General features: G+C 43.8%; 25 protein-coding genes (1 of these 25 cut by a window edge). 12 read left to right on the top strand and 13 right to left on the bottom strand.

What is annotated here, in order from left to right:
* Positions 1–467: 467 nt before the first annotated feature.
* Both NC997_RS21930 and NC997_RS21925 read left to right on the top strand, forming a co-directional pair.
* Positions 468–3,611, top strand: a complete 3,144-nt coding sequence (locus NC997_RS21930) for a HEAT repeat domain-containing protein (protein ID WP_190529729.1) — start codon at positions 468–470, stop codon at positions 3,609–3,611.
* Positions 3,612–3,773: 162 nt separating this feature from the next.
* Complete coding sequence (locus tag NC997_RS21925) at positions 3,774–5,414, top strand: SWIM zinc finger family protein (protein ID WP_190529727.1); 1,641 nt, start codon at positions 3,774–3,776, stop codon at positions 5,412–5,414.
* 483 nt (positions 5,415–5,897) lie between these two features.
* Here the strand turns inward: NC997_RS21925 and NC997_RS21920 are convergent, their stop codons facing one another.
* Positions 5,898–6,341: a hypothetical protein gene (locus tag NC997_RS21920; RefSeq protein ID WP_199306288.1), complete on the bottom strand. Its 444-nt coding sequence runs from the start codon at positions 6,339–6,341 to the stop codon at positions 5,898–5,900.
* 216 nt (positions 6,342–6,557) lie between these two features.
* Here NC997_RS21920 and NC997_RS21915 point away from each other — a divergent pair, with 216 nt between their 5' ends.
* Together NC997_RS21915 and NC997_RS21910 are read left to right on the top strand one after the other, a co-directional pair.
* Complete coding sequence (locus NC997_RS21915; RefSeq protein ID WP_190529725.1) at positions 6,558–7,961, top strand: reverse transcriptase family protein; 1,404 nt, start codon at positions 6,558–6,560, stop codon at positions 7,959–7,961.
* Positions 7,962–8,188: 227 nt separating this feature from the next.
* Complete coding sequence (locus tag NC997_RS21910; RefSeq protein WP_190529723.1) at positions 8,189–10,030, top strand: VWA domain-containing protein; 1,842 nt, start codon at positions 8,189–8,191, stop codon at positions 10,028–10,030.
* A 159-nt stretch (positions 10,031–10,189) separates the two neighbouring features.
* Here NC997_RS21910 and NC997_RS21905 read toward each other — a convergent pair whose 3' ends face one another.
* A complete protein-coding gene (locus NC997_RS21905; protein ID WP_190529721.1) occupies positions 10,190–11,614 on the bottom strand; it encodes a WGR domain-containing protein in 1,425 nt (474 codons plus the stop codon).
* A 790-nt stretch (positions 11,615–12,404) separates the two neighbouring features.
* On the opposite strand from NC997_RS21905, the gene NC997_RS21900 reads away from it, so the two are divergent.
* Together NC997_RS21900 and NC997_RS21895 are read left to right on the top strand one after the other, a co-directional pair.
* Positions 12,405–17,936, top strand: coding sequence for an ATP-binding sensor histidine kinase (locus tag NC997_RS21900; RefSeq protein ID WP_190529719.1), 5,532 nt, complete (start codon positions 12,405–12,407; stop codon positions 17,934–17,936).
* Positions 17,937–18,123: 187 nt separating this feature from the next.
* Complete coding sequence (locus tag NC997_RS21895) at positions 18,124–18,852, top strand: iron-containing redox enzyme family protein (RefSeq protein WP_190529717.1); 729 nt, start codon at positions 18,124–18,126, stop codon at positions 18,850–18,852.
* A 49-nt stretch (positions 18,853–18,901) separates the two neighbouring features.
* Here NC997_RS21895 and NC997_RS21890 read toward each other — a convergent pair whose 3' ends face one another.
* The 7 genes from NC997_RS21890 to NC997_RS21860 form a co-directional block, all read right to left on the bottom strand.
* The gene (locus NC997_RS21890) at positions 18,902–22,972 is read right to left on the bottom strand and encodes a non-ribosomal peptide synthetase (protein ID WP_190529715.1); all 4,071 of its coding nucleotides are present in this window, start codon (positions 22,970–22,972) and stop codon (positions 18,902–18,904) included.
* Positions 22,973–23,060: 88 nt separating this feature from the next.
* Complete coding sequence (locus NC997_RS21885; RefSeq protein ID WP_190412279.1) at positions 23,061–23,459, bottom strand: hypothetical protein; 399 nt, start codon at positions 23,457–23,459, stop codon at positions 23,061–23,063.
* Positions 23,460–23,620: 161 nt separating this feature from the next.
* On the bottom strand, positions 23,621–24,331 hold the full coding sequence (locus NC997_RS21880; protein WP_190529713.1) for a helix-turn-helix domain-containing protein: 711 nt from the start codon (positions 24,329–24,331) through the stop codon (positions 23,621–23,623).
* Between the two features lie 431 nt (positions 24,332–24,762).
* Entirely contained in the window at positions 24,763–25,377 is a 615-nt protein-coding gene (locus tag NC997_RS21875; protein WP_190529711.1) for a Uma2 family endonuclease, read from the bottom strand.
* 328 nt (positions 25,378–25,705) lie between these two features.
* Positions 25,706–26,047 (bottom strand): hypothetical protein, encoded by a 342-nt coding sequence (locus NC997_RS21870; RefSeq protein ID WP_190529709.1) that lies wholly within the window; start codon positions 26,045–26,047, stop codon positions 25,706–25,708.
* A 507-nt stretch (positions 26,048–26,554) separates the two neighbouring features.
* Positions 26,555–27,931, bottom strand: a complete 1,377-nt coding sequence (locus NC997_RS21865; protein WP_190529707.1) for a GH1 family beta-glucosidase — start codon at positions 27,929–27,931, stop codon at positions 26,555–26,557.
* Positions 27,932–27,936: 5 nt separating this feature from the next.
* Positions 27,937–32,844 (bottom strand): non-ribosomal peptide synthetase, encoded by a 4,908-nt coding sequence (locus NC997_RS21860; RefSeq protein WP_190529706.1) that lies wholly within the window; start codon positions 32,842–32,844, stop codon positions 27,937–27,939.
* A gap of 126 nt (positions 32,845–32,970) precedes the next feature.
* On the opposite strand from NC997_RS21860, the gene NC997_RS21855 reads away from it, so the two are divergent.
* The 3 genes from NC997_RS21855 to NC997_RS21845 all read left to right on the top strand — a co-directional run bounded on the left by NC997_RS21855 (position 32,971) and on the right by NC997_RS21845 (position 34,955).
* Positions 32,971–34,080 (top strand): alpha/beta hydrolase, encoded by a 1,110-nt coding sequence (locus tag NC997_RS21855; RefSeq protein ID WP_190529704.1) that lies wholly within the window; start codon positions 32,971–32,973, stop codon positions 34,078–34,080.
* A 136-nt stretch (positions 34,081–34,216) separates the two neighbouring features.
* Positions 34,217–34,561 (top strand): hypothetical protein, encoded by a 345-nt coding sequence (locus NC997_RS21850; RefSeq protein ID WP_190529702.1) that lies wholly within the window; start codon positions 34,217–34,219, stop codon positions 34,559–34,561.
* Entirely contained in the window at positions 34,551–34,955 is a 405-nt protein-coding gene (locus tag NC997_RS21845; RefSeq protein WP_199306289.1) for a hypothetical protein, read from the top strand. The genes NC997_RS21850 and NC997_RS21845 overlap by 11 nt, the downstream gene beginning before the upstream one ends.
* 6 nt (positions 34,956–34,961) lie before the next feature.
* Here NC997_RS21845 and NC997_RS21840 read toward each other — a convergent pair whose 3' ends face one another.
* The 4 genes from NC997_RS21840 to rsgA all read right to left on the bottom strand — a co-directional run bounded on the left by NC997_RS21840 (position 34,962) and on the right by rsgA (position 42,333).
* Positions 34,962–38,336 carry a non-ribosomal peptide synthetase gene (locus tag NC997_RS21840; protein WP_190529700.1) on the bottom strand — a complete coding sequence of 1,125 codons (3,375 nt, stop codon included), beginning with the start codon at positions 38,334–38,336 and terminating at the stop codon, positions 34,962–34,964.
* 141 nt (positions 38,337–38,477) lie between these two features.
* Positions 38,478–39,203: a cyclase family protein gene (locus tag NC997_RS21835; protein ID WP_190529698.1), complete on the bottom strand. Its 726-nt coding sequence runs from the start codon at positions 39,201–39,203 to the stop codon at positions 38,478–38,480.
* Positions 39,204–39,398: 195 nt separating this feature from the next.
* Positions 39,399–41,012, bottom strand: coding sequence for a ribosomal protection-like ABC-F family protein (gene abc-f, locus NC997_RS21830; protein ID WP_190529696.1), 1,614 nt, complete (start codon positions 41,010–41,012; stop codon positions 39,399–39,401).
* A gap of 259 nt (positions 41,013–41,271) precedes the next feature.
* Positions 41,272–42,333: a ribosome small subunit-dependent GTPase A gene (rsgA, locus tag NC997_RS21825; RefSeq protein ID WP_190529693.1), complete on the bottom strand. Its 1,062-nt coding sequence runs from the start codon at positions 42,331–42,333 to the stop codon at positions 41,272–41,274.
* Between the two features lie 503 nt (positions 42,334–42,836).
* On the opposite strand from rsgA, the gene NC997_RS21820 reads away from it, so the two are divergent.
* The 3 genes from NC997_RS21820 to NC997_RS21810 form a co-directional block, all read left to right on the top strand.
* A complete protein-coding gene (locus NC997_RS21820) occupies positions 42,837–43,610 on the top strand; it encodes a nucleotidyltransferase domain-containing protein (protein ID WP_242031491.1) in 774 nt (257 codons plus the stop codon).
* Positions 43,611–44,062: 452 nt separating this feature from the next.
* Positions 44,063–44,245, top strand: coding sequence for a hypothetical protein (locus tag NC997_RS21815; protein WP_190412268.1), 183 nt, complete (start codon positions 44,063–44,065; stop codon positions 44,243–44,245).
* A gap of 156 nt (positions 44,246–44,401) precedes the next feature.
* Positions 44,402–44,823: the 5' portion of a CDP-alcohol phosphatidyltransferase family protein gene (locus NC997_RS21810; protein ID WP_242031490.1), read on the top strand. The gene runs 121 nt beyond the window's last position; only the first 422 of its 543 coding nucleotides appear in the window; its start codon is at positions 44,402–44,404; its stop codon lies beyond the right edge, outside the window.

Genomic DNA, 44,823 nt, shown 5'->3' with positions numbered 1-44,823 from the left:
TGAATAACCTGAGATTAATTATTCAACCTTATATCTTCTACTGTTTGATTCGACCTTGGCTACAAGTATTTAACATTCCTGGGATGAAACGTTGCTTTTTGAAATTAATTCACTTCATGAATGATTTTCGCGCTTCTCCTGTCAGTTTCCCTATTGCTAGTTGAATCTATTCCTGATTCTCCTCTCCCCCTAGTAACAAAAGAGGGATCAATCCGAGCAAGGTGTATACTAGCCCTTGGGCTAAGGGCAAGAATTGTAGACATTGTTCTTGCTATCTTTTGGTTTCATGCCCTTTTCTCTCATTTCTGGCTACTGTTTGGCAACTAGAGCATTTGTACTGGTGCAAGATGTGAGTCAACCGAGAACCGCGATAAACAGCGTTGACGAGTTCTCCAAAGAAGGCGATCGCTTTTGGCAATTATCTAGTACATTTATACTATTTACACCGCAAGCCTTGAGACACTCGTATGGAACTCATCCAACGGACTACGCTTCTCTACCAAGCCGGGAGTTCAGATAAAGTCTACGAAGTCGATCTCTGCAAGACAGGTGAAAACCGCTACCTCGTTAACTTTCGCTACGGACGACGCGGTACAACTCTCAAGGAAGGTACAAAGACGGTTCAGGCTGTACCTTTAGCCCAAGCGCAGCGAGTGTTCGATAAGCTGATTGACTCCCAAATTCAGAAGGGCTATCGGGATGTCACCGCTGGGGTGGTTAGCGAAGCGACGGCACCCGCACCAGTCCAAATTGCAAGTTATAAACCAGTCACCAGCGACCCACGCCACCAAGCTATCTTAAACCGTTTGGCAAACCGGGACAATAGAAAATGGCCTCTGGAAAGGGCAATTTGGCGGGCTGGAGAACTTAAAATCGGGGAAGCCACACCGTTGTTAATTCAACTGATTGGCACTGGCGAACCTTTGAGAGACTATTGTATAGCTTGGGCGTTGGGTTGGTGTGGGGATGAGAGTAGCATTCCCTTTGTCAGGGAACTTTCCCAGCATAAATCTGTTGCTGAATTCGTCCGCCGCATCGCCTGGGAAGCACTATTTAAATTATCAGATAAACAGACACAAGGGCAGATGCGTTCTGAGAAGATAGAACAACTGCCCTTAGAGTTGCGGGATTTAGCCCGAAATGGAACAGCAAAAGCATTTGCAACTACACTTCGCGATTATTTAAATAGCAGCGACTACAGGCGTTTTGCCGTCCTCGATACTATTTATCAAATCGATAACGAGTACGTGCGTCCAGCACTACTTGATATTTTATGCGAAACACCTTTTAAATCTAACTACTTCCAGCGAATTCGCCATATTTTCAAGATGGCTGAATATCGCCATGATGCAGAAGTTTTTGGCATCCTTGCTTATGCCTTTGAGAAAGAACCGGGGACGTTTAATAATAAACGTACAGGTTGGCAATGGGACTCGGCAAGGCGCGAATATTATAGGACCGGGCAACGTCGTTACACTGAAGAACTCAAGAGTCCGCAGTCAAATAAAGTTTACAGCCAACAAACTCGTGAATATCTGCGGCGGCGAGTTTGGCGTACTCTTAAAACTTTGGGTGAAGAAAGCGATTCTAACTATATCAATCTTGCAGTCAATATTCTCCTACAGTATTCGGATGATGACGCTCAACCAGCCAAGCAGTCAACTTTCAGGAGATGGAACGGACAACGCCGTTCCTATGAAAGCTTTACTAGAGGTTGGGATACTTATGCTGGCTACCTAATTTTTAATCATATTCTTTACGAAAACAGTCCCCGCTACCTGCATCATCCTAAAGCGTGGCGGTGTCGGGAGGGTTACAAACCAGGAGATCCAGAACCAAAAGTAAGAGAAGAGGCGTTTCCCGAACTTTGGCAACAAAACCCAGCAGGACTTGTAGAGTTACTAATAGAAAGTGATTGCCGTCCGGTGCATCATTTTGCAGTTAAAGCGTTGCGCGTCTGCAAAGAATTTTGCGATCGCCTCGACATAGACACATTAATCAAATTCCTGAATAAGCCCTATGAAGTAACCGCCGAACTCGGCTTTTTACTCGCACGCGATCGCTACAACCCCGCCCAACCCAACAGCGAATTAGTTTTGGCTCTTGCTAATTGTGCATTCCCAGAAGCACGTACACAAGCCTATCGCTGGATCGAACAGCAACGAGAATTCTTTTTTGAATCCAGTGACTTTATCGCGGGTTTAGTGACCAGTCAACAAGCTGATACCCGTGCTTTTGCGCGAAGGTTACTAAGTTCATCAATTTTAACCGATACAACCGCCAGGGTACTCATCGGAAGAATTATTGCTGCTGTGTTGGTACTAGAACCAACGCAAACAGATAGTTCAAGAGAAATTAGTGAAACTTTGATGCTCTGTTTTGCGCCGCAACTGCGTAATTTGGGGTTTGGTGTAATCCTTGATTTACTGAATCACCCGATGCCGGAAATTCAAGAATTAGGCGCAAGAATTCTATTAAATCATGATATTCGTGCTGTTGATCTACCGCCAGATTTAATTGAATCACTTCTTTCCTCTCCTTATGAGCCGGTGCGGGGTATTGGCGTGAGGATTTTTGGACAACTACCTGATGAGAGATTGTTAAGCGATCGCATCCTCATCGTCTCAATGGCAATTAACGCCGTTACTGATATCCGCAATGCAATTCGTCCGGTGATTCGGCGTTTGGCAAGCAATCATCCAGATTTTGGCACCGAGTTAGCGGCTGACTTGATTGATGTCTTAATTACGCCAGAACGACACGAAGGTGTTCACAAATATTTATTGGGTTTGTTGCGAGAAGATATCCCCGGATGGATGTCTAACATCAGCAAAGAACGTGCGATGCAGCTACTTCGTGCTAAATCCTCAGTCGCCCAAGAATTGGGGGGTTTGGTATTGAGAGAAAATAGCGATCGCTTTCTTCCCGACTTCGAGACAAGTGAGATTGTCAAGCTGGCAAATCACGAAATTTTATCAGTGCGTGAAGCAGCAAGAGAAATGTTTTTAAAAACCTTAAACCGCATCCACACCGACTCCCAAGAAATGTTATCAGCAGTGCGACTACTAGAATCAAAGTGGGATGATTCGCGAGAATTTGCATCTAGAATTTTTCGCACAGATTTCACCAATGAAGATTGGACACCAGAAGTAATGGTTAGCGTCTGTGACAGCATTCGCGAAGATGTTCGTTCTTTTGGGCGCGATTTAGTAACTCGCAACTTCAAAGAAACCGATGGACAAGAATACCTACTCAAATTCAGCGAACATCCCTCAACGGATATGCAGACCTTTGCTACTAACTATCTAGAAAACCATGCTGTAAATAATTGCCAACGCTTGCGAAAACTAACGCCATACTTTATCAGCGTTTTGTCCGGTGTCAATCGCGGAAGAATTGCCAAACAAAGAATATTTGCTTTTCTAGATACCGAAGCCCAAAAAAGCGAGGAATCTGCACAAATTGTAGCTGAAATTTTCACCCGACAATCTGTCACAATGGCAATCGGCGACAAAGCCACAGCAATTCAGATAATGCTGAAGATTCAAAAAGCTTACCCTCAGATATCCTTACCGATTCAGGTAAAACCCATCTCCCAAATCAGAAACTAAAGCTAACCATCAAACCTTTTCCTCTCTTTCTTCTCTTCGCGTCTTTGCGCTTCATTCCTCATCCCTAAAAACTATTAAGTATCTTATCTCTTCTCTCAGCGCCCTCAGCGCCTCTGCGGTTCTTCAAATCTACTTTCTCCCATTTCCTAGAAGTCAAACCTTATGGAATTTAACTACGCCTACAACGGAAGTACATCTGTTAATGAAAGCGGTGCAAACACCCAGATGTCCTTTTCTCCCGATACTAAACGTGAACCCACTTACTTTATTGGAGAATTGCGTCAGAATGTCGCCTTTCGGGAAGCGATTAGCGCCTTACATGATGTTGTCGTCTCCGATATGCGGTTCAAACCCAAAGACAAAACTGCATATAAAGAATGGGCAGCAAAACAACAGGATCTAGACTGGCAAATCATCGCCGCGCAACACCAAGAAGTTGCGAATCAAATCAAGCAGTTGCAGGATGAACTCAATCAATTAAACCAACATAGTTACCAGCGGCGGGAACCTTTCTACAAGGCACAACGCCGCTATTTTAATTACCTTTTTCAAAAAGACCGCGATGCTTGGTTTGTTCTCGATCCGGTGATTACAGTTCATCCCGATGAAGTATTTTTTGAATGTTTCAGCCAGGATGAATCAAGTTATGGTCGTCTGGGTGCCAGCTACGAGGTTTTTAAAAATATCAACGAATTTGCCTGCGGTACGACTAATATTGATTACTCAGCGGCACTTTACGACGAGTTTCAAAAAATCCGCAGTTACAAAAATACCAAATTTGAAATAGATCCCTCTGGTTTTGAAGTTCAAACTACGCACGAAGAAACTTTTAAAGAAGTCAAAATCGATTTACCCGACAGTTGGGTAAGAGGCTTTTTGCAAGTTAGTTCGGCGATGTCTTTACCAGCGACGCGAGTTGATTTGCATCCGATGGATATTTACAATATGTGCTTTGTGCTGCGTCGCCACAAGGAAAAACAAGGGCCTCGCAGTATACGCTACCATCTTAAACCTGGGGAACCTGTGCGGATAACGTTCGACCCGTGGGGAATTGAAATCGTTTGTGCGCGATCGCTCTACACTGGATCGCAATCACAAGAAATCCGCGTTTGGGGACGCCGCCGCCTCCACATCCTCGAACGTCTCATCCCCGTGGCGAAAAAGTTTACCGTTCACCTTCTCGGTACGGGTATGCCTTCCTTCTATGTCGCCGACTTAGGCGATATGTCCTTTACCCTCGGTTTATCGGGATGGACGGCAAACGACTGGGCGCAATCTGGTAACTTTGACTTGATGGCACCCCGCGCCGACATCGACCAATGGACGCAGCAACAAATTTTCGAGGCGCTGAAGAAGAATTGGGTAGAAAGTCCCGACTCGCTTGCGGAACGCCTTGGTTTAAACCGTGCCGTAGTTCTAGGTGCTTTAAGTGCTTATACGCAAGCCGGACGTGCGATTTATGACTTAAACAAGCAAGTTTATCGGGTGCGGGAACTGACACGAGAACCTTTGCCGATGGAACGCCTGCGCTTTGCCAATGAGCGAGAAGAGAAAGCTAACCGTTTCTTGGTTTACAATGCTGTGCAGGTGGCTAATGTTACCAGCGATGCTACGAGAGCGTTTACTCTGCAAGGTAATGTTTCAGACAAGGGTAAAACCTTGAATCCCTCATTGACAGTTGACGCAGATGAGCGTATAATAGCCGCAGAATGTACTTGCAACTGGCATCAACAGAATAAACTGTACAAAGGCCCTTGCGAACACATTCTGGCGTTGCGAATGCAACACGCCCGTCAGTATTGACGAATCACGCGCACCTAATCAGTTGGTAAACAGCCTTGCAATCCGGACGATGGATCGTCGTCCTTGCGTTTAGCCTAGCCATGCACCACTAGCCTGCTCGTAACTGTGCGGTCATTCGGTACTACCGGAAAATCCGGTTTGACTTCCATGAAGTGAATTGATTCCGGTAGTACCGAGACCGCTTGAGTTGAGCAATCTAGTCCTGAGATGTTTACGAAGGGGCAACCAACTGATAGCGGCGCGTAATTTTTTTTATTTCAGCTATATTTTCTTGATTTCAGCTATTAGTTTGCGTAAAATTTGCCTGCACTGAAATCGGAAAGTTTATTGATATTTTAGTTTGCTTCTCCGCCTATTAAATCTAGTCGCTCTTGATTCCTTAGATAGGTATAGCGACCGCCTTGGCGGTCGCTATAAATTGATTTTCACTGTTTTGCGATTATTTTTCGACCCCTTCAGTGCTAGAAGAACAATATCACTTTATTAGCTCTGAGCCTGCTGATGATGAACACACCAATCATATATTTCATCTATTTGTTCAGGAGATGTTTCCCCAAACAGCTTGCCTAAGCGATAACCCAAATTATTCCAAGTAAGGTTTTCTAAAATATCTTTATTGTAAATTTCGCCCTCTATAGCCTTTTTCCATCCCTTCCGAAACTCAGCTTTTCGATGACCAGTATTATTCGGATCTTTCTTTCGTATATCGTTCTTGAAGAGTAAAAAAGTGTTGTTCATTTGATTTTTATTGTCAGCTAATTGAGTAATTGTCTTGGCATAAAGACCAACACACTGCCTTTGTCCCGTTTCCCATCTCGCTACCGTTACTGCATCCACGTCTAGATGTTCAGCAAATTGAGCCTGAGTCTCTCCTAATGTGCGTCTGATGCCTCTCACCTGCTCGGCTGAGAGACTATATTTTGGCATAGTGTGTGCTTCTTGTAACCATTGGTTAATATAATAACCTCTGGTTAAGTTGAATGGCAAGTTTGCCAGTCAAGGAAAGGACGCTAACGTAGTAGAACTCTTTCAATTCAAATCCTGTGTGGGTAAGGTAAAGCTTTGTTGAAGGGACTCATGCAAGCTTCATTTTACAGTACAAGTGTACTAATATTACTAGAGCCTTCTTTCACCAGCACAAATATGTCAGATCAGCCGCGTACCCGCCAGGAACTGTACGATCGCATCCGACAAACGGGCAAAGAGGAATTCATCCTCGAAGAGATGATACGTTATGGGTTCTGGCCTGCACAAGGTGAGATACCACAAGATCCAGCCGATGACATTCGGCGGATGGGAGAGATCCGGCGAGAACTTGATGAACTGCGACAGCAGAGTTCGCGTCTTCACAACGAAAAGGAACTCCGCAAGCAGCTACTCAAGCAACGCCTCGCCGAGTCGCGGCGAAAGCGACAGGAGACGAAAGAACGGCGGGAACGGGAAAGGCAAGAACGAGCGGAAGATTGGCGACAAAGAAAAGAGCGAGAAATCCTTTATCTCGGTGAAGATGTCTCAGGCGGACTCAACTATACTGAGTGCGATGAGGAAAGGTTGCGAAGTTATGGATTACCTTTGTGCGGTACACCCTACGAAATTGCCGCTGCAATGGGAATTACTGTGGGACAATTGCGCTTTCTGGCTTTTTCCCGCAAGACTTCGACAATTTCTCACTATATCCGCTTCAAGATTCCTAAAAAAACGGGTGGCGAACGGTTGATTTCGGCACCGATGCCACGCTTGAAGCAGGCGCAGCATTGGATTTTGGGTAATATTTTGGAAAAGCTAGAACTGCACGATGCAGCTCATGGTTTTAGACGCGATCGCTCTATCGTCAGCAACGCTCAACCTCACGTAAAACGTGATGTAATTATCAATTTTGACCTGAAAGATTTCTTTCCGTCAATTTCCTATCAGCGCGTGAAAGGTCTTTTCCGGTCATTCGGTTATTCGGAAGCTGCCGCAACAATCTTCGGGTTGCTGTGTACTCAACCGGATATCGAGGAGGTTGAATTAGACGGCAAAACTTATTATGTAGCCCTCACAGATCGACATTTACCCCAAGGTTCGCCAGCTTCTCCAGCAATTACTAATCTAATGTGTCGCCGCTTAGATCGACGACTTACCAGTATGGCTGAACAATTGGGTTTTGTTTATACTCGCTACGCTGATGATTTAACTTTATCCGCTTCTGGTGACAGTCTCCGAAATATCTGCAACATTCTTAAACGCACTCAGTCTATCGTGACTCACGAAGGTTTTACGATTAACGAACAGAAGACTAGAATATTGCGGAAAAATCGGCAACAGGAAGTTACTGGAGTTGTGGTGAATGATTATCCGAATATTTCTAAAAAAGAGCTAAAACGTTTTCGTGCTACTTTGTTCCAAATTGAGAAAGATGGCTTGGAAGGTAAGTATTGGGGAAATTCTGATAATGTGATGTCTTCGATTCAGGGTTATGCCAATTTTGTCGCTATGGTTAATCCGCAAAAGGGTGTTGAGTTTCAAGAGCAAATTCGACGAATTCGAGATAAATACAAACGCTAATACTGAAAAAAAATTATCGCGGGTTTGCGATATATCTGTAGGGGCATGGCAATGCCATGCCCCTAAAAATTTTGATTTTGTTGGAATTTCAAAAATATGCAATTTTCTCCATAAAAAATCCGAAATTTCCATCTCTACTCTTGTAGTTTATCTAAGTCACAAATCACCAAAATGGCATTCTCGACTCGACGCTAGAAACTGCACAAAATATCTAGAGGACGCTACAAATGAAAGCAACTTACTCCCTGAGTCAATCGCTTATTGCAGCCGCTACCCCATCCACTGTAGACCTGATTGTTAGTTTCCAGGCTGAAGAAGAAACGCGCAACAAAGTACCGCGTCTTCCGCTTAATTTGAGTGTAGTAATTGATAGATCGGGTTCGATGGCGGGAGCGCCACTTAAGAATGCTATTCAGGCTGCACAAAGGCTTGTGGAATATTTGACCACGGAGGATTATCTTTCAGTTGTAATTTATGACGATACGCCAGAAACAATTCTTCAGCACCAACTGGTTCAGGATAAAGCTGCCATTCGTTCGCTAATTGGTAAGGTGAAGGCTGGCGGGTGTACTAACTTGAATGGCGGCTGGTTGATGGGATGCGACAATGTAAAATCTCAGCAGTCCACAGAACGCATCAACCGCGTTTTATTATTAACAGATGGACAAGCGAATGTTGGGATTATTGATTCTCAAGTATTAATTAACACTGCAAGACAACAAGCCGAACAAGGAATCATTACTACAACTTTAGGATTTGGAACTTATTTTAATGAAGATTTGCTCATCGGCATGGCAAATGCTGCTGGGGGAAACTTTTATTTCATCCAATCACCTGACGATGCTACTGATGTATTCAGAATTGAACTAGAAAGCCTCACGTCTGTTGTCGCCCAAAATCTGACTGTGACGCTGCAACCAGAAGATTCTGTAAAAATTACCGGGATTCTCAACAATTACCGATCCAATCCGATTGGCAACAATCTGGAAGTTTTCTGCGGCGATGTTTATGAGGTAGAAAATAAGCAGTTAGCTGTAGAATTGTCAATACCTCCACAAACAAATATTGGGGTAACAAATATTGCCACCGTTGCTTATAAATATCAAGCGGTTGTCGATGGCAGCATTCAACAATTCACTGACGAAATCCCGATTAGTATAACGGTTGCTGATGCTGAATCAGCCAGTAACGTACAGCCAGATGCAGCGGTTGTGGAGCAAGCAAGTAAGCTAAGGATTGGTAAGGTAAAAGATGAAGCGATCGCACTTGCCGACAAAGGAGATTATACCGCTGCTTCCCAGAAACTTCGCAAGACAATCGAGGATCTCAAACTCAAAGCATTGCACGAGTCCTTTGAAGTTGCCGAAGAGATGGATCAGTTGGATCACTATGCACAACGTCTGGAAAGCAAAAAGTTTGATAGTGCCATCCGCAAGGAGATGCGCGATCAATCTTACCAGGCACTGACACGCGATCGCGGCGACTTAAAATTGCGAGGAATCGCTGCTGGATCTGCCAACAGCTTACAGGCAGTTTCCAGCGTGGATGCGGGAGTTTTGGTGAAATGCGATCGCGTTAGTGGCAAATTGCGAGTTCGCGTTATTTCTGACGGATACAATCCTGACTTTAATGTGCAATTCCCTCGCAATATTCGTGAGGAAGGTGTCACCTATATCGTTGATGAAATCAATCTATCTGCTGATGGTAGCTTTTATCGTGCCTCCGGGAACATTCGCCGCTTAGTTCAACCCGGACAAGAACGCGCCGCATCATCTCAAAATGGTACATCTTCTTCTAGTCCAAAACGGCAAAAGCTGAATGCACCTGCTTCTGCTGCCGATTTAGAAACGATTGATACTGTAGGTGATGGAGTTCTCGTGCAGTGCGTGAAAGAAGGCAGTAAATTGAGAGCAAGAGTCGTGTCAGATGGGTACGATCCTAACTACAATATTCGCTTTCCTCGCGACATTCGAGAAGAAAACGTTCTCTATGTGGTAGACGAAGTTGAGGAAGCTAAGAATGGCGGCTCTTATGTCGCTTATGGCAAGATCCGGCGGTTAGTTCAGTAGGACTTTTTTAAACGCAAAGGATAGCGCAGAGATACGCAAAGTACAGTTATGTACATTCCATAGAACGATAGTGAAACCCAACCAATATAGTCTTAATTACTTAAGGTTGGGTTTCGTAGCCTCAACCCAACCTACTCGCTACTGAATAATAACCTTGAACTACACTAATTTTTTAATATCTCCAAAAGCCCGATAGAAACCACCGCGAGAAGATTCGCGCACATCTTCCACCAGATAACGCGCACCATCGGAGCGAATATCTTGAGGAAATTGTACTTTCCAACTGGGATTGTAACCAGGAGAAACAGCACGAATTCTTAACTTGCCGCCTTCTTTGAAGCACTCCACAATTACACCTTGACTTGTGTTCGATGCCGTTTCCAAAGTATTAGAAGGAATGGCTGCGGCAACAGCAGTGGGTGCTTTAATGTTAATAGCCTGGGGAACTGTACCTGATTGTGCGGCTTTGATAGCGGTTTCACTGGCATCGATGCAAGCAAGAGAACCGTCGGTAGTGACGATGTAGAGATGGTCATCTAAAAACTGCATGGAAAACGCCGAACCGCAGCCAGTGGCAAGTTTCCACAAGCGATCGCCTGCTTCATTAAAACAATAAATTGAGGAGCAATCATCACCTGCAAAGACGTATTTCCCTTCTTCAGCAGTCGCGCAAGAATAAACAGGCGCATCGCATTGATAAATTGTGCTAACTTCCCCTTTCTTGGTGAAGCTATAAACTAAACTTTGACTTGTTCCAGCATAAACTGTTGCTTCTTCTTGCCAGCCAAATAACACTTCACCGCGAGTTTTTTGGTTCCAGATAGTCTTTCCATCTTCCCAGTCATACATCGTCACGCCGCTGCTGTGACCGTGATAAATGCCAATTTCATCGCAGCGCACCATCCAGCCATAACTACCTCTACTTTTTTTAGTCCATTGAGATTCATCTTCGTGATTAATCGTTGTGACATTACCAGCATCATCAGAAACACCGAGAATCGCATCTTTGATATCAAGCCAGAAGATATTTACATCTGGGGCAATTTCATAAGCGACACGGGGAATCTTGCCTGTCAAATCGTATACTTTGCCATCATCGCATCCCGCATAAAGCCAACCTTCATCAGCAACAATGCACTTCACGCCATCAGGAAGACGAAACTGATTTTGCACAATTCCTGTATGACTGAGAGCGAAAATCTGACCTGCTTGATTTCCAACCCAGCACCGAGAATTGTCGATGAAAATGCCAAAAGCGGGGGAAGAAGAGGCAAATTTCCAAACTACAGGTGCTTGGTTTTCAGTTGAGCGATCGCTCTTTATTTCCCGTCGAGTCACGGGACGTTTACTTCGCACTCCCATAACTGCTTGTTCGTAACCCTTCTTCAGTTTCTCGTTAATCTTTTTAGTCGCTTCAGCTTTGGCTTTTTCCGGTGTTGGATAGGTTTTAACCTGAGTTTGCCCTGAGTCGCCAATGCGACCGTAACGAATCGATACTTCCGTACCGTTGACAATTACTTCATAAAATTTGTGAGAACTACTATCTGACTCTGACAATTCTAGATACGTTTTCTCTTGAGTCATTTTTTCCTCCAATTCTGTATGTATTGATAAATATCTGTCTCACCTCAAATTTTCTATTCTTAATCCAGTATTCTGCCGAATTAAAAGGGTAAAAATCAATTTTAAAAAATAGCAGAAATCATTTTTTGATTTTGCCTTTAGCATTAATAAATGACAAGCAGTAATATCTCAGCCCAAGCTCACTTCCTTGGATTCGTATACGTATGTCAATTTTATATCAAATAAATATACTAATTAAAGTAAAATTAAGAAAAAAATCAATTTGTTATTTTTTTGTAAAAATTAGACATAAAACATTTTTGATTGATAGATACAGACTTGTATATTCTTTGTAAAATCATTAATATCCTAGGCTTTTCGGTTAGTTTTGTAATCCTTGAAAACTCACCACTGGCAGGCGAATCTTAAGAATAAGTTTTTTGAACGAGGATTGGATGCAGTTCCAGATGGCTAGTAATGTTTCTACAAGCATTAAAATACACTTGGTTAGACTCTTGTAATCCTTTTTACTCAAACTATCTCTAACACTTGGCTGCATTTATTTGGACAAGTCAAGAAAGCAATTAGTATTTTAGGTTACATTTTTTAGAGTGTCAGAAAGATGACTTTCCCAAACTGTGTATACACTGATATTCACTGAGGAGCAAACTATATTTCCGTATAAATACGCTTTCAATTAATCGAATAAAGTTTTAATTTTACTTCAGCACAATAGGCTGATCTAGTGTTCACTTACAAAAAGCGTCTCTAACTGGACTGGCTCGCCTACAAATCCGTAAATGGCATAATTATGAGAACAATTCCGGGATATCAGATTTTTGAGCTAATTTATGAAAGTAGCAAGTCTCTTGTGTATCGAGGATGCCGACTTCGGGATAATTTGCCTCTTATTCTTAAGGTTATCAAAGAAGACTATCCATTACCAGAAGAAATTTCTAGATATAAGCAAGAATATGAAATTACCCGTTCGTTGAATCTAGATGGTGTTGCTAAAGCGTATGATTTAAAATCATATCAAAATACTCTAGTAATGCTCTTGGAGGATTTTGGGGGTCAATCTCTAAAGATATTGATGGACAAACAAAATTTTACAGTTTTAGAAGCTATTAAAATTACTATAAAAATTGTTGAAACTTTAGCTAAACTGCATAATTTAAACATTATTCACAAAGATATTAATCCATCTAACATTGTTTTTGACCCAAAAAGTAGGCAAGTCAAATTTATTGATTTTGGGATTTCCAGCGTTTTGTCGCGGGAAAACCCTACCCTAAAAAATCCCAATGTTTTAGAAGGCACTCTTGCCTATATGTCGCCAGAGCAAACTGGCAGAATGAATCGTTCGCTGGATTATCGTACTGACTTTTACTCCCTTGGCGTTACCTTCTACGAGCTTCTCACTGGCAGACTACCTTTTAATGGTACTGATGCAATAGAGTTAGTACATAATCATATTGCGCTTACGCCAATTCCGCCTCATAAGTTTAATCAAAGCATTCCCAAAGCAGTTTCGGACATTGTTATGAAATTGCTGGCTAAAACTGCTGAAGATAGATACCAAAGTGCTTATGGAATTCAAGCAGATTTAGAATATTGTCTAACTCAATTAGAAATAAATAACCAAATTCCAGAGTTCTCTCTCGGTCGTCATGATATCTCTAATAAATTTCAAATCCCTGAGAAGCTCTATGGCAGAGGGCAAGAAATTAATACGTTACTAACAGCATTTGAACGAGTGAGTCAATTCTCGTTTGGTAAGCCAATGCCAGGGGATATTGAGATGATGTTGGTGTCGGGTTATTCTGGCATCGGCAAGTCATGTTTAGTGCAAGAAATTTACAAACCAATCACTCAACAGCGAGCTTATTTCATTTCTGGGAAATTTGACCAGTTTCAGCGGAGTATTCCCTATTCTGCTGTTGTCAGCGCCTTTTCTGCCTTAATCCAGCAACTTTTAACGGAAAGCGAAGCACAGCTCAACCAGTGGAAAGAAAAACTCCTAGAAGCCCTTGGCTCTAACGGGCAAATTATTATTGATGTTATTCCTGAGGTAGAACTCATTGTCGGTTCTCAGCCTAGAGTTCAAGAATTAGGGCCAACTGAATCCCAAAACCGCTTTAATTTAGTCTTTCAAAACTTTATTCGGGTATTTTGCCAACAAGAACATCCATTAGTCATCTTTCTGGATGATTTGCAGTGGGCTGACTCTGCCACGCTCAAATTGATGGAGTTGATGATGACGGATGATCAAACGCACTATCTATTTCTCATTGGAGCATATCGGGATAATGAAGTCAGCTCCACTCATCCCTTGATGATTACGCTGGATAGTTTACGCGATGATGGAGCTATCATCAACCAGATTAATCTAGCACCTTTAGAACTTGAGCATATTACCCACTTGATTGCTGACACCTTGCATACGGATAGGGAATCAGTAAGATCCTTAGCTTCCCTCATCCTGCGTAAAACAGAAGGAAATCCCTTCTTTGTCAATGAATTTCTAAAAACTCTATATCAGGAAAACCTGCTTACCTTCACCCCCCCTCAGACCTTTCTTACTCAGGGGGAAGAAGAGGCAAGTAAAGCCCTATGGCAATGGGACATCGCTCAAATTGAAGCGTTGGGTATTACTGATAATGTTGTCGAATTAATGATAGGAAAATTAAAAAAATTGCCGAATTCAACACAGCAGGCTTTACGGTTAGCAGCTTGTGTCGGCAATAGTTTCGATTTAAATACCCTGTCTATCATTTATGAGAAATCAATTTATGAAACTTTTAAAGACCTTTTGCCAGCTCTGAAAGAAGAATTAATTAAGCCTACTTCTGTGTTGGAAACGACCGAAGAGGAAGGGGTTAGTTCTCAACTATTAGTTTTTAATTATAAATTTTCACACGACCGCGTGCAACATGCAGCTTATGCACTGATTGATAACTCGCTTCAAAAAGCAGTTCATCTCAAAATTGGCAATCTCCTTTTAGCAAGTACGCCTTTGGAGGACCAGATAGAAATAATTTTTAAATTAGTCGATCATCTAAATATCGGTTCTGACTTAATTGTCGATGAAGAGGCAAAAATTGAATTAATAATATTGAATTTGGAAGCAGCTCGAAAAGCGAAAGATGCAACCGCATACAGCTCAGCACTTCACTATTTGACTGCTTGTATGAATGTTTTACCAAGCGATATTTGGGTAAAACGCTACGATCTAGCTTTTTCATTGCATAAAAAACGAGCCGAAATTGAGTATTTAAACGGTAATTTTGCTCAGGCTGAAGCCTTGCTGGATCTAACCCTATCTCAAGCAAAATCAGTTCTCGACAAAGCTGAAGTTTATAATATGCTGATTGTGCAGCATACCATGCTTGCGAAATATCAAGAGGCAATTCAAGCAGGTCGTAATGCTCTTAGTCTGCTAGGAATTGACTTACCTAAAGGGGAATTAGCAACAGCAGTTGAGCTAGAAATAGGCGAAGTTAATAAGAAATTAGAAACCCATGAGATTGGGTCTTTAATTAATTTAGAAGCAATAAAAATTCCGGAAGTAAAAGCAGCAGTCAAATTATTAGCAAACATGGGGCCGTTAGCATATTTTGTTAATTTTGACCTTTGGCAGCTAGTTACTGTTAAAACAGTTAATCTTTCTCTCACCTATGGTTATGCATCAGGAGCAGCGTATAGCTACTCGTGTTATGGAATGATACTCAGCGCAATTTTAGGGAATTCCCACTCTGGTTATGAGTTTGGGGTGCTAGCAACTAAACTAAGTAATAAGTTTAATAATGTAGCTCAAAAATGTGCAGAGTTGGTGGTTCTTGCCAATTACTTGAGTAATTGGGTGAAGCCAATTAAGTTTAGTCATACAATTAATGATGAGGCATATAAAACGGGGCTAGACTTTGGAGATTTGCAATGGGCAGGTTATACTCGTCTTCACAAAGTCATTGCTTCCTTCCATCAATGTAAAAGTTTAGAGCAAAGTTTAAAACAAATACCTCAGTCTTTGCTATTTTGCCAAAAGAGTAAAAATCAATGGGCAATTGATATAATTTTAGGTTATAACCTAGCGGTGTCGAACTTGATAGGCATGACTGCTGGAACCTTATCTTTTGAAAATGATGGGATTAGCGAATCCAACTTCTTGACAAGTTGCGAACAACATCAAAGTTCGGCGGCAATTTGTGAATTCCATATTTTAAAAGCCCAAATTCTTTACTTATACGAAAAACCGGATTTAGCTTTGAACAGTAGTTTGTTAGCTTCAAAGCTACTTACTTCTATTTTCGGTCATATCTCAGTATCTACACATAACTTTTATCACTCACTGATTCTAGTTGCTCTCTATCCGAATGCTTCAGAATCTGTACAAAAACAATCTTGCGAGACGTTAGCAGCGAATCAAAAGCAGATGAAGATTTGGGCAGACAACTGTCCAGAAAATTTTCTACACAAGTACCTGTTAGTAGAAGCTGAAATTAGTCGCATCACTGGCCATGCTTTAGAGGCAATAGACTTGTATGAACGCGCCATTGAGTCCGCAAAAGAAAATGAGTTTATTCAGAATGAAGCTTTAGCGAATGAACTCGCTGCTAAGTTTTGGTTAGCGAAAGGAAAAGAGAAGTATGCTAAAGTCCATATTACAGAAGCTTATTACGGCTATCAACGTTGGGGAGCTAAGCGCAAAGTAGAAGATTTAGAGGAAAAATATCCGCACTTTCTGACTAAAACATCTATTCTGCCTCGCGTCAAAGATACTCCCACGACTACTGGACATTCCTCTACGGGTAGTAGTTCTAATACGTTGGACTTCACCACTGTGATGAAAGCTAGTCAAGCGATCGCTGCTTGTATCGTGTTGGATAAGTTACTGGCTTCTTTAATGAAAATATCTATCGAGAATGCTGGCGCACAAAAAGGTTTACTACTCTTGGTAAGAGATGAAAAACTGCTGATTGAAGCCCGTTCATCGGTTGAATCAAAAGAGGTTGTTGTTCGGCAGTCAACTCCGCTTAAAGGTTGTCAAGAGTTACCTCTGACAGTGATTAATTATGTAAAAAGAACTCGCTCAGATGTGGTTCTAAATGATGCGGCTAGTGAGGGAAAGTTTATTAATGACTCTTATATAGAGCTAAATAAATTGAAGTCCGTTCTCTGTATGCCTATCCTTAATCAAGGGAAATTAATCGGTATTCTTTATTTAGAAAATAATCTGACATCCGGAGCTTTTACTCCCGATAGGATAGAAGTTTTAAGAGTACTTTCAGCTCAGGCAGCAATTTCTCTGGAAAATGCTATGCTTTACAATTTGATGGAAAAAAAAGTCCAAGAGAGGACGCATGAGCTAAATGAAAAAAATGTACGGTTATCCCAAACTCTACAAGAACTTAAGCGTACTCAGACGCAATTAATTCAGACCGAGAAAATGTCTAGCTTGGGTCAATTAGTAGCGGGAGTTGCCCACGAAATTAATAACCCAGTTAACTTTATCTACGGCAACCTTGTCCACGTTAATGAATATACTCAAGACCTACTAAACCTAATGCAGCTATATGCCAAGCATTATCCCAATCCGGTGTCTGAGATTCAAGACGAAGCGGAGGCGATAGAAGTAGATTTCTTAGTTGAAGATTTACCAAAAATGCTGTCCTCGATGAAGGTGGGGGCTGACAGAATTCGTCAAATTGTCCTGAGTTTGAGGAATTTTTCGCGCCTTGATGAGGCAGAAATGAAAGAGGTCGATGTTCACTCAGGGCTAGATAGTACGTTGTTAATTCTGCAAAACCGCCTGAAAGCTAAGACAGAAATTCCCGCTATTAAAGTGATTAAGGAGTATGGTTCGTTGCCGCTTATAGAGTGTTATGCGGGTCAGCTTAACCAAGTATTTATGAATCTCCTGGCTAATGCAATTGACACTTTGGAAGAAGTAATGAGTAATGATTCAAAGACAAAAGGACATTACCAGGAAATAGCCCAGGCATCTTGTTTGTCTTCCTGGGAACGGAAACAACAACATTCGGATAATCAATTGTCAACTAGCGATTACCAATTACCGACAATCCGGATTCGCACCTGTGTCGTAGACGAAAGTCGGGTTCTGATTGCCATTGCTGATAATGGCCCTGGGATGACAGAGGAAGTCAAAAAACGTATTTTCGATCCTTTCTTTACTACAAAACCGATTGGTAAAGGGACAGGGCTAGGGTTAGCAATTAGTTACCAGATTGTGGTGGAAAAACACGGCGGTCAATTACAATGTTTTTCCACACTTGGGCAGGGAACTGAATTTATTGTTGAGATTCCGATCCGTCCGCAACATTAACCTTTGTCTTCAGAAGCCGATCTCCTTTATCAGATAGAGGACAAGCAGCATTCTCAGTAATTTTGCTTAAACATTTCTTTATGTAAAGCTCATAGTTACGCACATTCACATACGCACATTCACGGTGGACTAGGGATGTAGAGAAAGGCTACCACTGAGGGGTAAGGTTAGCGGGAAGAGATAAGTCATGCAGCTCCTAGACAATTGCTCGATTGCTACCGAGAGAAAAGTAGGACTTCACCAATTGTATGTAGAAGATATCGTGAGATGCACCACGCTATCAGAAGCAGTGCTGATGGTAAATAAGGCTTATGATTTCCACCGTCATCCTTACTTTATGTGGATGCAGGCACCCTCTACCTCACGGGCACAATTTCTTTGCACACAGCTACCAATTTGTTTTACAATTGAGTCATTTTCGCAATCATTAGCGGCAGTTTTGGCTCGGACTCCAGTATTAGAACGGCGACTTTCGGTGATGGAAAACGTGGCTGAAGAACATGGTCACGGCAATTTATTGACCTCTCACAAATACACCTTCCGCCAATTTTTGCGGGCTTTAGGTGCCACTCCAGAAGATTTAGAAATACCCTGTCCTGCATCAGTGTTAGCTTTCAATCATTCACTTCTGGGCTACTGTCTGACGCAATCAAGTGAAGCGGGTGGAGCTGCTTTGGGGATGCTGGAGCATCTGTATTCGAGTGTTAGTGGGATGATCGCCCGCACGATTAACGAGCGAGGTTGGGCAGCACCGGGTAGCCAGTCACACTATACTGTCCACGAGGAACTTGACGTAGAACACGCACGAGAACTGTTGACTTTGGCAGAACCCAGTTGGGAGGAGCCACGCAACCGCGCTCATGTTGCTCAAGGGCTGGTGCTGGGTGCCCACTACTTATGGGCTTTGTACGAATAGTAAGCCACGGTAAGAGCGATCGCTACATCACAGAGTACAGCGATCGCTCTTATCTTCCGACCTGTGCATTCTCAATACAGGTTCTTAACTGTTCGGTGAGAACCTGGACATGGGGTTTCTTGAGCATGGTTAGGTGATTGCCAGGAATGTTATAAATTTCCACTCCTCCTCCAGCTAGCTCGCCCCAACCCATACTTGGATCTTGATTCGCAGCGATATTTTGTTCGCTATTTTTCAAAAGAGTAATTTTGCTAGGATAGACTTGCGGCACATAGCTAAGCGCTGCTTGACTATTCGCTTGAAAAACCCTAAGTATCGATTTACTTCTTAATTCTTTTAATATTCGTTTTTTAGATTCTTTAGAGATTAGCTTGCTTTGGGGCTTGTCGGTAGCGGCTATAAGATAAAAATAATCCATAAAATAAGGCCATATATGTCGCGCTACTGTGTTCATCAGAAACTTTAAACCGTCCCCGAAGGAAGGTTTGTTGTTAGAAACTGGGGCTGAAGTATCCAGTACAGCAAGTAGAGCTACTTTTTGCCCAGATTTCTGCAATTGTTGAGCCATTTCAAAAGCAACCAAACCTCCAAAAGACCAACCTCCTAAAAAATAAGGGCCATTCGGCTGCACTGCACGTAAGGCATCAATATAATAAGCCGCTATATCCTCAATACGAGTTAATGGGGATTGTTCTCCGTCCATACCCAGAGGTTGTAGCCCATAAAATGGTTGTTCTGTCCCCAAATGATATGCGACTTCATAATAAGGAAAGACGACTCCTAAAATGGGATGAACGCAAAAGAAAGGTGGATTTTGACCTTTAGGCTGAATTGCAACTAAGGGCGACCAATACGGAGAATCAATTTCGGGAGATAGCGCCCTTGCTAGACCTTCAATGGTTGGATTTAAGAACAGGGTAGACAGCGGTAATTCGCGCTCAAATTGCTTGCGTATCTGCTCCATGAGGGTGATACTCAGCAGCGAATTTCCCCCTAAATCAAAGAAGTTATCGTAAATACTTACACGCTCGATGTTAAGAACTTTAACCCAGATTTTGGCGAGGACTGACTCAGTAGGATTACGAGGTTCAATGTAAGCCTTATCTAGGGTTTGGCTAGTTGAATTATCGGGTTCGGGTAAGTTCCGACGCTCGACTTTGCCATTAGGTGTTAAAGGCAGAGCTTCTATCATGACAAAAGCTGAAGGAACCATGTATTCTGGCAACTTCTTCCTTAGGAAATCACGGAGTTCAATGATTGTAGGGGTAAAGTTTTGGGCTGGTACGATATAAGCGACTAAACGCTTATCACCAGAAACTTTCTCTGTAGTAATTACTACCGTTTCTCTGACTGCTGGATGCTGAGTCAGCACTGCCTCAATCTCTCCCAGTTCAATGCGGAAGCCGCGAATTTTCACCTGGTCATCAAGGCGACCTAAAAACTCAATGTTGCCGTCTGGTTGATAACGAGCTAAATCGCCAGTTTTATAAATTGTAGAGATACGAGAGTTTTTGTCTCTATAAGAGTTAAAAGGATTAGGAATAAACCGTTCAGCAGTTAAATCGGGGCGATTGAGATATCCCTGCGCCAGTCCATCACCGCTGATGTACAATTCGCCAGTAATTCCGATGGGTACAGGCTGTAAATGGGCATCTAATATATAAATTTGAGTATTAGTAATTGGGCGACCAATGAAGGGTTTTTGGGTGTCACCGCTAATTTCTGCAATCGTAGCCCAAACAGTTGCTTCAGTTGGCCCATAAGCATTAAAAAACTTACGACCGGCAGCCCAGCGCTTTACAATATCCTGGGAACAAGATTCGCCTGCACAGATGATAGTTTGCAGCGAGGGAAGTTTTTCTGGTAATAGTGCGAGTACAGTAGGCGGGAGCGTGGCGTGAGTAATCGCATTATCGCGCAATAACTTGATTAAGGGTTGTTCAGGTAGAAGAGCTTCTTTTTTGGCTAAATAGAGAGTGGCTCCCGATCGCAATGCCATGACAATCTCGAAGATTGAGGCATCAAAACTCAAGGATGCGAATTGCAGGATGCGATCGCTTGGCTGTACCTTGAAAACTTCGAGCTGAGCTTCTGCTAAGTTAGATAGCCCTCTGTGCTGCACTAAAACGCCTTTTGGTTTTCCAGTTGAACCAGAGGTGTAGATGACATAAGCTAGATTTTCAGATGTTACGTTGCTGCTTGGGTTGTGTTGGGGATGGTGAGCGATCGCATCCAAGTCCGTATCCAAACAAACGACAGACAAACTGTCTTGGCAATCCCCCCAACAGGTCTTCAACAGGGAGGCTAGATGGGAATGAGTTAGCAAGATGGATACCTGAGCGTCTTCTAGCATGAAGCTAAGACGTTCTTGTGGATAGGTCGGATCTAAAGGCAGGTATCCTCCTCCCGCTTTGAGGATGCCTAACAGTCCTACAATCATCTCTAAAGAACGCTCTACACAGATACCAACTAGAACGTCTGGAACTACCCCCAATTGTTGCAGGTGGTGTGCAAGTTGATTGGCTCTGATGTTGAGTTCGCGGTAGGTTAATTGCTGATTTTCAAAGATGAGCGCGTTCGCGAAGCGTGCGTTTAGCGCGATCGCATCCGGAGTCTGCTCTACTTGTGCCTCAAACAACTGATGAAAGCACTGGTCTTGCGGGTAATCTCTTCTAGTATTATTCCAATCAATTAATAACTGTTGCCGTTCGGCTGCTGTTAATAAAGGCAACTCGCAAAGGCTTTGCTCTGGATTTGCGACGATACCTTCCAGCAGCGTTTGAAAATGCCCCAACATCCGGGTAATGGTAGCATCATCAAATAAATCGGTGCTGTAAATTACCTGTCCTTTGATAGCTTCCGGCGATTCCCACAGGTGAAACTCTAGGTCAAACTTAGCGCTGGGGTTGTCAAAATCTAGATGCGAGAGTGTTAACCCAGGTAACTCTAGCGCCTCGATGGGTGTATTTTGTAGGCTGAATGCCACCTGAAATAATGGATGATGGCTCAGGTTGCGCTCTGGATGCAGTTCCTCTACTAGCTTCTCAAAGGGTAAATCTTGATGGGCGTATGCTCCTAGCGCCACCTCCCGGACTCTGCTCAGCAATTCCAGAAATGTTGGATTGCCGGATAAATTAGTACGCAGCACCAAACTATTGACAAAAAAGCCAATTAAACCCTCAATTTCGCGGCGGTTGCGGTTAGCAATGGGTGAGCCGACAACAATATCTTCTTGCTGTGTATAGCGGTAAAGTAAGGTTTGAAATGCCGCCAAAAGGGTCATGAAGAGAGTAACGCCTTGGCGCTGCGAAAGTGCCTCTAGTTCCTCACTCAGGCTTTTCGGTAACTCTAGAAATTGCGTTGCGCCTTGATAGGTTGGAGCCGCTGGGCGAGGTTTGTCAGTGGGCAATTTAAGTGAGGGAAGATTGTTCAGTTGCTGCTTCCAGTAGGCTAACTGAGTCTCCAGAACCTCACCCTGTAGCCATTCGTGTTGCCAGTCAGCAAAGTCTGCATATTGGATGGGGAGTTCTGGCAAGGGCGATCGCTCGTTATTGCCAAAAGCGGTATACAGCGTTCCGAGTTCCCGTATTAGCACTCCAATCGACCAGCCATCGGAGACAATGTGATGCAGATTCAGCAAAAGTACGTGTTCTAAGGAGTCTAGCTGTAGCAGCATCACTCGCAGTAACGAGTCTTGAGATAAATCAAAAGGACGCGATCGCTCCTCGGTAGCCAACCGTCGAGTTTCAGCTTCCCGTTCGGTTGCGGGTAGATGCCGCAAATCTACAAGGGGCAGGGGTATGGTTAAGCTGGGAGCAATGACTTGAACGGGTTGCCCATCCAGCATCCTAAAAGTGGTACGCAAAGCTTCGTGGCGACGCACAATTTCGTTGAACGTCTGCTCTAGTGCAGCTAAGTTGAGCGAACCCATCAGGCGAAGTGCAGTCGCTACATTGTAGAAAGTATTGCCAGGGAATAGCTGGTCGAGGAACCACAGCCGCTGCTGGGCAAAAGATGCCGGAAAGACAAAGACCTCCGCTTCTTGCTCAGTTACTTCTTGCTCAGTGTTGAGTGCTTTCTCATCAACCGTGAGGTCGTTGTCGGTAAAATTCTGAGTCATCCGCAGATTGTACCACTGGGCATAGTTGTTCGATTATGTTGCCCATTTCCCCGCTTTCTGGTCTTCACGGAGGCTGATTAGGCTGCGTCTATACCGCGCAAAGACGGTACAGAAGATTCATCAACTGTTCCCCATCTTCCAGGTAGGTCACGTACTCGCTTTCGCTTATCTTAACGTCCTTACCTTCCATATCTGAACCGTAGCGCTCAGCCATGACGACAATTGGCGTAGTGTTGAGCAGTTCCGCCCCCTGACATATACGCCGTCCCAGGTTAATAACCTCGTCTATCGGCATATCGAACTGGTTAATCAAAATCAGACTAGGGCGATCGCGCACACCACGCGCCAGGGCGATCGCGTCTTCTTCCTGTAGCGCCTCAATCACGTGGTAGCCCCAGATGGAAAGGTTATATTTCAGGAGCGGGCGTGTATCGTCATCTAGTTCAAATATCAGAATTGTCGGTAGCCTATCTTTTTTCTGGTTCATTTGTTGTCCTTTTGCTCCTCTTTAGACCGTTACTTGCAGACTGAGGAGAAGAGACCCTCTTCCAGCCTGACTTAATCTCTACGCAACCTGTACGCGATTGGATGAGGAGCAACGAAAGTGCTTCACTTTCTGCCGCACGAGTGAAGGTGAGAACCCTTTGATCAGCCATCTCTGTCCTTGGCTCCCAGCAAGCGATCGTATTCCTCTCTGAGAACCTGGAAACACTCGCACGCAGTCGCTTCCAGCCCCGCCTGATCCAGGATCTGGACGCGACCCCGGTTGTACCGAATGAGATCCCTCTCCTGAAGCTTTTGGGCGGCTTGGGTGACACCAGCGCGGCGCACGCCCAGCATGTGACCGAGGAACTCCTGGGTAAGCTTAAGGTCATCCGAATCAATGCGGTCTTGGGCTTCGAGCAGCCAGCGTGCTAAGCGTTGATCGAGAACATGGAGGCTGTTGCAGCCAGTGGTTTGCGATATCTGGGCAATCAGGGCTTGTGTGTAGCGCAGCAGTACGTCACGCAGCCCCTTATTGCGATCAAACTCCTCCAGCAGCACCCCTGCATCCACCTTGATCGCACTGCCCGCCATTTGTACGATGTATTCAGTCTGCGTGGTCTCCCTTCCGCCCATGAAGGCATTGACGCCGACCACTTCACGGTTGCCGACTAGACCCGCCTCAACCGTGGAGCCGTCAGTCATGGTGATGGTAATCGAGATCAGGCAATCGATGGGGAAATAGAGATCCTCGATAGTTTCACCAGGATGGTGGAGTATCTTGCCCTGTTCCAGCGAGACTCGCTTCAAGTTGGGAGCAAGCTTCTCGTATACCTCACGGGGTAGGACGCTAAGCAGTCGGTTTTCAGTAGTCATCTGGAAAAGTGTTAGAAGTCTTATATAAGTAATTAGACCTCTTGCAGGACTCTCATTGCAGGACCGTACAAAAAAAAGTCTGTAACGATAACCTGAGTTCAGGTTAATTAGGCTCTGAAAGCGCAGAGACCGGAAAGTTTTCTAATCCATTTAGTTGAAGAACAGCAACCAGCAATGTGCAATCCTTGATTAGCCTAATCGCCAATCTTCATTCAGGATAGTTCTAAACGGCATCGGCATTCAGTACGGTTTCGTACTAATAAACCCGATGGATTGAGGAGATTTTTCTTAGCAATGATTGCAATCCGGCTTAAAAAGACAAAACAAAGATTTATAATAATTTTGAAAGGTAAAAGATGGATAATTTTCGATAAATATTTATCATATTTTAGTCTGTGCAGCATTCAGCCTTTGTTTGTATAGACGCGAATTCATTCAGTTGCCCCAATTCTAAAAATCTGTTCAGCAGTCAAATTTAACTCTGGAAACGTTGGCGATTCAATGCGGTCAGCACCCCTAAACTGACTCACTTGGTACTCACCCTCAACCATTGAGTAAACCGAAATAGTAGGTTGCTTGGGGTTGCCAATAAATCGCCTACCGCCTAACCCCAGGTAATCAACAATCCAGTATTCCGGAACACCAATTTCTTCATAATCCGCAACTTTGAGCAGGTAATCATCCCGCCAATTGGTACTGACTACTTCAATTACTAAAGGAATTGATGCACCTTGAGTAACAGTTGAAGATTTTTTCCATAACGGTTCCGCCGCTAGATTAACCCGATTTAATATCAGCACATCTGGTAAATAACCTGATTCTTTTTCTGGCGGCTTGACTAGCGCTTGATTGGGTATAAAGTAGGGAAGATTTAATCGGTCAAACTCTATAGTTAGTTTTGTTGCCAAAAAACCTTTGACTTCCTCATGTTCTCCCACTGGCTGCATTTCAATAATCACCCCATCATGTAGTTCATAGCGTCCAGTTTCGGGCTTCCACTCTAGAAAGTCTTCAAAGGTTATTGGTTTGGGTAAGGCTTGAGTCATGGCTTGCTGATTTCCCAGAATTAATGTAGCTGCGTTTCATTCAATAGTGCGATCGCGCTCATTTCAAGGTTGAGTCACTTCTTTTTATACTTCCTTCCCATCTGAACTGAGGGTACACACTCGCAACAATCTTCTGGCGAATCTCTCAAAATTTGCGCCCTAGGAGTGTTTTCGGCTCGAATAAATTGTCCTGCAATGCAGTTTCATATCGATTGAGTTCTCATTTAATTTACCTTGGCGCTATTCAAATTATGAAGCAAGGCTCACTAACCCCCCTGTGCATTGGGGCAGGGAGGGGGGATCTAGGCTTAGCCCTGTTTATTTAACTCTAGTGACAGTCGGCTTGTGGGTAAGGTAGAGCTTGGCTATACAAAACCCAATGATTACGCTTGTCAGTTGGTCTGACAGCCCAACCGTCTTGGTAGTGCGGTCGGTTTTGCTGCTTTGCCAGATACAAAGGTTTTGGATCGCAGAGCTTCAGTAAAGCCATGACTTGCTCTGTAGTCCACAAGCCGTGGTGAGGGTAAGAACTATTATCCTCAGTTTTGCGCTTCCGCTTGGGAAACGTCCGATGCGGCTTGGGGCAACTGACTGCAATCCCCAAGTCCAAGGCTAGTTGAGTTACCCCAGCATTCGAGCTAAGGTGTGATAGCACAGTTGGTTTTTCCACAAATTTTTCCACAAGTGAACCTAATTGTGTAAACGAATCTAAACGCGGGTGAAACGGTGAAAACGTCATAGTGTCCAGCTGGTGGCGTTTTCACCAACCTGCGTATAACAGCAATTTACTGCATTATTTCGGGATAATCTATATACATAAATTCTGATTTGTGATATATTAGTTTCTCTTGAAACGGCAAGAGAAACTAAAGTCCAAATATAATTACTTATTTAAAAAGCACAGTAGGAAATTATAATTAAAACTAATGATTAGTTAACCAAGTTAAGGTGGCCTTTACAAAACATACATAGAGTAGATGTGAGGGCACAGATTAAAAAGTTGGAAATCACTCACTCAAGCTTTGCTTTCTTTGTTCAGCGATGATAGCTTCATGGGATGATTTTCACGGGGAATTGGGACTAAAAGTAGGACTTTACTTTTAGCATTGCTGTCTTTCAAGCTTTCAACCACTTTTGATAGTGGCGCGATCGCGCCACTCCACAACTTGCAATTATCCTAAACTACCCGGTTCTGGCGAATGCACTCTGCATACCAATTGAAGCTTGCCTTGGGAATGCGTTGTTGCGTCTTGTAATCGACATAGGTAATCCCGAAGCGACGACTATAACCGTAAGGCCACTCAAAGTTATCCATGAAACTCCAAAGGAAGTAACCTTTCAGCGGATAACCTTCCTCAATAGCTCGATGAGCCGCCTTTAAATAGTGGCGTAAATACATAATGCGGTCTGTATCAATTATCTCGCCTTGCGCGTTCAGTTCGTCTTCGGCAGCGCAACCATTCTCGGTAATGAACACGGGCAAATCTTGTCGCCCAAGCGTGTCGCTAATATGGTGAATACCCCAATAGATACTCTCAGGAACGATATGCAGCCAAGGCATATTCATTCGCGGGTAGCCTTTGGGTAAGTCAAGAAACTCGTAACCGTCTTTATTGTCCGCCGCACGAACATAAGTGCCAGTGTAAATATTGATACCAATTGCATTGAGGGGCTGGTGAATGATTTCTAAATCGCCCGACTGAATATCTGGGGCATCAGCGCCCAACTTCTCAAGCATTGCTGGACTGTAGGCACCCGTCAGCGCTGGAAAAATAATCCCCCCATTGAGCCAAGAAGTATGGAAAGCTTGCTGAGCGGCTGTTATATCAGCCGCTGATTCGGTGAGGGGAACGGTGACAGAAATATTGTCTACAAGTGCTACAGAACAAGGAACGGGCGAGGCAGCACGGATAGCTTGACAGCCCATTCCATGAGCGAGAAGCGCATGGTGAGAAGTCTGCCACACTTCTTTGCGAGTTTTGACGCGAGTGCCAGGGGCAAAGGGTGGGTCTTTATCCACATCGTAGGCGAAATCAGTGAAGCAGGGGATTTCGTTGATGGTCATCCAGTTGGTGATGCGATCGCCTAACCGATTGACAACAGCAGTAACATAGTCAGCAAAATCTGAAGCCATCTCCCGGCTGCGCCAAGAACCGTACAAGTCCTCTAGTGCTTGAGGGCTATCCCAATGAAATAAGGTGGCGTGGGGAGTAATGCCGTGTTTGTGCAAGCAATCAACTAGGCGCTTGTAGAAATCAATTCCCTTCTCATTCACGTTTCCCCGACCATCAGGAATAATTCGGGGCCAAGCGATACTAAAGCGATAATGCTTGATGCCCAGTTTTGCCATCAGTTCTACGTCTGTTTCGTAGCGATGGTAATGGTCGCAAGCAACATCTCCCGTATCGCCATTCTCAACCCGTCCGGGGGTGGCACTGAAGGTATCCCAGACGCTGGGTTTGCGATCGCCTTCTGTTGCCGCACCCTCTATCTGATAGGCGGAGGTAGCCGCGCCCCAGATGAAATTTTCTGGAAATTGGTCGTTGGCTTTCATCTGGTTTACGGTTGTTGGTTTTCTTTATTGAGAGATGATAGCTTCATGCGACGATTTTCACGAGAAATTGGCACTAAGGCTGGGGCTTTGCTTTGAGTAGTGGTCTGCTGAAAACTAGCGATCGCTTTCGATAATTCTGCAATGGTCGGTGCCTCAAAGACACTACGCAAAGGTAACTCCACCGCGAATGCGTCGCGCACTCTAGAAACAAGCTGAGTCGCTAGTAATGAATGTCCTCCTAATTCAAAGAAATTATCGTGAATACCTACCCGTTTAACTCCCAAAACTTCAGCAAAAATTTTCACTAACACTTCCTCAACCGGAGTTTGAGGTGCAACATAATTTCCTGCCAATTCTAGTTTGACTGGTTCAGGTGCCGGTAAAGCACGGCGATCGACTTTGCCATTCGGCGTCAGCGGTAGAGATTCCAGCACCACAAAAGCCGATGGCACCATGTACTCAGGTAGCTTTTGGGCTAGATAAGTCTGCAATTGAGGGATTAACTTACGAGCTGCTTTTGCTTGCAGGGGATTATTCGCATAAGATTGTAGCGATCGCAATTTAGCGCTGAGTGGCAAAGTAGTTTTTTCGTCTATTTCTTTGCTTACAAAAACTACATCGTAGCGTCCATCACTAGCGGAATTTGACCAGCTAATATCAACGTCGTAAGGGACATCTAGGCTATAAAAATCTTCTGGATCTACTCCTAAATTTTGGAGCTTTTGCAATACTTCACGCATCTGTCCCGCAGTTTTAAACTCTGCTGCGCCTGAGAGCCATTCTGCTGTTTTAACTGCTGCTGTTACCCGCGCATTAGGCACATTGGTAATGCTTAATAGTTCTGGTTGGTTATCAACTAATAGCTGATGTACAACGGAGACGGTTAAGTTATTTTCGTGCCAGTCTAGCGAGGCACCCCTCCCCAGCCCTCCCCGCAACAGGGAGGGAGCCGGAGTATTCTTACTTCCCGCCACTTCGGGGGGATTGATGTAGGTGCTTTCAGAATCTATTTCAGCGCTAATATGCAGAATCGCGTTATAACGAAACTGCGTTAATTCATTGTGATGATGACCCCGGATTAGTTGAATTTGTACGTCGCTAATCTGGGGAAATCGCTGCTTTAATGCACTGAAGAAAGCTGGATCAATTACTAACTCCGTTTCTTGGAACATTTGCATTTCTACCCGTTGCTGCAACTGTTCGCGGGTGAGGGAGGGTTCGGCTTGATAAAGCTGTACTGAGGCGTGGAAAGCTTGCAGCAGGGGGAGGCTACGCACATCGCCGATGAAGATGAAGCCACCGGGAGCGATCGCATTTATTGCTCCCTCCAGTACGCGCACCAGATAATCAATATTGGGAAAATATTGCACAACCGAGTTCAGAATCACCGTATCAAAGGCTTCGGACTCCACTCCCTCAAAGTCAGTCGCCAACTTCTGAAGCAATGTTACTTGAGGTAATTGTGCCAATTGCTCCTGGATGTAGTTAAGTGAAGCCGAGGAAAAGTCTGTCCCACAATATTTATTGCAGTGAGGCGCAATTCTAAACAACAATAAACCTGTTCCACACCCTATTTCTAACACTCGACTTGGTTGCAAATCCAGAATTCCCGCAACTTGGTTATCTACCCATTCACGCATCTGTTCTGCTGGAATCGGTTGATTAGTATAACTGCTATTCCAACCGACAATATTGAATTTTGGATCTGAACTAGCAGCAGGTTGATTATAATTTTCGTTGTAGAGCATCTGCCATTGCGAAACCTGCTCATCTTGCAATTGCATTTCCATCTGCTTCTGTTCGCTGTATTCAGCATTTAGTGCTAGATAAACTACTAAACGCTTTTCCCCCGGTACATCTTCACGAGTTATTACAACATTTTGCAGCACTGCTGGATGTTGACTCAGTACCGCTTCAATTTCTCCCAACTCTATGCGGAAGCCGCGAATTTTTACCTGTTCGTCGAGACGACCTAAAAATTCGATATTGCCATCTGGTTGATAGCGAACTAAATCGCCTGTTTTATAAAGACGTGCTTCTGGTTGGTTGCTAAAAGGATTAGAAATGAATTTTTCAGCAGTTAAATCGGGACGGTTTAAATAACCTCGCGCTAGTCCATCACCACCAATGTGCAATTCACCAGCAACGCCGATGGGTACAGGTTGTAAATATCTATCTAGAACATAAACTTGAGTGTTGGCAATGGGACGACCAATTGTAGGCGCGATCGCATTTCCTAATACTGCTACATCTGTAATCCCTTCTTGCTCCCCTTTTAAAGCCCTATTGAAGGAATTTTCTTGCTCTCTAACAGCAACAATACCGGATGTTGTAACAACAGTATTCTCAGTTGGACCATAATTATTCACTACCTGGAAAGGATATTCAGCCAAAGGATACTGATGTAATTTATCGCCTCCTGTTAATAAGACTCGCAATGCTATATCTTTAGACCAATCTAATAACAAAGCTTTCTCAGCTAAAGGGGTCGGCAAGAAGCTAATAGTTATCGATTTTGATACTAAAAAATCTCGCAGCTTTTCAGGCGATCGCCTAATTTCATCATCGGTCAAATAAATGCTAGCTCCTGCACTCAAATAAGGCAAAATTTCCCATGTGCAAGCATCAAATGCACATCCCGCAACCTGCGTTACCTGGTCAAGCGGTGAAACTGCAAACGCTTGTTGATGCCAAAATACTAGATTTAATAGTCCACCATGTTTAATTTGAACTCCTTTAGGCTTTCCAGTGGTGCCAGAGGTATAAATAACATAAGCAAGGTTTTCTGCGGTAACATTGCTGCTAGGATTGTCTTCACTCTCTTGGGAAATTCTTTCCCAATCCATGTCTAAAGAAATTATTTTTGGATTTTGATTATCAAGGCGTTCGATATACTGTTCGCGTGTTAATAAAACTGGCACTTGAGCATCTTTAAGCATAAAACTTAAACGCTCAGGAGGGTAGCTGGGGTCTAAAGGTAGGTAGGCTCCACCTGCTTTCAGGATGGCTAACATCCCGATTATCATATCAAGCGATCGCTCTACGCAAAGTCCTACTAAAATTTCCGCACCGATACCCAATTTTTGCAAATAACGTGCAAGTTTGTTGCTGCGTATATTTAACTCTTGGTAGGTGAGTTCTTTATCTTCAAATACTAGAGCAATCGCATCTTTATTCTGCTCTACCTGTGCTTCAAATAGCTGATGAACACACAAATCATTGGGATAATCTACTTTGGTATTATTCCATTGCACTAACAGTTGATGTAGTTCAGCTTCACTTAATATCGGTAATTCGGCAACTCGTTGCTCTGGATTCGCAACAATGCCCTCTAGCAATATTTGGAAATGCTCCAGCATCCGGTTAATGGTGGCTGCATCAAATAAATCGGTGCTGTATACGACAAAGCCGCTAATTCCTTCTGAACTATCTACCCCTAACCCATTATTTTCCTTTTGCTCCCACAAGTGGAACTCTAAATCAAACCGCGTTGTTTCTGTATCAACAAATTGCAACGGGCTTAAGGTTAACTCTGGTAGCTCTAGCGCCGACATTGGCGCATTTTGTAATGCAAACACCACCTGAAACAGGGGATTTTGATTCAAGTTGCGCTCCGGATGCAGTTCCTCCACCAGCTTTTCAAAAGGCAAATCTTGGTGAGCATACGCTCCCAGCGATACCTCTCGCACTCGACTCAAAAGTGAGCGAAATGTTGGGTTTCCATCAAAGTTGGTACGCAACACTAAACTATTAACAAAAAAACCAATTAACCCTTCTATTTCGCTGCGGTTGCGGTTGGCAATTGGCGAACCTACGGCAATATCTTCTTGCTGAGTGTAGCGGTACAGCAAGGTTTGAAATGCTGCCAGTAAAGTCATAAACAAAGTTACGCCTTCTTGCTGGCTTAAGGCTTCTAACGCCTTACTCAGGCTTTTTGGTAGTTGCAAAAGTTGCGTTGCACCCCGGTAGCTTTGAACGGCTGGTCGAGGTCTGTCAGTAGGCAAATTTAGGATAGAAATGCCGTCCAACTGCTGCCGCCAGTAAGCAAGTTGTGTTTCCAATACTTCCCCTTGTAGCCACTCCCGTTGCCAGTGGGCAAAGTCTGCATACTGGATGGGTAGTTCTGGTAAAGGTGTAGAGACGGAAAATTTATCGTCTTTACAAGAAGCAAAAGCTGTGTAGAGTGCCGCTAACTCGCGAATTAGTACCCCCATAGACCAGCCATCGGAGACAATATGATGCAGAACCAGCAGTAGCACATATTCTGACTCATCCAACCGCAGTAGCGTTACTCGCAGAAAAGGGTCTTTGGACAAATCAAAAGGGCGTTGAGCTTCTTGGGTGGTGATGCGTCGCGCTTCGGTTTCTAATTCTCCTAGCCCTTTCAGGGCGGCTTCGCCAACAGAGACGCTTCGCGATTCTCCTTCGGAGACGCTTCGCGAACGCAAATCTATTACTGGTAGAGGTACAGTTAAAGTGGATGCGATCGCTTGTACGGGTTGCCCTTCCACGGTTACAAAAGTGGTGCGTAAAGCTTCGTGACGGCGCACAATTTCGTTAAAAGCCTCTTTCAACGCCGCTAAATTTAGCGAACCGACCAGACGCACAGCTGCCGGAACATTATAGAAAGCATTGTTAGGTACTAATTGATCCAGAAACCACAGCCGCTGTTGTGCAAAGGATAGGGAGAGATTTCTGTCCCGCGAAATGGGTGTAAGGCTTATCGGAGTAGCGTTTTTGGTAACGTTAGCTGTCCTTAGAAATGAGAGAATTTCAGCTTTGCGTTCAGCTATCTCTGCACGTAGTTCTGCGGTGAGGCTTCCTTCTGGGGCGTTACAGCGCAGGCGTTCTCCATCGACAAAAACCTGAATATCTAAGCTACGGAGGTAAGATAAAAACTCAACTGTTTTCAAAATTAAACCTCTTCTAGGACACTACCCGCTAGAGGAGTGTACTTGCTATTGACCCGACTGTGGTCTAACCTCGGTATGACGTTGGAAGACAACGCAGTCAACATCCTACCCTAAAGGTTTCTGCTCATGGTGTTCATGCCCCTCAATTTCCTACTCGTATGGCTGGTTGGATTGCTGTCCATCGGGATACTGGGCGGAGGGATTTACATTCTGTATGAGTGGTATGAAGGGGAACTGGTGGGGACATCCTACTTGATAGGCGGACTGGCGATGGTTTTGTGGTCTCTTGGCGGTCGTTTTATCAGCTTGCCGCTGCTGCGTCGCCAAGGTGCTGACGAACCTAAATTGATGCGTACTGGAACTGTACAGCGCTTGCCACGACCGGATGGTAGCGTCCTGCACGTAGAGTTCTATGGGCCTGAAGATGGTCAACCGATTATCTTTTCACACGGTTGGGGACCAAACAGTGCGGTATGGTACTATGCCAAGCGACAACTGAGCGATCGCTTCCGAGTAATAGTATGGGATTTGCCAGGACTCGGAAAATCCACTAGACCCAAAAATAACGACTACTCCGTAGAAAAATATGCCCGTGACCTCGAAGCCGTTGTTGCGAGCGCGGGAGACAAGCCGGTTATCCTGCTTGGACACAGCATGGGTGGCATGATTAACCTAACATTCTGTCGGCTGTTTCCAGAACATCTGGGGCGTCGCGTAGCAGGCTTAATCCTCGCAGATACAACCTACACCAATCCACTGAAAACTTCTATCTTGAGCAGTGTGTTACCCAAATTGCAGAAACCGCTGCTTGAACCATTGCTGTACCTCACCATGCTCCTGTCACCCCTCTTTTGGCTGATGACTTGGCTAAGCTATCTCAACGGTTCGCTACACATCAGCGTAGAGATTTCTGGATTTAAGGGGACTGAAACCCGCGGTCAACTGGATTTCGCCGCTTTCTTATCGGCTTTAGGTTCGCCTGGTGTTCTCGCTCGCGGTACATTGGCAATGTTCAATTTCGAGGAAACAACAACACTCCCAACGATTAACGTTCCGGTGTTGGTCGTTTGCGGTGCAACAGATATCGCAACTAAACCTGTTGCAAGCGATCGCATGAAAGCGGAATTGCCTCAAGCTGAACTCGTCACGATCAAGCCGGGTGGACACATGGCTTTGGTGGAGAAGAATCAGCTATTTTCCGAAGTTGTCAGTGCGTTTTGTGCTAAATGCGGGTAACGCTCAGAACAATATATCAATGCTTAAAACAATAGGTGTCTTCTGACATAAAACTGAGCATTGCATTGATTGTCTGTTGGGGGTTACAGTTGTGATAGATAGGACTGCAACCTGATGATAACAAAATTAAAACCTGATGCAGGATGAGCCACCTGTCGATCTCTTTTTAGCCCAGCTATGTGAAGGATATACCGAGGCAGAAGTTGCCGAAATAGAGCAGTATATAGCTGAATGGGATGCCTCTACTTATATCAGCGTGGCTCAGAATATTTTAGACCATGCTTCAAGAAAAGAAATTGACCCATTAAAATATCTCCGAAAAGCCCACAACTTTAATAAGAAGGGAGCAGCACGAGTTCCTAAAACTGGATATCGTCGGGATGGTTCAGCAGTCTATCGAAAAGGAAATGAATATCTGATTGTCCGACCCGATCGATTTGGTATTGAAAAAATAGTTACTTATGGAGTAAATGATGAGTGAAGCCATGCTCAATACTCAAAGTGCTGAAATTACTAGAAACTACATTAGTCATCTGTTAAAGGAGTTAACTGTCAATTATCAAAATAGCAAACGAGAGCGAAAAGAAATTGCTTCTCTCTCTCCAAATCCTGATGAAGAATTTACTGTTTTAGAGGAAATTGAACTGCTAACGGTAGATATTCGGGGCTATGCTAGTCAGATTCAAGCAAGAGGTTCGATTGAAAACGAACTAAAGGCAATTGAGCGATTGCAAACTATGCGAGTCTTCGATGTTCCAGCGATCGCGAGAATTTACTTTGCAATAGATGGAGACTACGGGCAAATGAAAGCTTATATTCGGATGCTAGATTACTTGCGCTTGCTGACTCTTGAGTATTTGCAAATGAGATTGTAGAAAGACTTAAAATTCTATTTCTTCTCGCTCATTTCCCGTGGAACTCGTGTTATCCAAACCTTTCGCCGCCCAACACATTGTTTCAATGTGCCTAGCTAAGCTAGCTACTGTTGGAGATTCAAACAAGTTGCGTACAGACAACTCTATTTGGAAAGCATCGCGGATGCGGGAAGTTAGCTGAGTTGCGAGTAGAGAATGACCGCCCAATTCAAAGAAATTGTCGTGGACACTTACCTGCTCTTTTCCCAAAACTTTAGCCCAAATTTCGGCTAGCGCTTCCTCAACGCGATCGCGTGGTGCGACATAATTTTCTTTAATCTCAAAACTGAGCGTATCTACCTCAGGCAAGCCACGGCGATCCACTTTGCCATTCGGTGTCAGCGGGAGAAATTCCAGCATCACATAAGCTGAAGGCACCATGTATTCTGGTAACTTTTCTTTCAGGAATTGTCGCAGATTTATGCTTGCTGGTGCCTGTTTTTGGTTAGGAACAATATAAGCAACCAAGTGCTTATCACCAGGGATTTCTTCCCTAACAATTACCGCTGTCTCGCTCACTACTGGATGCTGATTGAGCGCCGCTTCAATTTCGCCCAATTCGATGCGGAAGCCGCGAATTTTTACCTGATTATCAATGCGACCTAAAAACTCAATATTGCCGTCTGGTAGATAGCGGGCTAAGTCACCCGTTTTATAAAGTCGTGCTTCTGTTTTCTTACTAAAAGGATTAGAAATAAAGCGTTCAGCAGTTAATTCAGGGCGATTCAGATATTTTCGCGCCAATCCATCACCGCCAATGTACAATTCGCCGACAACACCAATCGGTACAGGTTGTAAATGAGCATCCAGCAAATAAATCTGCGTATTCGTAATCGGGCGACCAATGGGGATAGAGGCTGCTGATTCTGTTAATTTCTCCACGCAGTAATAAGAAGAAAATGTCGTACTTTCCGTTGGCCCATAGACATGAATGAATTGCTTTGGCACTCCATGTTTAAGAACCTTTCTGACCCACCGAATATCAACAGCCTCACCTCCAAATAGCAAATAGCGCAAGTCAGCGAAAGCTTGTGGAACCTCTCTAGCAATCTGTTGAAATAAAGCGGTTGTCAAAAATAAAATGCTAATGTCTTTTTGTTGAAGTTGTAAGGCAAACTCGTGGGGCGAAAGGGTGACATCTCTGCTAATTCCAACAAGTTGAGCGCCATTGAGTAACGCGCCCCAAATCTCGAACGTTGCTGCGTCGAAGGAAGTGTTTGAGGCTTGGGCAACTTTATCATCAGGCGACAATTTTACATAATTTGTGTTGCATACCAGCCGATTGACAGCTTTGTGAGTAACCGCAACTCCCTTAGGATTTCCTGTAGAACCAGAAGTGTAGATTACATAAGCTAAGTTCTCGCTGGTTACGCTGCTATTCGGGTTTTCTTCACTTTCTTGGGCAATGATTTCCCAATCCTTATCAAGGGACACAACTGGGTTTGACAAACCCTCAAAATGCCCAACAAATTTTTCCTGTGTCAGCAATAGTACGGGCGTATCCGTGCCAATAATTTCTGGATTGAAGCCAAAGTTTTTCTGTAGAAATGCTTCGCCCTTACAAGCATCATCAAGCATAAACTTCAAACGTTCTTGAGGATAACTAGGATCTAAAGGCACATAAGCTCCCCCTGCTTTCAGAATGCCTAGTAATCCCACAATTAGGTCTACAGAACGCTCCATACAGATGCCGACTAAAACTTCCGAACCTACCCCCAATTTTTGCAAATAATGTGCTAATTGGTTGCTGCGTATGTTCAACTCCCGGTAGGTTAGAGACTCGATAACCCTTGTCTCTAAATTCTCAAACCTTACTGCTATAGAATTAGGATTTTGCTTTACCTGATTTTCAAATAACTGATGGATACACTGATTTTCAGGATAATCTGCCCCGGTGTCGTTTATTTGTATTAATAACTGCTGTCGTTCAGCTTCACCCAATAGCGGTAAATTTGCAACTCGTTCTTCGGGATGATTAACAATCCCTTCAAGCAATGTTTTAAAATGCCCCAGCATTCTAGTAATCGTGGCTTCATCGAATAAATCCGTGTTGTAAACCACTACGCCTCTAATCCCCTCAGAATTCTCCCATTTACCGCCCCACAAGCTCCGGAAATCTTCGGAACACTTCCACAAATGCAACTCCAAATCGAATCGGGTTGTTTTAAAGTCAACATCCATAAAGCTAGGCACTAATCCAGGCAGTTCTAACGCTGACATTGGCGCATTCTCAAAGCCAAATACTACTTGGAATAGCGGATGAATATTTAAGTTGCGCTCTGGATGTAGCTCCTCAACAAGTTTCTCAAAAGGCAAATCTTGATGGCTGTATGCGCCTAGTGTTACCTGCCGAACTCTGCTTAAGAGTTCGCGGAAAGTTGGGTTTCCAGATAAGTCGGTACGTAATACCAAACTATTGACAAAAAAACCAATCAATCCTTCAATTTCACTGCGGTTACGGTTAGCAATTGGCGAACCCACCGCAATATCTTCTTGATGCGTGTATCGATAGAGTAAAATCTGAAATGCTGCCAGCAAAGTCATAAATAGGGTGACACCTTCTTGCTGCGAAAGCGTCTGAAGCGCATCACTTAGCTTTTCCGGTAACTCTAAAGATTGCGTTGCGCCTCGATAGCTTGCAACAGCTGGTTTCGGTCGGTCAATAGGCAAATTTAGTATGCAAATACCGTTTAATTGTTGTCGCCAGTAAGCTAACTGGGTTTCCAGCACTTCTCCTTGCAGCCACTCGCGCTGCCAATGGGCAAAGTCAGCGTATTGCAGGGGCAGTTCCGGCAACGTAGAGACGGGATGCATCGCGTCTTTACAAGTAAAGGCTGTGTACAGGGTTCCCAGTTCCCGAATCAGCACTCCAATCGACCAATCGTCGCAGATAATGTGGTGCATATTCAGCAATAGAATATGTTCTGTTTCGGAAAGCTGTAGCAGCTTCACTCGCAGCAATGGGATAGAAGACAAATCAAAAGGACGCTCGATTTCTCCTGCTACCAATTGTTGTGCTTGGAGTTCGCGATCGCATTCTGGAAATTGCCGCAGGTCTACTACGGACAGAGGGATGGTTAAGCCGGAAGCCTTAGCGCAACTTTCCGCAGGAATCACTTGTACGGGTTGCCCCTCTAGCACCTTAAATGTAGTCCGTAAGGCTTCGTGGCGACGCACAATTTCGTTAAATGTCTGCTCTAATGCCGCGAAATTGAGCGCACCTTTTAGGCGAATGACTGTCGGCACATTATAGATCGCATTGCCAGGTATCAACTGGTCAAGGAACCACAGCCGCTGTTGGGCAAATGATGCAGGAAAGACAAAAACCTCTTGTTCAGACATATCGATTCTTTCTTTTGCAGCTATCGGGGCGTTGTCGGCATCCGGCGTCATCTATCTTTGCTTTCACCACAAGGGATAATCGCCTATCAAGGTTGATTGAAGGCGCGATCGCGTAAAGTCAATGCGATTTTTGTGCAGATATCAAGGCAAAAAAGCTAACACGGATACAGGTGTCCCAGAACCACCCCGTAGACGTAAAATCCCAATGACTAATGTGGTGCCAGTAGGCGATAACCGATCGAGATTTGTCAGATTTTCCAATATAATTCCAGCCTTTTTTAGTACCAGGCGGTTGGTGCTAAAGGTTTCATCTTGCCCTGGATCAACGCCATGAGTATCAATTCCCACGCCAGCGATCGCGCGTTCTTCGACTAAGAATCGGCTAGTTTCAGCCCCAAACCCCGGAAAGTGAAATTTGCCCTTTTCGTCCTGATTTAAAAAAGCTCTTCGATCGCTCCACTTTTCTTGCCAACCCGTGTATAGAAGTACAACAGTGTTAGGGGAGATAGGATGGTATTGCTGTTCCCAGTCGAGGACATCGGCTGTTGTTAAACCATAGTCAAAATTAGCAATGGTTTTGTCGCGGATATCGATAACAATTGCTGGTACAACGAGCGACTGAGCCGGATAACTCTCAATCCCAACCCCATCTTCATAAAAGCTACTGGGTGCGTTAATATGAGTGCCGCTGTGTTCTCCCATCGAGACCCTTCGTAGATAGTAGCCATCTTTTTTTAACTCGGCGACTGGCTCAAATTCAACGAGTGGATCGTTTTGCCAAATAGGAATATTTGGCTCAATGACATGACTCAGGTCTACAATTTGGGTGTAATTAATGGTTTTAAGATTATTTGAGTTAGGGTTCATGGCATCTGTTTAATAAACATATCCGACGCCTCAAGGAGTATCTATAACAATCCTACTTTAATTGGGAACTAGCGGTTCAGATACCCAACTTTTCTAAGCAGTCGGGTATCTCGCATTCACAAATAATTTGGACTGCTATAGATAAACAAACTTGCCCATTTATATACACCTAATTCTAGTTCAATCTACCTTTGGCTATGCAAGCAACTCTTGATAATATTGTTCTGTCTCATCGGGAAGAAAAACGGTCGTTCGCATCGCCTTATTTTGAATTTTAAAGGCTTTGGTTATCTGAATGCGACTGAGAAAATCTATGTCATGAGAAATTACTAATATAGCGCCTCGATACTCTTCTAACGCTTCGACAATTTGAGTAACGGTTTCTAAATCCAAATTGTTCGTTGGTTCATCCAATACCAGCAACTCAATTTCCGATACGCTAATCGTCGCCAGAGCAAGTCTTGCTAGCTCCCCTCCACTTAATATCTCAGCTTTTTTATTTACTTCATCATTGAAGAATAAAAAGTGTCCTAGCTGTTGTCTGATAAGTTGATACTCAAGATTGGGATTCGCTGCTTGCAAATTTTCTAAAATGGTTTTTCCTCTATCTACTATCTCGTAAGTTTGGTCAAGATATACTACTTTTAACTTCGGAGCAACTGAAACCTTACCCGATTCAAGAATCGCTGGGGAATTTTTTCGATGGATGTCCAAAACTGCCCGAATTAAGCTTGATTTTCCCGATCCATTAGCCCCAGAAATAGCAACTCGCTCACCGGATGCTATGTGCATCTGTATATTCTTGATGAGAAACTGACTTCCAATCTTCAGATTTGCTCCTTGAATGTCAATTAAGCTTCTCCCCTTTTTACTCCTTTCTTCTTCAAGGCGAACAATGGCAACTGGATTTGTCCTAATTTTGGCAGATTCCAAATTTTGTGTAGCTTTAGCGATAGCCACCTCATTTTTTTTTGAGGCGCTTCCAGCACTTGCTGATGCTCGATTCTCAAAGTATCTTCTTGCAGATTTTCCCATACTTCTATCGTGAGCTTGTTTACGCCCTTCTCTTCGGGATTTTCCTGCTCGTTTCTCTTCTTGCAAAGACGCATCAGTTGCCTGCTTAAGTTCTTTTTTGGCTATTTCTCGCGTCCTCAAAGCTACCTGAAATTCAATTTCTTTTTGTTCCTTGTAGCTGGAAAAGTTCCCGCCATAAACCTTCACTCCTAATGGGGTTAACTCCCAGATGGTGTTGACGACTTGATCTAGGAAAAAAGGTTTGTGAGAGACAAGGACAAAAGGTTGTTTCAATTCTTGGAGGAAATGCTTTAGATTCTCCAAAGCTAAGAAATCAAGATGATTCGTGGGTTCATCTAGGAGTAGCACGCTTGGGTTTCTGTATAAACCAATTGCCAGAAGCAGTTTAGTAAGCTCACCGCCACTCAAACTGCTAACGGGTAGCGAAATATCTACTGAAGTTTTTAACTTCGCTTCTAACAGGTTACTAATTTCCCACCAATCCTCTGAAAAATAACTTAAAAAATCAAAAACAGTCGCGCCTTGGGTTGACTGGATAAGGGTGCTAATTTGTGGAAGGTAATAAACCGTACCTTCACGATTCACAGAACCCGAACTAGGCTGAATTTCACCAGCCAAGATTTTGAGCAAGGTTGATTTTCCTACCCCATTAGCACCGACAAGCGCAATTCTATCTCCCTCATTCACTGTGGCTTGAACATTGGTAAATAAGGTTTGGTCGGAAGCGAGTTCGTAGCTAATTTGTTCGGCGGTTAGAAATGATTTTTTTTGCATATATGCTGAATCCTGGGTAATTAGAGTACAGATGATGATTTTTTGTTAGGTTCTTCATGGCTATTTCCAAAATACTGAGTGTTGATAAAAAACGCTGGCAAGTCAACTCACGGCTACACGAATTCAACTGCTTATGCGGAATTGAGGCCTTGAAACTTCCAAGTTTAACTTGGAAGTTTCGAGACTCCACTTCCCAATCCTTACTGGCTGCTCCTAGAAGTTAACGCTTTTTTGCTGGCTAAGATAATGACTTAGCTGCTTAGCGTTTTGGATTGTTTCTTAGAGCTTTATGGATTTTTTTCCATTTTTCCTTCTCGGCTAAAGACGCTTTTTGATCTTGTTTCCGGTTATTGTATTCAAGCTCTTGTTGAAGTTTTCGGTAGTTCCGGAAACGTTGCTTATCTAGAATGCCATCAAGCAAAGCTTGTTGCACTGCACAACCGGGTTCTGCTTCATGTTGGCAATCGCGAAAGCGACACTCTGTAGCAAGCGTATTAATATCAGTGAAGGTTTCCTGAAAGCCTTCACTTCCATTCCACATCTGAATTTCTCGCATTCCCGGAGTGTCCATCAGCAAACCCCCAGAAGGCAAAATAATTAACTCTCGATGTGTTGTGGTGTGGCGGCCTCGATTATCTCCTTTGCGTACTGATTGAACTGCTTGAATGTCCTTTTTAGCTAATTGATTGGTAATCGTCGATTTCCCGACTCCCGAAGAACCAATTAGTGCTACCGTTTGTCCCGTACCGAGATAGGGACTCAAGCCATCGAGTCCTTGGTTCTCAATTGCACTCAAGCTAATAATGGGTACGCCAGGAGCGATCGCTTCTACTTCCGTTTTTCGTTGCTCAACTTCATCGCACAAGTCCGCTTTATTCAGAATGATGACTGGATTCGCTCCACTTTCCCAAACCAAAATTAGATAACGTTCGATTCTTCTGAGATTGAAATCCCGATCCAATCCCGAAACCAAAAACACCGTATCAATGTTGGTGGCAATTATTTGCTCATCTGTTTGTGCGCCGACAGTTTTCCGAGAAAATTTGCTTTTTCGGGGCAAAATTTCATGGATTTTTGCTCTTTCTTCATCGCCAATGATGCTAACGACTACCCAATCTCCGACCGCTGGAAAATCTATTCGTCGCTCGGCTTGGTAACGCATTTTTCCCGTTACTTCTGCCGATAGTTCTCCAAACTCGGTGTAGAGAAGGTAGGTATTTTTTTGCTCTAGAGCAACTCGACCAACCGTGTATCCTTGTTGAAAATAGCTGTCAAAGTTTTTCGCAAAAAAACGATTCCAGCCTAACAACTCTAAATTCATTGAAGTTTCCTCTATGGGTGCGGTTATAGACCGCCAAACTCACAGAGGAATCGCGTAAATTATTCGCGTACATCAGAATAATTAAATGAAAAGCTCTGTGAGGATGGGGTGTTGCGTCTGAATGGTTGTGGCGGTCTTAACGGCTACACGCTCTAACATCACTCTTCCTCCTGAGATACTTTTCAATAATTTCCCGGTCAAGGGAACTGTAGTATGATACTACAACCAGTTGCAGTTGGCTGAAGGTAGTTTACAAAACTTACCAACGCACGCCAAACTGTTGTATTCCATCGCGTTGTTCGCTGAGCTTATCTTATTCGCGCTTGTTGTCCTGGGAAATCACCCGATCGGGTGAGTCGGGAGGATGATGATCCTGTTGAGATTTTAGTTCTGCCCTGAAATAAATTACCCTACCCTACCCTTAGGAAAGGCTAACGCGAACGGGAACGCTTACGGCGAACGGGCTAATCGCTAAAGGCTTAAATTTTCTACATATTTTATACATGATGATGAGAGGAAAAATTCTTGAAACGCTGATTAATACCTTACAGCCAATTGATTTTGTTTTTGCTTTCTGGCAAGGAGGTTCGGCTGCACATGGCTATACAGATGAGTGGTCTGACCTCGACATTCAGGTAACTGTTGAAGATGAGCGCGTTGAAGAAACGTTTTCTATTGTAGAAACTGCTCTAGAAACTATTTCTAAAATTCGATTTAAGTTACGAGTTCCCGAACCGACTTGGCATGGTCACTCACAATGCTTTTACCAATTAGAATCAGCAAGTCCGTTCTTAATGATTGATTTTGTGCTAATGAAGCGGAGTAATCCCAATCATTTCCTAGCGTTGGAGCGGCATGGAAATCTAGTCGTTGCATTTGATAAAGCTAATCTTATTGTTCAGACGAATTTGAATCAAAGCGAACATTTAGAGGAAATGAAAGCAAGATTAAAGATTCTAAGAAGTAAATTTGATTTTCTGCAAGTCTTTGTAAAGAAAGAGATTAATCGGGGGCGGTTTGTGGAAGCGATCGCTAATTATCACAACTACACAATGCAACCTTTAATAGAAGTTTTGGGAATGGTATATCGACCGAACCGATACGATTTTAAAACAAAATACTTTAGCCGAGACTTTCCGCCAGATGTAATCGCTAATGTGTCATCCCTTTATGGCATAGAAAATCTTGCTGACCTTGCTGAAAAACAACAACTTGCCGAGAAGCTTTTTGCTGAAGCTACGCAGCAGGCTGAAACAAAATTATTCGCTCCGCTCTAACAAATGCAAGCTTAGCTGCTAACCGGATAGATGGGACATTCACAGAATTACTCCGCCTCAACCCCCAAATGATTCGTGAAGGTAAGATCCTTGACTTCTCTACGTCGGGGATCTCAAGCGCTGGTTACAACTCAAATAGGATTGCTATATCAGAGCGATCGCTCTCCTTGTGATGAAATTCGTTCGTGTAGAGAAAGCATCATGGAGATGCACCCGAAGCGATAGCCATTTGCCAACGCCTAGACAAGGCGAAAAAGACTTCACTATTTCCGCAAGGGATCGGCCAATTCTGCAACTGACCCCTTCTCAAGGCGCAGCGGCTACGAGAAAACTAGGTTTACAGCCACCAAGCAGGCGTACTTTTCAAAAACTGGTAAGCGATCGCTCCCCGTAAATCTGGATTCCCATAAAACTAAGGGTAATCGAGAACTTCACCCCCCAGGCATCTACCAATGATGGAAATCCTAGCTTACCTCCACACTGCGCTCGCCTACGAAACTGCAACCCGCAGACCCCTCAACCGCTTGGAACGCTACGAACCACTTCCTTTGCCTTTAGGGACAAGCGCGAGATCCAGTGATGTAGCAGCGAATGAGCAGTACGAAATGCAAGCGATAACGGTGCTTCCTTTTTAGATATAGCCATTAATTTTTCGACTCCTACACATAAGCTTCTTCTTAGCCCTCCTTTTTTAAGGGGGTTGGGGGGATCTGATGTGTAGCTTCACAAAAGCGAAATGGAATTAGCGATCGCGTCTTTATCATCACACGCTTACTTATGCCCTCAATAACATGAACAACGTAAATACAATCGAACACTCCCAACGCGATCGCCAAAAATATTCATCCTTGATTCTGCAATCTCTTCCCATTTCACTGGTCATTATCCGCCTCTGCCTAAGCCCTTTGCTATTATGGGATGCCCTTGACGGTACAACCAGTCCCTGGTTCATTTTTAGTTTTGTACTTGCCTTTCTTTCAGATATTTTTGATGGCGCGATCGCCCGTCGAATCGGTGTCAGTACCGCTGCTTTGCGACAAGCCGATAGTTTAGCTGATGTTTGTCTTTATCTATGTATCGGAATTAGTGCATGGTTAGTGCATCCTGATGTAGTTACTAAATTCTCGATACCATTGAGCCTCATAATCTTGATGCAATTAATCTGGTTGGTAGTAAACTTAGCGAAATATGGAAAACCTGCCAGCTATCACAC

Origin of the sequence: Trichocoleus sp. DQ-A2 (assembly GCF_039961915.1) — a bacterium.
Lineage (GTDB): Bacteria > Cyanobacteriota > Cyanobacteriia > Cyanobacteriales > FACHB-T130 > FACHB-T130.
Note: the sequence above shows the minus strand (reverse complement) of the source record. Positions and strands in the feature narration are given on the sequence as shown.

Coding starts and splice junctions, on each gene's coding strand:
- NC997_RS21905 (WP_190529721.1), bottom strand. CDS start 11,614: ATGACTCAAGAGAAAACGTATCTAGAATTGTCAGAGTCAGATAGTAGT.
- NC997_RS21850 (WP_190529702.1), top strand. CDS start 34,217: ATGCAGGATGAGCCACCTGTCGATCTCTTTTTAGCCCAGCTATGTGAA.
- NC997_RS21835 (WP_190529698.1), bottom strand. CDS start 39,203: ATGAACCCTAACTCAAATAATCTTAAAACCATTAATTACACCCAAATT.
- NC997_RS21880 (WP_190529713.1), bottom strand. CDS start 24,331: ATGACTACTGAAAACCGACTGCTTAGCGTCCTACCCCGTGAGGTATAC.
- NC997_RS21930 (WP_190529729.1), top strand. CDS start 468: ATGGAACTCATCCAACGGACTACGCTTCTCTACCAAGCCGGGAGTTCA.
- NC997_RS21865 (WP_190529707.1), bottom strand. CDS start 27,931: ATGAAAGCCAACGACCAATTTCCAGAAAATTTCATCTGGGGCGCGGCT.
- NC997_RS21840 (WP_190529700.1), bottom strand. CDS start 38,336: ATGTCTGAACAAGAGGTTTTTGTCTTTCCTGCATCATTTGCCCAACAG.
- NC997_RS21845 (WP_199306289.1), top strand. CDS start 34,551: ATGATGAGTGAAGCCATGCTCAATACTCAAAGTGCTGAAATTACTAGA.
- rsgA (WP_190529693.1), bottom strand. CDS start 42,333: ATGAATTTAGAGTTGTTAGGCTGGAATCGTTTTTTTGCGAAAAACTTT.
- NC997_RS21885 (WP_190412279.1), bottom strand. CDS start 23,459: ATGAACCAGAAAAAAGATAGGCTACCGACAATTCTGATATTTGAACTA.
- NC997_RS21910 (WP_190529723.1), top strand. CDS start 8,189: ATGAAAGCAACTTACTCCCTGAGTCAATCGCTTATTGCAGCCGCTACC.
- NC997_RS21820 (WP_242031491.1), top strand. CDS start 42,837: ATGATGATGAGAGGAAAAATTCTTGAAACGCTGATTAATACCTTACAG.
- NC997_RS21915 (WP_190529725.1), top strand. CDS start 6,558: ATGTCAGATCAGCCGCGTACCCGCCAGGAACTGTACGATCGCATCCGA.
- NC997_RS21895 (WP_190529717.1), top strand. CDS start 18,124: ATGCAGCTCCTAGACAATTGCTCGATTGCTACCGAGAGAAAAGTAGGA.
- NC997_RS21855 (WP_190529704.1), top strand. CDS start 32,971: ATGGTGTTCATGCCCCTCAATTTCCTACTCGTATGGCTGGTTGGATTG.
- NC997_RS21920 (WP_199306288.1), bottom strand. CDS start 6,341: ATGCCAAAATATAGTCTCTCAGCCGAGCAGGTGAGAGGCATCAGACGC.
- NC997_RS21925 (WP_190529727.1), top strand. CDS start 3,774: ATGGAATTTAACTACGCCTACAACGGAAGTACATCTGTTAATGAAAGC.
- NC997_RS21890 (WP_190529715.1), bottom strand. CDS start 22,972: ATGACTCAGAATTTTACCGACAACGACCTCACGGTTGATGAGAAAGCA.
- NC997_RS21875 (WP_190529711.1), bottom strand. CDS start 25,377: ATGACTCAAGCCTTACCCAAACCAATAACCTTTGAAGACTTTCTAGAG.
- NC997_RS21815 (WP_190412268.1), top strand. CDS start 44,063: ATGATGGAAATCCTAGCTTACCTCCACACTGCGCTCGCCTACGAAACT.
- abc-f (WP_190529696.1), bottom strand. CDS start 41,012: ATGCAAAAAAAATCATTTCTAACCGCCGAACAAATTAGCTACGAACTC.
- NC997_RS21900 (WP_190529719.1), top strand. CDS start 12,405: ATGAGAACAATTCCGGGATATCAGATTTTTGAGCTAATTTATGAAAGT.